Source organism: Herbidospora sp. NBRC 101105, from assembly GCF_030269205.1.
Taxonomy (GTDB): domain Bacteria; phylum Actinomycetota; class Actinomycetes; order Streptosporangiales; family Streptosporangiaceae; genus Herbidospora; species Herbidospora solisilvae.
In genome coordinates, this window is sequence record NZ_BSSX01000003.1 from 430,596 (window position 1) to 487,121 (window position 56,526).

At 67.8% G+C, this 56,526-nt stretch carries 52 protein-coding genes and 1 riboswitch (2 of these 53 running past the window's edge); of the genes, 29 read left to right on the forward strand and 23 right to left on the reverse strand.

The annotated features are described in order from the left end of the window. Window positions 1-143, reverse strand: partial view of a C40 family peptidase gene (locus QSK34_RS15900; RefSeq protein ID WP_235966848.1) — the beginning only. Its footprint begins 829 nt before the window's first position; the window shows 143 of its 972 coding nt (coding positions 1-143); the start codon lies at window positions 141-143; its stop codon lies beyond the left edge, outside the window. 2 nt (window positions 144-145) lie between these two features. Next, window positions 146-296, reverse strand: a riboswitch (cyclic di-AMP (ydaO/yuaA leader). Window positions 297-473: 177 nt separating this feature from the next. Here QSK34_RS15900 and QSK34_RS15905 point away from each other — a divergent pair. The 8 genes from QSK34_RS15905 to QSK34_RS15940 all read left to right on the forward strand — a co-directional run bounded on the left by QSK34_RS15905 (window position 474) and on the right by QSK34_RS15940 (window position 8,852). Next, window positions 474-983: an amino-acid N-acetyltransferase gene (locus tag QSK34_RS15905; RefSeq protein WP_030452966.1), complete on the forward strand. Its 510-nt coding sequence runs from the start codon at window positions 474-476 to the stop codon at window positions 981-983. A 199-nt stretch (window positions 984-1,182) separates the two neighbouring features. Then, entirely contained in the window at window positions 1,183-2,352 is a 1,170-nt protein-coding gene (locus tag QSK34_RS15910) for an RDD family protein (RefSeq protein WP_285584810.1), read from the forward strand. Window positions 2,353-2,539: 187 nt separating this feature from the next. Further along, window positions 2,540-3,310: an RDD family protein gene (locus QSK34_RS15915; RefSeq protein WP_285584812.1), complete on the forward strand. Its 771-nt coding sequence runs from the start codon at window positions 2,540-2,542 to the stop codon at window positions 3,308-3,310. A 465-nt stretch (window positions 3,311-3,775) separates the two neighbouring features. Beyond that, the gene (locus QSK34_RS15920) at window positions 3,776-4,117 is read left to right on the forward strand and encodes a histone-like nucleoid-structuring protein Lsr2 (protein ID WP_161480962.1); all 342 of its coding nucleotides are present in this window, start codon (window positions 3,776-3,778) and stop codon (window positions 4,115-4,117) included. A gap of 461 nt (window positions 4,118-4,578) precedes the next feature. Next, window positions 4,579-7,089: an ATP-dependent Clp protease ATP-binding subunit gene (locus QSK34_RS15925; RefSeq protein ID WP_062336952.1), complete on the forward strand. Its 2,511-nt coding sequence runs from the start codon at window positions 4,579-4,581 to the stop codon at window positions 7,087-7,089. Between the two features lie 285 nt (window positions 7,090-7,374). Continuing rightward, a complete protein-coding gene (locus tag QSK34_RS15930) occupies window positions 7,375-8,292 on the forward strand; it encodes a TIM barrel protein (protein WP_030454844.1) in 918 nt (305 codons plus the stop codon). 27 nt (window positions 8,293-8,319) lie between these two features. After that, on the forward strand, window positions 8,320-8,610 hold the full coding sequence (locus QSK34_RS15935; RefSeq protein WP_285584818.1) for a DUF6247 family protein: 291 nt from the start codon (window positions 8,320-8,322) through the stop codon (window positions 8,608-8,610). Then, window positions 8,607-8,852, forward strand: coding sequence for a hypothetical protein (locus QSK34_RS15940; RefSeq protein WP_285584820.1), 246 nt, complete (start codon window positions 8,607-8,609; stop codon window positions 8,850-8,852). Before QSK34_RS15935 ends, QSK34_RS15940 begins: the two co-directional genes overlap by 4 nt. Window position 8,853: 1 nt before the next feature. Here the strand turns inward: QSK34_RS15940 and QSK34_RS15945 are convergent, their stop codons facing one another. Next, window positions 8,854-9,720 carry an iron-sulfur binding domain-containing protein gene (locus QSK34_RS15945; protein WP_285584822.1) on the reverse strand — a complete coding sequence of 289 codons (867 nt, stop codon included), beginning with the start codon at window positions 9,718-9,720 and terminating at the stop codon, window positions 8,854-8,856. A 77-nt stretch (window positions 9,721-9,797) separates the two neighbouring features. On the opposite strand from QSK34_RS15945, the gene QSK34_RS15950 reads away from it, so the two are divergent. Beyond that, on the forward strand, window positions 9,798-10,469 hold the full coding sequence (locus tag QSK34_RS15950; protein ID WP_285584824.1) for a hypothetical protein: 672 nt from the start codon (window positions 9,798-9,800) through the stop codon (window positions 10,467-10,469). 436 nt (window positions 10,470-10,905) lie between these two features. On the opposite strand, the gene QSK34_RS15955 is transcribed toward QSK34_RS15950, so the two are convergent. Together QSK34_RS15955 and QSK34_RS15960 are read right to left on the reverse strand one after the other, a co-directional pair. After that, window positions 10,906-11,127, reverse strand: a complete 222-nt coding sequence (locus QSK34_RS15955) for a DUF397 domain-containing protein (protein WP_285584825.1) — start codon at window positions 11,125-11,127, stop codon at window positions 10,906-10,908. Continuing rightward, a complete protein-coding gene (locus tag QSK34_RS15960; protein WP_285584828.1) occupies window positions 11,109-11,936 on the reverse strand; it encodes a helix-turn-helix domain-containing protein in 828 nt (275 codons plus the stop codon). The genes QSK34_RS15955 and QSK34_RS15960 overlap by 19 nt, the downstream gene beginning before the upstream one ends. Window positions 11,937-12,402: 466 nt before the next feature. Between QSK34_RS15960 and QSK34_RS15965 the strand changes: the two genes are divergently transcribed. From QSK34_RS15965 to QSK34_RS15975, 3 genes are read left to right on the forward strand one after another with little or no spacing between them, the layout of a single operon-like run. Then, window positions 12,403-12,804 (forward strand): ATP-binding protein, encoded by a 402-nt coding sequence (locus QSK34_RS15965; RefSeq protein ID WP_285584830.1) that lies wholly within the window; start codon window positions 12,403-12,405, stop codon window positions 12,802-12,804. Between the two features lie 44 nt (window positions 12,805-12,848). After that, window positions 12,849-13,178 carry a hypothetical protein gene (locus tag QSK34_RS15970; protein WP_285584832.1) on the forward strand — a complete coding sequence of 110 codons (330 nt, stop codon included), beginning with the start codon at window positions 12,849-12,851 and terminating at the stop codon, window positions 13,176-13,178. After that, window positions 13,165-13,617 carry a hypothetical protein gene (locus QSK34_RS15975; RefSeq protein ID WP_285584834.1) on the forward strand — a complete coding sequence of 151 codons (453 nt, stop codon included), beginning with the start codon at window positions 13,165-13,167 and terminating at the stop codon, window positions 13,615-13,617. Before QSK34_RS15970 ends, QSK34_RS15975 begins: the two co-directional genes overlap by 14 nt. A gap of 382 nt (window positions 13,618-13,999) precedes the next feature. Here the strand turns inward: QSK34_RS15975 and QSK34_RS15980 are convergent, their stop codons facing one another. Continuing rightward, entirely contained in the window at window positions 14,000-14,554 is a 555-nt protein-coding gene (locus QSK34_RS15980) for a hypothetical protein (RefSeq protein WP_285584836.1), read from the reverse strand. Window positions 14,555-14,561: 7 nt separating this feature from the next. Next, window positions 14,562-15,074: a matrixin family metalloprotease gene (locus tag QSK34_RS15985; RefSeq protein ID WP_285584838.1), complete on the reverse strand. Its 513-nt coding sequence runs from the start codon at window positions 15,072-15,074 to the stop codon at window positions 14,562-14,564. A gap of 1,807 nt (window positions 15,075-16,881) precedes the next feature. Between QSK34_RS15985 and QSK34_RS15990 the strand changes: the two genes are divergently transcribed. From QSK34_RS15990 to QSK34_RS16000, 3 genes are all read left to right on the forward strand, one after another. After that, complete coding sequence (locus tag QSK34_RS15990; RefSeq protein ID WP_285584840.1) at window positions 16,882-17,223, forward strand: plasmid replication, integration and excision activator; 342 nt, start codon at window positions 16,882-16,884, stop codon at window positions 17,221-17,223. A gap of 360 nt (window positions 17,224-17,583) precedes the next feature. Further along, a complete protein-coding gene (locus QSK34_RS15995; RefSeq protein WP_285584841.1) occupies window positions 17,584-19,014 on the forward strand; it encodes an FtsK/SpoIIIE domain-containing protein in 1,431 nt (476 codons plus the stop codon). Then, the gene (locus QSK34_RS16000) at window positions 19,008-20,765 is read left to right on the forward strand and encodes a replication initiator (RefSeq protein WP_285584843.1); all 1,758 of its coding nucleotides are present in this window, start codon (window positions 19,008-19,010) and stop codon (window positions 20,763-20,765) included. Before QSK34_RS15995 ends, QSK34_RS16000 begins: the two co-directional genes overlap by 7 nt. Before the next feature lie 574 nt (window positions 20,766-21,339). Here the strand turns inward: QSK34_RS16000 and QSK34_RS16005 are convergent. The 4 genes from QSK34_RS16005 to QSK34_RS16020 all read right to left on the reverse strand — a co-directional run bounded on the left by QSK34_RS16005 (window position 21,340) and on the right by QSK34_RS16020 (window position 26,302). Then, on the reverse strand, window positions 21,340-22,863 hold the full coding sequence (locus QSK34_RS16005) for a recombinase family protein (protein WP_285584845.1): 1,524 nt from the start codon (window positions 22,861-22,863) through the stop codon (window positions 21,340-21,342). 124 nt (window positions 22,864-22,987) lie between these two features. After that, window positions 22,988-24,073 carry a DNA integrity scanning diadenylate cyclase DisA gene (gene disA / locus QSK34_RS16010; protein ID WP_030454849.1) on the reverse strand — a complete coding sequence of 362 codons (1,086 nt, stop codon included), beginning with the start codon at window positions 24,071-24,073 and terminating at the stop codon, window positions 22,988-22,990. 59 nt (window positions 24,074-24,132) lie between these two features. Further along, window positions 24,133-25,566, reverse strand: coding sequence for a DNA repair protein RadA (radA, locus tag QSK34_RS16015; protein ID WP_285584848.1), 1,434 nt, complete (start codon window positions 25,564-25,566; stop codon window positions 24,133-24,135). Window positions 25,567-25,603: 37 nt separating this feature from the next. Then, complete coding sequence (locus QSK34_RS16020; RefSeq protein ID WP_285584851.1) at window positions 25,604-26,302, reverse strand: class I SAM-dependent methyltransferase; 699 nt, start codon at window positions 26,300-26,302, stop codon at window positions 25,604-25,606. Window positions 26,303-26,409: 107 nt separating this feature from the next. Here QSK34_RS16020 and QSK34_RS16025 point away from each other — a divergent pair, with 107 nt between their 5' ends. The 6 genes from QSK34_RS16025 (at window position 26,410) to QSK34_RS16050 (ending at window position 32,704) form a co-directional block, all read left to right on the forward strand. Continuing rightward, window positions 26,410-27,210: a sugar phosphate isomerase/epimerase family protein gene (locus QSK34_RS16025; RefSeq protein ID WP_285584853.1), complete on the forward strand. Its 801-nt coding sequence runs from the start codon at window positions 26,410-26,412 to the stop codon at window positions 27,208-27,210. A 13-nt stretch (window positions 27,211-27,223) separates the two neighbouring features. Next, window positions 27,224-27,964 carry a class I SAM-dependent methyltransferase gene (locus tag QSK34_RS16030; RefSeq protein ID WP_285584855.1) on the forward strand — a complete coding sequence of 247 codons (741 nt, stop codon included), beginning with the start codon at window positions 27,224-27,226 and terminating at the stop codon, window positions 27,962-27,964. Further along, the gene (locus QSK34_RS16035) at window positions 27,961-28,548 is read left to right on the forward strand and encodes a TetR/AcrR family transcriptional regulator (protein WP_030454854.1); all 588 of its coding nucleotides are present in this window, start codon (window positions 27,961-27,963) and stop codon (window positions 28,546-28,548) included. Before QSK34_RS16030 ends, QSK34_RS16035 begins: the two co-directional genes overlap by 4 nt. 69 nt (window positions 28,549-28,617) lie before the next feature. Further along, complete coding sequence (locus QSK34_RS16040) at window positions 28,618-30,717, forward strand: (Fe-S)-binding protein (protein ID WP_285584860.1); 2,100 nt, start codon at window positions 28,618-28,620, stop codon at window positions 30,715-30,717. 167 nt (window positions 30,718-30,884) lie between these two features. Further along, window positions 30,885-31,634: a hypothetical protein gene (locus QSK34_RS16045; RefSeq protein WP_285584862.1), complete on the forward strand. Its 750-nt coding sequence runs from the start codon at window positions 30,885-30,887 to the stop codon at window positions 31,632-31,634. Continuing rightward, a complete protein-coding gene (locus QSK34_RS16050; RefSeq protein WP_285584864.1) occupies window positions 31,631-32,704 on the forward strand; it encodes a glycosyltransferase in 1,074 nt (357 codons plus the stop codon). The genes QSK34_RS16045 and QSK34_RS16050 overlap by 4 nt, the downstream gene beginning before the upstream one ends. 444 nt (window positions 32,705-33,148) lie before the next feature. Here QSK34_RS16050 and QSK34_RS16055 read toward each other — a convergent pair whose 3' ends face one another. Next, entirely contained in the window at window positions 33,149-34,513 is a 1,365-nt protein-coding gene (locus QSK34_RS16055; protein ID WP_502875511.1) for a hypothetical protein, read from the reverse strand. Between the two features lie 121 nt (window positions 34,514-34,634). Between QSK34_RS16055 and QSK34_RS16060 the strand changes: the two genes are divergently transcribed. From QSK34_RS16060 to QSK34_RS16070, 3 genes are all read left to right on the forward strand, one after another. Continuing rightward, the gene (locus tag QSK34_RS16060) at window positions 34,635-35,795 is read left to right on the forward strand and encodes a mannosyltransferase family protein (RefSeq protein WP_285584868.1); all 1,161 of its coding nucleotides are present in this window, start codon (window positions 34,635-34,637) and stop codon (window positions 35,793-35,795) included. A gap of 1 nt (window position 35,796) precedes the next feature. Further along, the gene (locus QSK34_RS16065) at window positions 35,797-36,309 is read left to right on the forward strand and encodes a gamma carbonic anhydrase family protein (protein ID WP_245653058.1); all 513 of its coding nucleotides are present in this window, start codon (window positions 35,797-35,799) and stop codon (window positions 36,307-36,309) included. A 452-nt stretch (window positions 36,310-36,761) separates the two neighbouring features. Then, window positions 36,762-37,820 carry a coiled-coil domain-containing protein gene (locus QSK34_RS16070; RefSeq protein WP_285584878.1) on the forward strand — a complete coding sequence of 353 codons (1,059 nt, stop codon included), beginning with the start codon at window positions 36,762-36,764 and terminating at the stop codon, window positions 37,818-37,820. Window positions 37,821-38,073: 253 nt separating this feature from the next. Here QSK34_RS16070 and QSK34_RS16075 read toward each other — a convergent pair whose 3' ends face one another. The 3 genes from QSK34_RS16075 to QSK34_RS16085 all read right to left on the reverse strand — a co-directional run bounded on the left by QSK34_RS16075 (window position 38,074) and on the right by QSK34_RS16085 (window position 39,888). Further along, window positions 38,074-38,292, reverse strand: coding sequence for a hypothetical protein (locus QSK34_RS16075; protein ID WP_083949814.1), 219 nt, complete (start codon window positions 38,290-38,292; stop codon window positions 38,074-38,076). 140 nt (window positions 38,293-38,432) lie between these two features. Continuing rightward, window positions 38,433-39,185: a GntR family transcriptional regulator gene (locus QSK34_RS16080; protein ID WP_030454864.1), complete on the reverse strand. Its 753-nt coding sequence runs from the start codon at window positions 39,183-39,185 to the stop codon at window positions 38,433-38,435. 178 nt (window positions 39,186-39,363) lie between these two features. After that, window positions 39,364-39,888, reverse strand: coding sequence for a VanZ family protein (locus QSK34_RS16085; RefSeq protein ID WP_285584888.1), 525 nt, complete (start codon window positions 39,886-39,888; stop codon window positions 39,364-39,366). Window positions 39,889-40,073: 185 nt separating this feature from the next. On the opposite strand from QSK34_RS16085, the gene kynU reads away from it, so the two are divergent. After that, entirely contained in the window at window positions 40,074-41,291 is a 1,218-nt protein-coding gene (kynU, locus tag QSK34_RS16090) for a kynureninase (protein WP_285584891.1), read from the forward strand. Here kynU and QSK34_RS16095 read toward each other — a convergent pair. Together QSK34_RS16095 and QSK34_RS16100 are read right to left on the reverse strand one after the other, a co-directional pair. Then, window positions 41,288-41,689: a ClpX C4-type zinc finger protein gene (locus tag QSK34_RS16095; protein ID WP_030454867.1), complete on the reverse strand. Its 402-nt coding sequence runs from the start codon at window positions 41,687-41,689 to the stop codon at window positions 41,288-41,290. The genes kynU and QSK34_RS16095 overlap by 4 nt on opposite strands. 27 nt (window positions 41,690-41,716) lie before the next feature. Next, window positions 41,717-42,112, reverse strand: a complete 396-nt coding sequence (locus QSK34_RS16100; protein ID WP_285584895.1) for an MmcQ/YjbR family DNA-binding protein — start codon at window positions 42,110-42,112, stop codon at window positions 41,717-41,719. Window positions 42,113-42,182: 70 nt separating this feature from the next. Between QSK34_RS16100 and QSK34_RS16105 the strand changes: the two genes are divergently transcribed. Then, complete coding sequence (locus tag QSK34_RS16105) at window positions 42,183-42,464, forward strand: YiaA/YiaB family inner membrane protein (RefSeq protein WP_285584897.1); 282 nt, start codon at window positions 42,183-42,185, stop codon at window positions 42,462-42,464. Window positions 42,465-42,469: 5 nt separating this feature from the next. Here the strand turns inward: QSK34_RS16105 and QSK34_RS16110 are convergent, their stop codons facing one another. The 7 genes from QSK34_RS16110 to QSK34_RS16140 form a co-directional block, all read right to left on the reverse strand. Beyond that, on the reverse strand, window positions 42,470-44,341 hold the full coding sequence (locus QSK34_RS16110) for a L,D-transpeptidase family protein (RefSeq protein ID WP_285584899.1): 1,872 nt from the start codon (window positions 44,339-44,341) through the stop codon (window positions 42,470-42,472). Between the two features lie 69 nt (window positions 44,342-44,410). After that, window positions 44,411-45,430, reverse strand: a complete 1,020-nt coding sequence (locus QSK34_RS16115) for a polysaccharide deacetylase family protein (protein WP_285584901.1) — start codon at window positions 45,428-45,430, stop codon at window positions 44,411-44,413. Between the two features lie 212 nt (window positions 45,431-45,642). Beyond that, the gene (gene fdhD, locus QSK34_RS16120; protein ID WP_285584905.1) at window positions 45,643-46,473 is read right to left on the reverse strand and encodes a formate dehydrogenase accessory sulfurtransferase FdhD; all 831 of its coding nucleotides are present in this window, start codon (window positions 46,471-46,473) and stop codon (window positions 45,643-45,645) included. Then, on the reverse strand, window positions 46,466-47,332 hold the full coding sequence (locus QSK34_RS16125; protein WP_030454873.1) for a 2Fe-2S iron-sulfur cluster-binding protein: 867 nt from the start codon (window positions 47,330-47,332) through the stop codon (window positions 46,466-46,468). Before QSK34_RS16125 ends, fdhD begins: the two co-directional genes overlap by 8 nt. Continuing rightward, window positions 47,329-49,407, reverse strand: a complete 2,079-nt coding sequence (locus QSK34_RS16130; protein ID WP_285584908.1) for an NAD(P)H-dependent oxidoreductase subunit E — start codon at window positions 49,405-49,407, stop codon at window positions 47,329-47,331. Before QSK34_RS16130 ends, QSK34_RS16125 begins: the two co-directional genes overlap by 4 nt. 7 nt (window positions 49,408-49,414) lie before the next feature. Further along, window positions 49,415-51,349 carry a molybdopterin oxidoreductase family protein gene (locus tag QSK34_RS16135; RefSeq protein WP_285584909.1) on the reverse strand — a complete coding sequence of 645 codons (1,935 nt, stop codon included), beginning with the start codon at window positions 51,347-51,349 and terminating at the stop codon, window positions 49,415-49,417. Between the two features lie 37 nt (window positions 51,350-51,386). Further along, window positions 51,387-52,370, reverse strand: coding sequence for a 2-dehydropantoate 2-reductase (locus QSK34_RS16140; protein ID WP_161480983.1), 984 nt, complete (start codon window positions 52,368-52,370; stop codon window positions 51,387-51,389). Window positions 52,371-52,443: 73 nt separating this feature from the next. On the opposite strand from QSK34_RS16140, the gene QSK34_RS16145 reads away from it, so the two are divergent. From QSK34_RS16145 to frc, 3 genes are all read left to right on the forward strand, one after another. Continuing rightward, the gene (locus QSK34_RS16145) at window positions 52,444-53,637 is read left to right on the forward strand and encodes a molybdopterin molybdotransferase MoeA (protein WP_285584913.1); all 1,194 of its coding nucleotides are present in this window, start codon (window positions 52,444-52,446) and stop codon (window positions 53,635-53,637) included. A gap of 130 nt (window positions 53,638-53,767) precedes the next feature. Continuing rightward, window positions 53,768-55,450: a thiamine pyrophosphate-binding protein gene (locus QSK34_RS16150; RefSeq protein WP_285584916.1), complete on the forward strand. Its 1,683-nt coding sequence runs from the start codon at window positions 53,768-53,770 to the stop codon at window positions 55,448-55,450. Window positions 55,451-55,458: 8 nt separating this feature from the next. Continuing rightward, window positions 55,459-56,526: the 5' portion of a formyl-CoA transferase gene (frc, locus tag QSK34_RS16155; RefSeq protein ID WP_285584917.1), read on the forward strand. 159 nt of this gene lie beyond the right edge of the window; 1,068 of the gene's 1,227 nt are visible here — the first part of the coding sequence; its start codon is at window positions 55,459-55,461; its stop codon lies off the right edge, out of view.

Below are 56,526 nucleotides of genomic sequence, written 5' to 3' on the forward strand. Positions count from 1 at the left end.
TCGTGCAGCTTCTCGACCTCGGCGGTGAGCTCTTTCAGCGTGGGCTCGGGGTCGGCGGTGGCGGAGACCACCGGGGCGCAGATGGTGATGAGGGCCAGCGCCGAGCCCACGAACACGACCCTGCGGACGGTTCGACGAAACAACCATGCTCCTTCCAGAGGGCCTGCCGGGTTAGCTGACGGGTTCGGACGGAAGCAGCCCTACCTTGCGGATTCACCCCGTCGGGCCGCGCGGAGGCGGCCCGGGTGGTTCCCCGGCTCCTCCGCCTCAGGCGGAGGACTCGGCCGCCTGGACATTAGTGCACGTCATGTTCGTGCTCAACCGGAACTGCGATTTCTGTCTAGGTTCGACAACCGAACAATCACGGACAGATCACGCAAGAGACCACTGTAACCCAGGTGACCACGGGGGTTTCGGTCGCCACGTGTGACCGGGAGCTTCGTCGATTTGTGCGAGACCGTTAAGGTCCTTGCATGGTCAAGGTCCGCCGCGCGCGTACCCCCGACGTCCGGGCGATCCGCCGGTTCGTCGACTCCTACTCCGGGTCGGGTCCCCGGCTGCTCAAGAAGAGCACCGTCACGCTCTATGAGGACGTCCAGGAGTTCTGGGTGGCCGAGCTCGACGGCGCGGTGGTGGGCTGCGGCGCGCTCCACGTGTTGTGGGAGGACCTGGCCGAGATCCGCACCGTCGCGGTCGACCCGGCCTGCCGCGGCATGGGCATCGGCCACGAGATCGTCGGGGCCCTCATAGCGACCGCGCGCGAACTCGGGGTGCGCCGCGTCTTCTGCCTCACCTTCGAGGTCCCGTTCTTCGAACGCCACGGCTTCCGGGAGATCAACGGCACCCCCGTCTCTCCCGAGGTGTACGCCGAACTGCTCGCCTCCTACGACGAAGGCGTCGCGGAATTCCTCGATCTTGAACATGTGAAACCCAACACTTTGGGCAATACACGCATGATCCTGCACTTGGAACCGCGTGCTTGACGGTGGTCATAACGGGCCGGGAAGGTGACTGTAGATCCGGCTATCGATACTTTTGGCTATGTCAAGCGTGCGTGTCTCACGTGTACCGCATGCGTACTCGAAGTGAGGTGACACGGTGAGCGCCCAGCCGCCATACCGCCCGGACGACCGTGAAGGGCAGCAAGGCCAGGACAAGCCCGCGCAGGACTATGACCCGGACATGACGATCGTGAGCCGCAACCCCACCGGGGGCACCGGCCAGCAGCCCGTCTACGGCCAGCAGCAACAGGGCTACGACCCCTACGCCCAGCAGGGCCAGCAGGGGCAGCAGGGATACGGCCAGCAGCCCCAGCAGGGATACCCGCAGCAGGGCTACGGCCAGCAGTCCGGTTACGGCCAGCAGTCTCAGCAGGGCTACGGGCAGCAGCAGCCCGGCTATGGACAGCAGCCCGGTTACGGCCAGCAGCCTGGTTACGGGCAGCAGTCTCAGCAGGGCTACGGGCAGCAGCCTGGATATGGACAGCAGCCGCAGCAGGGCTACGGCGAGCAGCCCGGCTACGGTCAGCAGCAGCCCGGATACGGCCAGCAGCCTGGTTATGGGCAGCAGCCTCAGCAGGGCTACGGTCAGCAGCCGGGTTACGGCCAGCAGCCGCAGCAGGGCTACGGCGAGCAGCCCGGCTATGGGCAGCAGCAGCCGGGATACGGCCAGCAGCCCCAGCAGGGCTACGGCCAGCAGCAGGCCCCGTCCTACCAGCAGCAGCCCGGCTACCCCGGCCAGCCCCAGGGCACCTACGGCCAGCAGCAGTACTCCGCCCCCGCCTACAACCCCGGCTACCCGGCCCACGCCCTTCCCCCGGGTGTGCCGGCCCCCCTCGCCGACTGGTGGCAGCGGCTCGTGGCCCGCATCGTCGACGGCCTCATCATCGGCGTCGTGTTCGCCGTGTTGTCGTTCGCCATCACGGCCCTGGTGGTCACGCAGCCGTCGTTCAACCCCGACGACCTGACGTCACTTGAGGGCAGCGGTTTCACCCTCGCGACGATCCTGATCACGCTCGTGAGCGCCACGGCCTGGTTCGCCTACGAGTTCTTCATGCTGAAGTCGCGCGGACAGACCCTCGGAAAGATCGTCATGGGAATCCGCGTCATTCCGGTGGGCGGCGCCCTCTCGACGCCCGGACTTTCCGTCGAGACCGCCGGCAAGCGCGCGGCCGTCATGTACGGCCCGCAGTTCATCCGCGCGTTGGCGATTGTTCCGGTGGTGGGCCCCATCATCAACCTTGTGGCGGGCCTGTTCTCGCTCCTGAACGTTCTGTGGCTGCTCTGGGACAAGCCTCTGCAGCAGGCGCTTCATGACAAGGTGGCGAATACGATCGTCGTCAAGGTCAAGTAGTGACATAGCGCATCGAACTAACGGTGCCCGGGGTCGATGGATCGCGCCATCGGCCCCGTTTCATGTACACAGCGTGTTCGGTCCGTTCTATCCGAAATAACTTCCTAAAGCGGTAAGCGGTTGGTGCTAGCGTGCCGTGGGACCATGAACACTCATGTCCCCACTTAGAAGTGACGAGAGGTAACCAATGCACCCGGAACCGCCCCCCGGTCAGAACCCATATGGTTCCGTCCCGCCGCCGCAGCAAGGCGGTTACCCCCCGCCCCAGGGTTACCCGCCGCAGGGCGGTTACCCGCCGCCGCAGCAGGGCGGCGGATACCCCCCTCAGGGTGGATACCCGCCCCAGGGTGGATATGGTGCGCCCCAGGGTGCGCAGGGATATGGCGCACCGCAGGGTTATGACGCCGCCCCCGCATATGGCACGCCGCACGGCGCGCCTCTTCCCCCCGGAGTTCCGGCGCCTCTTGCCGAGTGGTGGCAGCGTTTGGTCGCCCGCATCATCGACGGCCTAATCCTGGGCGTCGTGGTCAACCTGCTTATCGGCCGCCTGATCTCCGGCGCGTTCTCCACGACGACGACCAGCGAGGTCGCCGGCATTACGATCGAGGTCCCGTCGGTCTCGTTCGTCGGCCTTCTGATCCAGGCCGTGGTCTCCTTCCTGCTGTACGCCGCGTACGAGTTCTTCCAGATCTCGCGCGACGGTCAGACAATCGGCAAGAAGGTTATGAAGATCCGGATCGTTAAGCTCGGCCACCCCGCCATGGGCGGCATCGACGCCGAAAGCTCCATCAAGCGCATCGGCGTCATGTGGGGCCCGCAGCTGCTGGCGTTCAACACGATCCTCAGCTTCATCGGCGGCGTGTTCAGCCTGGTCAACGTGCTGTGGCCGCTGTGGGACAAGCCCCTGCAGCAGGCGATTCACGACAAGGTCGCCGGAACTGTGGTGGTCAAGCTCTGAGGCCCGCGGAAGCGTTCCAAACAGAGGGGCGGTCGCTCGGCGACCGCCCCTCTCGCTTTTCATCGGTACGATTCATAAGCATCGGGTAAGCGGCCTGACCACCCCGCGCGACCCACCGGTCACGGACTCCGCTATCGTCAGGGACGTCGCCGTGGCCCATCTGACACGAAAGCCCCGATTTCATAGGGGTTCCCGGCGTTTTCCCAGGGAAGGAGTGAGGTCGAATGTCAGAGGTATTGTCCGCCCTCATACCACCTCTCGTAGTCGGTGCGGCGGTCGTCTACGGCGTCGTAAAGTTGCTGCGTTCTGATGCGGCGGGGCTCCGGGGAAGGCACGAACCGGACGAGAAGTCTTCCGACAACGCCTGAACCTGAACGCCTCCTGGGAATCGTGAATTGTCAGCGGCGGAAACCGGGTATATGTTTGGCTGACGAATCAAACTTTGCTCTGCGAAAGGATTGCCGGATGGCCAAGCACACGCAGGTGATTCTCATCGACGATCTCGATGGCGGCGAGGCCAATGAGACTGTCACCTTCGCGCTTGACGGCACGTCATATGAGATTGACCTCAGCGACTCGAACGCCAAGAAGCTCCGCGAAGCGGTCCTGCCTTTCGTCAACGGTGCCCGTCGTGCGGAATCGACTCCTTCACGTGGCCGTCGTCGTGGCGGCGGTGGCTCGCAGCGCGCGATGACCCGCGAGAAGAGCGCGGAGATCCGCGCCTGGGCCAAGGCGAACAACCACCCCGTGAGCGAGCGCGGCCGCATTGCCGCCTCGATCGTGGAGGCCTACGAAGCGGCTCACTAAGTGCCGGGACACGGACGGCACAGACGGCCGTGGCTCGCGCGTTGTGAACCCGCATCAAAATCACGAGACGCGGACGGCGCCCGCCGGCCGCGGCTCGCGCACGTGAACCTTCCTCGAATACGGGAGACGCGGACGACCGAAGGCCGTCCGGGGTTCACGCTGCCAATCTGTCCCAAAGAAGCGATCGTGCGGTTATACCGGTCGCCGGGCGTCCTGAACTCGACGGGATGTCACGGCCATCGGGATGATCGCACGATCGTGTTTTGTGTCACATAAACGTCGTTCGCTTGCGGCGTATCGGGAACACCGCACCCTCCGGCAGTAGTTGGATGGAGGGTGAACGCCCTGCGCCCGGGGAACGCCTACTCCAATAGACTTGACTGTTCTCCGTGCCGGGGCTGGCATGCGGAACGACGGAGCCGGAACTCCCGGTCCGCCCGACCGCTCGTGAGGAGCGACGAATGTTCGAGAGGTTCACCGACCGTGCGCGGCGGGTGGTCGTCCTGGCCCAAGAAGAGGCCCGGATGCTCAACCACAACTACATCGGTACGGAGCACATTCTTCTTGGTCTGATCCATGAGGGTGAAGGTGTGGCGGCCAAGGCTCTCGAGAGCCTGGGGATCAGCCTCGAGGGGGTGCGCCAGCAGGTCGAGGAGATCATCGGCCAGGGCCAGTCGGCCCCGTCGGGGCACATTCCCTTCACGCCCCGTGCCAAGAAGGTCCTTGAGCTGTCGTTGCGTGAGGCGTTGCAGCTCGGTCACAACTACATCGGGACCGAGCACATCCTGCTGGGCCTGATCCGTGAGGGCGAGGGTGTCGCCGCTCAGGTTCTGGTGAAGCTGGGCGCCGACCTCAACCGGGTCCGCCAGCAGGTGATCCAGTTGCTGCACGGCTACCAGGGCAAGGAGCCGGCGGCCGCGGGCGGCCCCCAGGAGGCCGCGCCGTCCACGTCACTTGTTCTCGACCAGTTCGGCCGCAACCTCACGCAGGCCGCTCGCGAAGGCAAGCTCGACCCGGTCATCGGGCGCGAGAAGGAGATCGAGCGGGTCATGCAGGTGCTGTCCCGCCGCACCAAGAACAACCCCGTCCTGGTGGGTGAGCCCGGCGTCGGCAAGACCGCCGTCGTCGAGGGCCTGTCGCAGAAGATCGTCAAGGGCGAGGTGCCCGAGACGCTCAAGGACAAGCAGCTCTACACCCTCGACCTGGGCGCGCTGGTGGCCGGCAGCCGCTACCGCGGTGACTTCGAAGAGCGTCTGAAGAAGGTGCTCAAGGAGATCCGCACCCGCGGCGACATCATCCTGTTCATCGACGAGCTCCACACCCTGGTGGGTGCGGGCGCGGCCGAGGGCGCCATCGACGCCGCCAGCATCCTCAAGCCGATGCTGGCCCGTGGTGAGCTGCAGACCATCGGCGCCACGACGCTCGACGAGTACCGCAAGCACCTGGAGAAGGACGCCGCTCTGGAGCGTCGTTTCCAGCCGATCCAGGTCGCCGAGCCGTCGTTGTCGCACACGATCGAGATCCTCAAGGGTCTGCGTGACCGCTACGAGGCCCACCACCGCGTCTCGATCACCGACGGCGCCCTGGTGGCCGCGGCGACGCTGGCCGACCGGTACATCTCCGACCGGTTCCTGCCCGACAAGGCGATCGACCTGATCGACGAGGCCGGCTCGCGCATGCGCATCCGCCGCATGACCGCGCCCCCGGACCTCCGGGAGTACGACGAGAAGATCGCCGTCGTGCGCCGCGACAAGGAATCGGCGATCGACGCGCAGGACTTCGAGAAGGCCGCCGCCCTCCGCGACTCCGAGAAGCAGCTCATGCTGAAGCGTGAGCGCCGCGAGAAGGAGTGGAAGGCCGGCGACATGGACGTCGTGGCCGAGGTCACCGAGGAGCTCATCGCCGAGGTGCTCGCGACCGCCACGGGCATCCCGGTCTTCAAGCTGACCGAGGAGGAGTCCCAGCGCCTGCTGCGCATGGAAGACGAGCTGCACAAGCGCATCATCGGCCAGGACGACGCCATCAAGGGCCTGTCGCGGGCGATCCGGCGTACCCGCGCCGGTCTGAAGGACCCGCGCCGTCCCGGTGGCTCGTTCATCTTCGCCGGCCCCTCGGGTGTCGGTAAGACCGAGCTGTCCAAGGCGCTGGCGGAGTTCCTGTTCGGCGACGAAGACGCGCTGATCATGCTGGACATGTCGGAGTTCATGGAGAAGCACACCGTCTCCCGGCTGTTCGGTTCGCCTCCCGGCTACGTCGGCTACGAGGAGGGCGGCCAGCTGACCGAGAAGGTGCGGCGCAAGCCGTTCTCGGTGGTGCTGTTCGACGAGATCGAGAAGGCCCACCCCGACATCTTCAACAGCCTGCTGCAGATCCTGGAGGACGGTCGCCTGACCGACGCCCAGGGCCGGGTGGTCGACTTCAAGAACACGGTCATCATCATGACCACCAACCTCGGCACCCGTGACATCAGCAAGGGCATCGGGGTCGGGTTCGCCAAGAACAACGACGTCGAGGGCAACTACGACCGGATGAAGGCCAAGGTCCAGGAGGAGCTCAAGCAGCACTTCCGGCCCGAGTTCCTCAACCGCGTCGACGACACGGTCGTCTTCCACCAGCTGACGATGACCGAGATCATCCGCATCGTCGACCTGATGCTGGCCCAGGTGGACGCCCGCCTGAAGGACCGGGACATGGGCCTGGAGCTCACCCCGGCCGCCAAGCAGGTGCTCGCCGACCGTGGTTACGACCCGGTGCTCGGCGCCCGTCCGCTCCGTCGCACGATCCAGCGTGAGCTGGAGGACTCGTTGTCGGAGAAGATCCTCTACGGCGAGCTGCGCCCCGGCCAGGTCGTCAAGGTCGACGTGGAAGGTGAGGGCGAGGCCGCCAAGTTCACCTTCGTCGGCGAGGCGAAGGCCGAAGGCGTGCCCGACAGCGCCGCCGCGATCGTCGACGCGATCACCAAGGGCGCGTAGGCATCACGTTTCACCAGCGGGCCGTCCCTCCGGGGGCGGCCCGCTGTTTTTACGTTCACGTCACAACTGGGTGAAGTGACGTGGCAGCGCCACCAAAGGTAGTACTACACTGCGTAGAGCGAAGGGACGTCCTCCTGCAGGCGTACCTCCGAATCAACTGCGGGGTGGACGCTCCGGAGTGCCGTACGACGGCATGCTTCGGAATCCCGGCGTCCCGGGACTCAGGGCCCATGTGATCAGGACAACTGACATGGGTGGATTTGAGTCGGACCTTTGGAGGCATCGATGCGGCTGCGCCACGACGACGGAACCGTCGTCCACCTGGCCTACAACGCGGGCGTTCACCCGGCGGAAGACCTGGAGAACCTGATCGCCCACCTGACCCGCTACGCCGTTCCGGTCCGGAAGAAGCTCGGCGTCGACCGCCTGGGCATCGGCCTCTGGCTGGCGCCCACGGTCGCCGACCACCTCGTCTCCGACCGGATCGAGCTGGTCCGCCTCCGGCGGTCGCTGGAGGAGCGCGGCCTGGAGGTGGTGAGCCTCAACGGAACCGGAGGCCGCCACCAGGAGACGCCCGGCCCCGACTGGGCCAAGCCGGAGCGCTACCGCTACACGATGTCGCTGGCCAAGATCCTCGCCTTCCTGCTGCCGGAAGACGTCCGGTTCGGCTCGATCTCCACCATCCCGATCGGCTGGCGCCGCGACTGGCCCGCCGACCTCCACGCCATCGCCTCCCGGCGGCTGGAGCGCCTGTCACGTGAACTACGCGGCATCTACAGCGTGACCGGCAAGCACATCAGGGTCGGCTTCGAGCCGTGGCCCGGCTGCGTGCTGGAGACGACCGAGCAGGCCTTGGAACGGGTCTGCGGCATCGACTCCGAACACCTCGGGGTGTGCCTGGACGCCTGTCATTTGACCTGTGGCGGCGCGGAGGAGGCCGGGAAGGCCCTGCGTGGTCTGGCGCAGGCGGGAGCGCCTGTGGTCAAACTGGGGCACGTACACAACAACATGGACGAGATTCCCAACACGCTCAACGCGCTCTTGTCGGGCGCGGTGCACGGCAGCGCCCATCTTGAGGTCGAGGCCCACGAGTGGGTCGCCCCGAAGACGAAGGGCCCGGCGGCTCTGGTGGCCCGCCTGGCCGACGACCTCGACTGGACCAGGCGCAACCTGACGGCGTTGGGCCTGAAGCTCGCCGCCTGAGCCCTGGCCGGAAGGTAGCCTGAACGCATGTCCGCCGAGCCTCTGCATCACCACGATGACGACCCGGCCGAGATCATGCGAATGCTGCCGGAACGCTGGCACGACCAGTTCCTGAGCGAATATCACGCGGCCCTGGACGCGGCCCACGAGGTCTGGCGATATGAGCAACTCCGGGAGCTCCTGCGGGTGTGGCGGCTTCACGCCGTCGCCGTCTCGGATCCGATGTTCGATCAGGCCGAACGGGCGGTGCGCGAAGGCCGCACCGAGGAGTTCGTCTCCATGGACGAGGTCTTCCCCGGGTGGGCTGACCGCCGATGACCTACCGCGTGACCCTTCACGTGTCGGCGTTGTCGCAAATGCAGGGCCTTCCGGAGGTGGCGCTCGACGCGCTTATCGCCCGCACGGCGGATCTCATCAAAGAGCCGTGGGATGCGAGGCCCCTCTACCGAGACGACCCTGATTTCCGGATGACGACCTTCGGCGATTTCGGCGTCATGTACTTCAAGGTCGACGAGGGCCGTGAGTTGATCACCATCTTCAACGTGACCTGGGCCGGTTGACTCAGCCGGGCAGGGCGTAGAGGTCGTCGTCGACCAGTTCGGCCAGGCCGTCGGCCAGTAGCCCGTCGAGGGCGCGTTCTCGCTGCACCGCGTCGGCCCACACCGCGTCGAGCAGCGCCTTCTCCACCGGTCCCGGCGCGTCGCGCAGGACGGCCAGGAGGCGGCCGCGGCACTGACGGTCGGTGCCGGCGTAGGTCTGGCCCTTGCGCTCCGGGCCGTCGTGGGCGGGTTTGCCCGCCAAGAGCCAGGCGCAGCGTGAGGCGACCGGGCAGTCGGCACAGCGGGGCGAGCGGGCGGTGCAGATGAGGGCGCCGAGTTCCATGACGGCCACGGCCCAGCGGGGGGCGCCGACCGGCGGGATCAGCGACTCGGCCAGGCGCTTCTCGGCGGTGGTGGTCGCCTTGGGGGGATACTCCTCGCCGCGGATCGTGCGGGCCAGAACACGGCGGACGTTCGTGTCGAGGACCGCGTGGCTCTTCCCGTAGGCGAAGCTGGCGACCGCGGCGGCCGTGTAGTCGCCGATGCCGGGGAGGGTGCGGAGTTCGTCGTAGGTGGCGGGGACCGTACCGGAGAAATCGGCGGTGATCGCCTTGGCGCAGGCGTGCAGGTTCAGCGCCCGCCGGGGGTAGCCGAGGCGGCCCCAGTGCCGCACCGCCTCGCCCGGCGTCTCCTTGGCCAGGGCTTCGGGGGTCGGCCAGCGCGCCATCCACTCCTCCCAGATCGGGAGGACACGCACCACGGGCGTCTGCTGGAGCATGATCTCGCTGACCAGGATGCCCCACGGGGTCGCCTCGGGGCGCCGCCAGGGGAGGTCGCGGTTGTACTCGGCATACCAGTCGAGGATGGGGGAGTGAAGCGGATGAGCCACGTTTCGGCACTGTAGTTGACCTCGCTCCCCGGCGAGGCGCGTAAGCCGAGACCATCGAGTCTATTAATACTGTGAGTATGGATCCGGACACCTTCCGTGGTGAGGTAGTCGAGGGCCCGGACGTCTACTGGCGGCGCCGAGTGCTGGTGCTGACCGGCGTGCTCGTCGTGGGGGCCGTCATCGCCTGGGCCTTCACGAACGGCCCCGACACGCCGCTGGCCGGCACCGCCCCCGCCAAGGGCGCGTCCGACGCGTTGATCGTCTCGCTGCCCTCACCATCCGCCCCGAGCCCTTCTTCCTCCGGTACGCCCACGCCTTCGGCCACCCCGTCACCGACCCGCGCACCGGCCAAACGCGACAGCGACACCTGCGACCCGAAGGACCTGGTCGTCAACCTGACCGCCGGCCGCGAGGTCTACACGGGCGCCGACCGCCCCGGCTTCATGCTGACCGTCGTCAACACGGCCAAGAACCCGTGCAAGGTGGACGTCGGCCCCCGGGCCCTGGAGATGCGCATCACCTCGGGCCCGGCCCGCATCTGGTCGACCGCCGACTGCGTCAGCGGCTCAGGCGTCGACCGCCAGATCTTGAAACGCGGCATCCCCTACGTCCGCTCGATCGAATGGGACCGCAACCGCTCAGGCGACTCCTGCACAGCAAGATCAAGCGTCGCAGGCAAAGGCACCTACGTGGCAACAGCCAGGTCAGGCAGTCTCAGAAGCAAGAAAAACGTCTTCCATCTGAGATAGGTCGTATGGCCCCGCGAGGGCGCGCCCCCGTCTGGACAAACGCGCCTTCGTAGAGTGACCTAACGAAACCCTTGCTGACCTGGGCATATAGGCCGCTTGCAAGTGTGTCCTAACCGTGACCTGGCGCATCATCCGGTGGGCGAGTCCGGCAGCGCGTTAGCAGAGGGTCTGGCTCGGCGTCTCGGGGGGTGGCTTCGGCGGGTGTGCCACTCCTGCGCTGCTCCCGCTAGCTGCCCCCTCCGGGTCTATCAGGCGGAGGTCAGTCAAGGATGGCCTCGCGTGTACGTTGCCCGGTGACCTTCCAGGGCGACTGGTTGCCCTACGTGCAGGGCCGTCCTTGACGGAACCCGGCTGACCCGGACAATCGGGCGGCGGGTGCAACGCTCCTCCCCGCGCCCGTGATGGGGACGGGTCTCGCCTGCGCATGACCTATGAGTCAGCCGAATTCGCCGTCTTTGACGCCACCGAGGAATGCGGACCATTCGCTAGGGGTGAAGACGAGCGCTGGTCCGTGGGGGTTTTTGCTGTCGCGGACCGCGATGATTCCGGGAAGGTTGTCTGCGACTTCGACGCAGTCTCCGCCGTTGTTGCCGCTGCGGGAGCTCTTTCGCCAGACGGCCCCAGAGAGGTCTGTGCCCGTCAGGTCTGTTGCGTCCATTGGTCCACAGCTTTCTTGATCATTGCCAGCGATTCGCCGGGACGATACGCCTCGGCGCGGAGTCTGTCATACCGACTCCAGATCTCCGACACGATTTCCGGGTCAGCTGACACCGTGGCTTCGACGGTCGAGTCTATCTGAACGGTTGTAGGTGACTCTGCGAGCTCGGCGATGGTGAATGCGGACATGAGTCCGTCCGTGCACGGGCTGTCCACGGGGACGAGCTGAATGGTGATGTTGCGGCGTTCAGTGAGGGCGATCAGGTGTTCTAGCTGCTCTACCATGACCTCCGGTCCGCCGATGGGCCGTCGGACGACCCACTCGTCGAGCAGGAACCAAAGCTCGGGCGCGTTGTCCAGGTCGAGCAGGAGCGTGCGGTGCATCCGCGCCCGTACTTGTTCTTCCACCTCGGGATCGGGTGTCGAGAGGTGTCCCCGGAAGACGGCACGTGCGTAGTTCTCGGTTTGCAGCAGCCCGGAGACCAGTAGCGGATTCCAGCTCCGTAGCACTCGCGCGCGCGGCTCGATCTCTTCCACCCAGCGAAGGAACCAGTGAGGTCCCGCCGGTGTCGAGATGTTCCTGTAGAGGCGGACGAAGATGTCACCGGTGCCCAAGACCTCGTCGCACGCGGTGGCCAGTTCTCGGCTGGGTGATCTGTTGCCGAGCTCGATGTGCCCGATGAGTGATGGCGAGACGCCTACATGTGCTCCGAGCCGTTTCTGCGACAGGCCGGCGTTCTTCCTCACCCGCGATAACTCGCGGCCGAAACGCTGACGTGGGCTCAGCTGGGAGCCTTGATCGTTTGCCACTTCTCCACCTCTGCATGATTGCGGCGAGCGTTGACAGGCGTTGACGGCTTCGATGACATGCGACTACATCGGTGAAGTGCTTTGTCGTGTAATTGTCGTTTGGTTTCACCTATAAGTCGAGCTAGAGGGCGGGCACTCTAGGCGTTGAGAACGCGGTAGCGCCTCGCATGACATTGGCATGACATCGCCACTAGATCAATGGAGTCGCGGCGCGAAAAGCGTCATCCGGTATCGGGCGCTACTGCCCACGCAAACAGCGGACCCGTCCAAGTGAGGGCACACCGGGACGGGTCCTTGACCAGGAAGGTCGTCCTGATCCATGGCACACGATAGGGCTCCAAGTCGGGTTGGGCGAGATGATCTCTCGCCTGTGCCCTTACGCAGCGAGTTACCTCGGACAGACGGCGGTCCCGGCCATAAGCCTCTCCAAATCAGCAGCGCGCATGAGCGTCATTTTGAGTGCCTGATGGCTCACCCGCTTTCGTCCAAGCCCGCGCGGGCGTACGTCCGGGCGATGGTCATGGCATTGGGGCGTGATGACCTGGTGGGAGTTTGCGAACTGGTGGCTTCCGAACTGGTCGCCAATGCGATTACGGCGACTCGTGAGGCCGCGTCCACGGGCGTGGATGGCAGCGCGGGGAGCGACGGGCCAGGAACCATTGGGGTGGGGGTGTATCAGGATCGCCGGGCCATCGTGATCGAGGTCTGGGATTGCAGCCGGATGCCTCCCCGGATGGTCGAGCCCGCCGATGACACCGAGGGCGGGCGTGGGCTGGTGCTGGTTGGCGCGTTGTCATCGGACTGGAGTTACCGGCGGCCGGTCTCTGGCGGGAAGGTCGTCTACGCGAGGATCGAGGCTGCCCTGTGAGCAGGCCGGGGCTCTCGTCCGCTGGTGCGGCGACTGATGACGCGGTGGAATTGCGCGCGCTGGAACGGCTGCTGGGTTCGATGGAGATTCCCACGGTCTTCGTCCCCAACCTGCGTGAGGCCACTCACGCGCGGGCGGCGACTCCGGGGCTGGTGGTGCTCACAGAAGAGCGGCTTGAGGTGGCGCGGGTTCACATCGCGCCGCGTGGCCGGTCGTACATGGTCGGGTTCTTGATGGGGCCGGGCGGGGATGGGCCGCGTCTGATGACGGCGCGGACTGCCGAACAGGCGGCCTCGACGATCGCGGCCTATCGAGGTTCGGGGCCTTTGGCCGGTACCTGGGCGGAACACGGGGGCACCGATGACGCTCGCTAAGGCGTTGAAGGGGCCTCTTCGGGTGTCGAGCAGGGCGTTGTGGGTGGCGGCCATTCGTGCGTCGGATCACGCCATGCACAAGCACGAGCGGATCGATGTTGAGGCGGCGCAAAAGGCGATCGAGGAGTTGGCGTACCTACTGTCAGAGCCCGGGATCTATGACCTGCACGATGGCGGCGGCCCAGGTCTGATGCACATCCGGCGCTCTGCGGATGGGGAACTCGGCGCGTGGGCGATGTACAGCGTGCGGAGCGGGCTGTACATCGTAGGGGCGATCTCTGGCGCGGTCGGGGTGGCGTCGGATGTGTTCGAGGCGGCGGATTTGGTGCCGGGATATGGGCCGACGTCGTTGACGGCGGTGCGCTGGTCGCAGGAATGGGCGGAGTTTCAGTCAGAAGTTCAGTTCTGGCGCGAGCGGTTGTACGGCGGCGAGAAATGATCCTGCCTATGGCTGGACGATACGGTTACCGGACGGATGACCTTTCCGGCACTCAGCAGCGGATTCGAAGAGGCGGGCTGTCGTGTGTGTACCTTGAGTACGCGTCCCGTCCGGCGATACGAGCGAGGGTGGGATGTAGCGTGTCCGCCGCGCTACTGCCTCACCTTCGTTCTGAGAGACCAGTACGAGTCGTAATCTCCGTCATTAGAGGCGCTTGTGGATACTGTCAAGCTGGCGTAGCCGGCGAATATCCCCGGCTCACCCTGGAAGGGTTGGCGCGATTAAGTCCACAGCAGATTTGTTCTAAGATGAGGCGTCCAATATTGCACAACTAGAAAAGGAGCCCTCAACCTTTTAAGGTTGGGGCTCCTTTTTTGGATATTTAGCGTGGGCCCTCGAAGGGGATTTCGTTGGCCACTACGTCCTTCCAGTGGTTGTCAACAGCAGTGAAGCTTTTGGCCGAACCGTCTGGAACCTTGATATCTCCAAACTTTGGCGCGATGAAATAACGGTTGTTCTGCGCGTCGAACTTCACGGCCAGGACGTACTCGCTCCCCACGCTAAGGAGGGCGTCATCTTCCATTAGTTTGAGCGTGTTCGAGAATGGCTCGTAGCCACCGAATTGGCTGACTGTGATAGTTCCTTTGAGGTTTCCCTTGAAGTTGCTGAGGACGTCGACGGTCCAGAGCGTCAGGGGGACGTCGGTTGTAGAATGGGTCGCCTGCCCCTGCTTCGCGACGACTCGACCACGGAACACATTATCCGCGAAGCCGGCCAGTCGCCGTTCGTCACTTCCATCAACCGCAAGTTGAGCGTGAACTTCCTGGACCTGGAACTGTCGGAGGTCGCCCACCAGTCCGGTTGCCAGCCCGACGGACACCCCCCCGAACACGGTCCCGAATAGGGCAGAGAGAATAATCGACCATCTAATTTTCACGGAAACCTCAGCACCATAGGTAATCGTAGTCGGAAATATCCTGCGACTGCGGGGTAGTGATCGACGAACTATAGTCATACATCAGCTGGCCAGAGTAGCTGTGGGCTAAGCCCAAGGCATGACCTAATTCGTGGGCCATTGTGTTTCTCAGGCCGGTGGCGGTGAAGCCATCCATATAGTACGTATTTAAGTAAATTTCGTCGGCGTCGGGGAAGTCGTGATCGTAGTATGCGTTGATGCCGTCGTTGGAGGAGTAGTCAATCCACTCCAGGTCTTCCACGGTGGAACTGTTGTCTTGTGCGATGTTGATGCAGCCCTGCGCATTCCAGGTGCTATGAGCAAAGCTCATGGTGGCGTTGTATTTTGTGCTGTCGGTCCAGCGGATTTCGTACTCGTCGACGGCGTCTAATCCGCTGAGATAGTGTGCCATCGCGTGCGCGACACCCGTGCTCGCTCCGATCGCTAAAATTACGGTTGCTAGCAATTGCGTCAGCCTTATCAAGATCCTTGATCGTCTCATGTCATGATCGTAAAGTCGGTCATTGTGGAAGTCAAGGATGGAGTTTGATTAATCGACGGGACGGAATGTAGCTTTCCCGATTCGCATGGTGATTCATTATCACGAATTCTATCTACCTTCGAGAAATTAGCTCCACTGCGCTACAAATTTGTATCTTGGAAGATTGCGGAAATGAACGGAGCGGCCTCGGGGCCGACTATCGAAACCATGTTGATGTAACGCTGCGCACTTCAATCCTGACGATCCGATGGTTCGGTGGATGGGGTCATCCCCGTAAGGTAGGCCAGCTTCGATGTACAGGTCGTGCAGCCTAGAACGATCGACCGGAGTCATGAGGCTTAAGTCTTCTTCTAGCTACTGAACGGGCGTGAGTGCGAAGGCTCGTCGAGGGTTTGTAGGACCAGCGCGAGCAAGTGTTGTCGGCTAGTGCAGAGTCGTTGCTCTAGCTTGTCCCGGCGGCTGCCCCCGGTCAGGTGGATCGCCGCACATCCTTAGGGCGGCTCTGCCGCTCCGCGCCGGGACCGGCCGGAGGCCGCATGCCCGGCGAGGGGAGGGCGGCGTTCTGCCGCCCGCGCGGCCCCGCAGGGGCCGCCTTGACATCTATAAGAACAATTCGGCAATGCAGTGGAGATACTGGAACTCAACAGGGTGTGCTGGCCCTTTTCGCAGGCTTGGGTTGCCTAGGATGAAGACCTCGGTTGACTCTGTATGCGCATTCCCGCTGGCCGTGCAAGCAGGTGACTATTGAAGGAGTCGGCATGCGCAACGAGGTTACGCTGTCGGGGTGGCGGTTCTTCGTTGAGTCGTTGCCTTCGGGCGTCCTGCGCATTGGCTACGGATATGCTTTACGGCCCGAGCTGACCAGCGTTACGGATCTCGATGAGGTGGCTCAGCGTCGTGCTGCGGCGATCGGGGTGACGGGTTATCGTCGGCACGCCCACCGCGACAGTTGGGCTCGGTGGTCGCGTCGGACCTGGGTATGGGGACTCCACTCCGGGGACGTACAGGTAAAGGTGGCGCGGTGGGTGAGTCGCCCCCAAGCCTTGGTCGTTCACCGTCTCGGTTCACAGTTTTGGGTGGCGGAAGTGGCGGGCCGATTCCGCCACCTGACGGTACGCGCCACCGATCTCCCTGAAGTTCGCATCCCGGGGCGGCCTCCGTCTTCGCCTCGCCCGCTACGGCGAAGGAGAAACGGTGGCGAGCCATTGGCCCCATTGCGTTAGGGCAGGTGGCATCTCCTTTGTTGGAGGCCATTGGTCGGACATCGATCGCTTAAGCGCGGGAAGCCGTGACGCGAATGATGCCGGGTGGTTGTGATTGCCGTGTGGACCTGGCGGCACTTCGGGTATCCGCTGCACGATGGGACCGAAGCGCGTCGCCTTGATTCGTGTCGTTGCCGGCCATGGGCGCGTGATCGGTCCAAACTGCACGGCTCCTGCCAGAGACGAACTGCGAGAGACAGAAGAGGAGGAGAGATGATCGCCAACGCCATATGCAGTGTTCAGCTCGCCTCCGTGCGCGGTTTGCACGCGGGGCCTTTCGGCGTGGCGGGCATAGTAACAGCGGATTCCTGATTTGGGAATGCTTGATTGATGCCGTCCGGTTATGGCGGGATCCGCTGGCCTTCTCGGGTCGTTTACTGGTCATAAGCCCGCTGAGTCAGATCGTCTGTCAGTGACAGTCGGCACGGCTCGGGCGGGGACCAGCTATCGAGGAGGCTGATGCCGCTTTGATTAGGGGACCGATCCCCGTGCACCACCAGTTCGTGTTTCCTCATGGGGCCTTCCTGAGTGGGGAGGTCACCCCCGTGCTGGACTTCGAGGCCAGCACCAAAGACCGTCCCGTCCAGCAGCGCGACAAGACGACCGGTGAGCCGGTGTGGTCGGTCGCGGTGACCAACGCGAGTCCCGATGTCCGCGCGGCGGATAAGACGGTGAGCGTGAAGATCGTGGCTGCGGTCGCTCCGGAGATGCCTCCGGTGCCGCCCGCCATGGCAAGTCTCGGCTTGCCGTTCGTTCCGGTCGAGTTCGTGGATCTTACGGTCACGCCGTATGTGAACTCGGCGAACAATCGCCTGGCGTATTCGTTCCGGGCTCGCGGGTTCCGCCCTTTGGCGGTGTCCCGTTCGCACGAGGCCAGCAGGAGTTGATCCTGTTCGCAGCGACCTGAGGGTCATGATTCAGGGCCGGTAGACCCGGTGCCTGCTGCGGCGCAGCAGCCGCCAATCATTCAACACGCCTGTGTCCCCGTGAACCGCTGAGCGGTCGGGGGCTTGCCCCGGCATGCCGGGCCGCGCGCTGTGGAGCTTGGAACCCTCCGCCGTGTGGTCCGGCGTGCTGCAAGGGGCTCGCGTTTTGCCCTGTTCCCCCGAATCGATGCCTGAGGGCTGGCCGGTTGCCGTACCCGGTCGGTCCTCGGGTGTCGGCACCGCTGGTGTGAGCGGCCCTCGCTGCTAGGCGCGGGCTGCGGCGTGGGGTGCGGGGTCCTCTGGTCTGAAAGGAGGTCTCCCATGATTCTCCGCAAACTCCCTGGTCAGGAAATCGTAGGCGTCGTCTCCACCCGTCCGGACACCACGGTTGTGTTCGCTCCGACCGTTGTTCGAACTCCGGTCATCATCTCCGTCACGGTGTGGTTGTGGCGGCTGCTGGCAGGTTCGATCCGCACCGTGTGGCGTCACCCGGTGGCCTGCGCGCTGCCGGTCGTCACCGGCTGGCTGTATTCGTTCGGCAACTGGCACCTACTGGCCTTCATAGCGGCCGACTTGTCGGCCATCGCCGGCCTGGTGGCGTGGGCCTACCCGCACGTGTTCGGTCGGTGGGTCAGCTGGCCGGTCATCGCCTGGTGGCGGTGGATGTGGGTGTACCGGCGTAAGTGGCAGTCAGTCATGGTCATGGCCGGTCTGGCCGGGAACTTCGGCGGGCGGCTGTATCTCCCGGATCTGGTGCGGGTGCGCTGTGATGCCCGCTGCGACACGGTGCGGGTGCGGATGCTGGCCGGTCAGGCAGTGGAGGACTTCACCGACCATGCGCCGAACCTGTCCAATGGCTTCGGCGCGAGCAGGGTGCGGATCACCTCCCCCAAACCGGGCTGGGTGACGCTGGTCTTCCCGCGTGCCGATGCGCTGGCGCGGGTGATCCCGGCGATGCCGATTCCTGAGCGGGCGTGGGTCGGCCCGGTGGAGATCGGGATATCCGAGGACGGCGGGGTGTTCCGCCTCCAGGTCCATGGCACCCATGTGTTGATCGCCGGTTGCACGGGTTCGGGCAAGGGCTCGTGGTTGTGGTCCATCGTGCGCGGGTTGCTCCCGGCGTGCGTGGCGGGCATCGCGCAGGTCTGGGGTCTGGACCCCAAGCTCATGGAACTGTCCTTCGGCCGTGAATTGTTCGACCGGTACGCCGCCATCCCTGAGCAGTGCGCCGAACTGCTGGAACAGGCCGTGGCGCTGATGCAGGAACGGGCGCACCGGTACGCGGGGATACGCCGTAACCACATTCCGACGGTCGATGACCCGTTCGTCTTGGTGGTCGTGGATGAGGTGGCGTTCCTGACCGCCTACCAGCCGGACAAGGGTTTGCGGCTGCGGATCTCGGCAGCGCTGGCCACGCTCACCACCCAGGGCCGGGCGGTCGGTATCGGCGTGGTGGCCGCGCTCCAGGACCCGCGCAAAGAGGTCCTGAACATCCGGAACCTGTTCCCCGACAAGGTTGCCCTTCGGCTGGATGAGCCGGGTCAGGTCGACATGGTTCTCGGCGACGGCGCGCGGGACCGGGGCGCGATGGCTGACCAGATTCCCCGTGATCCCGATGACCCATCGGTCGGGGCCGGTGAGGCGTACGTGCGGCTGGAGAACAGCCCCGATCCGGTTCGTGTCCGTGCCGCGTACGTCTCTGATGCCGATATTCGGCAGATGGCCGACTGGTTCGGGAGTCGCTCATGGTGACCTCGGGTGGTTCGGCCGGCGACAGCGCCCCCGTCTCGGACCTGGGATCAGGGCTGGGATCGGGCGTGTTCAGCGTGGCTGCGGTGATGGCGTCGGGGCTGGTGTCGCGTGAGGTTGCCGAACAACTGGCGGTCGCGAACGGGGTGTGTGTCCGGCCTATCCCGATGCGGCGTCAGGACACGGTGACCGGTGTGGTGGACACCATCGACTTGCCGTGCGGGTCGTGGCGGGAGTCGTGGTGTCCGCCGTGCGCGAAGCGGGCTCGGCAGGTCCGGATGGCGCAATGCCGTGAGGGCTGGCACCTGGAGTCCGAACCGCTGGTCGAGTACACGCGCGGTGAGTACCGGTCCTATCTGCATGACCTTCGATCGCAGGCACAAGGGTGGCGTGATGACGCTGCGGCGGCCGGGGAGGACACCACTGATCTCGATCTGGCGCTGGTGGAGCTGGATGCCGAGATCGGCGCGTTGGAGCCGGTCAGCCGGACGGCGGCGGACCTAAACGATGCGGGCGACGACAGCGCGCCGGGCGAAGTGGCCTCGGAGCGGCGTTCCCGGTCGACGCGTCGGCGGGATGACGCGGTGAATCTGCCTCGGCGTCAGCGAGTGCCGGGGACGCTGGGGCGGGTCTATGAGGGTCGGGATGGCAAGGGCTTTCGTCCGAGTATGTTCCTGACCTTGACTCTGCCGTCCTACGGTCGGGTGCGGAACGGCGTGCCGGTCAATCCGGATACCTACGATTACCGGTCGGCGGCGCGGGATGCGCTGCACTTCGGCAAGCTCGTCGACCGGTTCGTGCAGAACCTTCGCCGGGTGGCGGGGTGGGATGTGCAGTACTTCGCGGCCGTCGAACCGCAACGGCGGCTGACTCCGCACCTGCACATGGCGATCCGCGGGACGCTGCCTCGGTCGGTGGTGCGTCAGGTGGTGGAGGCGACCTATCACCAGGTGTGGTGGCCCTCGGTGGATGAGGTGGTCTTCGGTGAGGGCGACGCGGAACCGGTCTGGGCAGAAGGGCACGGTTACGTCCATCCGGGCACGGGTGAGGTGCTCCCGTCTTGGGATGAGGCGTTGGACGGCGTGGAGGCTCGGGAGGATCGCGCGGATGGTGGCGGGCCGGGCGAGCCGTTGCACGTGGCGCGGTTCGGCGCGCAGATGGATATGCAAGGTGTGCTGGCCGGGACCGCCGATGCTGACCAGCGGGTCAGGTATCTGACGAAGTACCTGACCAAGTCGCTGTCGTGGGACGCGGTGTTGAAGGCCGACGCGGGTTCGTCGGCTCGGGCGGCGCATGTGGCGCGGCTGGCGGAGGCGTTGCGGTGGGAGCCGTGTTCGCCGGAGTGTGCGAACTGGCTGCGGTACGGCGTCCAACCGCGCAAAGCGAAGTCGGGGCTGCGTCCGGGCTGGTGCCGGAAGAAGGCGCACAGTCCGGACCGGATGGGCTACGGCGGGCGTCGCGTGCTGGTCTCGCGCAAGTGGTCGGGCAAGACGCTGGCCGGGCACAAGGCGGACCGCAGAGCGTGGGCGTTGACGGCGGCCGGTCTTGACCCGGAGCAGGAGGCAGGCGAGCCGGGCCGGTACCTCTGGCGTCGTCTGAGCGCCTCTGATCCGGCCCTGGAGCCGATAGCGGTGCGGCTGTTGCGGCTGGTGGCGACACGTCAAGCGGCACGGGCGGCGCGAGAAGGCCCGTCCGGTCATGGGCCTGATGACGTCGGTGAGGCATCAGGTCCCCACGCGGGGCGCGATGTCTGATGGGTGACGCGGGCGAACTACGGAGGGAATCGGAGCGAGCAAGATCGGCCGCAGAGACTAACTTGGGCTCCATTGCTTCTCGCTGTGAACCGGGCGATGAACGAGGGCGCGGGCGGCGTGGTGCTCGCGGGTCGGCGGCGGCTGGCGGGGGTAAGCGTCGCCGTCGTTCGGCAAAGCGTCCCGAAGGGGCCACTATGGCTGTGCCTTTGCCGGGTATGGCGGAGTGGATCGAGGCGGCGGCCGGGCACCGCTCAGCGGAGGGTGGGCGGGCGGGATGCGGACAGGCCGACCAGGGAACCCCGCCAGATGTTGATCTTGCTGGGGTTCCTGAGGCCGCGTCGGCGGGCGGTCGGCACGGGGCGGACGTCGGCGAGATGACCTCAAACGACCGCGTGATCGCCGCCTACGCGCGGTCGATCGTGGCAGCGGCGGGGCCTCTCAGCGATGACGCCGTGGACCGGCTGGCGGCCTTGCTCGGTTACCGGTAGCGGCGCTCACCTCCCCGTCTTGGTTGGCTGTACGGGCAAGCCCTGGCCGGTGGCTGTCGGCGCGGGCTTGCCCGTCATTGGTGCGGCTATGCGGCATCGCGTACCCAGGTGAGGCGCTCGTGGGCGGGCAGACGCTTGCCTGGTGTCCTGGGGTTGATCCGTACTTGGCCCAAGTACTGCGGGCTGAGAAGGATCTTGGCGATCTTCCGGCGGATCTCCACCGGCGCGTCACGCCACCGGGTCACCGCGTCGACCACCGGACCGCCGACCTCGGGTGCCAGCAGTGAGGCGAGCTCGGACGGGGTGGTCAACTCGCGCAACTGGGCCTGCTTGCCGGCGAGCTTCGGCTTGATGTCCTCGATCAACTGGGCGAACATCCGCGCCTCCGACACGTTGGCCGGCACCGCGTTCTCCGCCTCCTCCAGCTGGGCCCGCAGCTGCGCTATCGCGGTCTCCAGCGCGCGGACCTGCGGGGTGTCGACACGGCGGGCGACCCTCGCGGAGAAGTCGGCCTGTGATAGGTAGTCCTCGATGACGGCGTTGAGGATCGCGTCGACGGGGGCCTTGGTGATGCGCGCGCATCCGCCGGTCTGGCACATGTAGTCACCCCGCTTGCTGTCGAGCGTGGTGATCGGACCCAGACACTTGGCGCACCGCATCGTGCGCGTGTATTCGTGCTTGACGCTCCCGAACCGGGGCTTGGTCGACTGATGCGCCGGCTCAGCCAAGATCCGCTGAACGTCCCACCACAGATCACGCTCAACGATCGCATCCCACGTGCCTTCGATCAGCTCCCCGTGGTGAACGCGCAGACCCGTGTAGGCGGCCCTGGTCGCCATGTCCCGCAGATGCGCGGGGGTGTAGGGGTTGCCCAGCTTGTTGCGGTACCCGCGCTCCTTGAACTCCTTGGCGATGCTGCGCCCACTGCGGCCTCGCCGGTACAACGTGAACAGATCAACGATCATGGGGGCTGTCTCGGGATCGGCCTCCCACGTGATCAGCTTCCCCGTCCGCTCGTGGTACACCGGACGCAACCCCACCGGGCACAACCCATGCGGGCGGCCTTCGGCGGCGTTGGCGGCCATGTCCCGCCGGATCCGCTGCGCGATCTTCGCCGACTCATACTCGCTGTCGTTGGCGTCATCGATCAGCCCGCGACGATCACGCGGATTGGCCGGGTCATAGAGACGGCCGTGCGTGGTGACGAACACCAAGATCCCCTGCCGCTCCAGCAGGTCAAGCATCGTCACCCACTCCAGCACCCGCCGCGACCCCCGGGAACTCTCCCACAGGACCAGGACGTCCGCGCCGAACTCCCCGCTACGCAGGTCGGTCATCAGGCGGTCGAAGTCGTCGCGGACGTCAGTGCTGTACCGGGAAGCCGACACCGCCCGGCCTTCCCGGTAGGGCTCTCCGAGCGTGATCCGATGCGCCGCGCATGCCCGTTCGTTGTCCTCGTGCTGCTGGGCCGGCGACTTCATACGCTTAGACCGGTCTTCACTGACACGCAGGTATTCCCGGCCGGTCAGCTCCCGGCTTCCCGGTAGATCATCACCGGGAAGCTGAGAGGCTAATAACCCTTTCGACCTGGGATGCAATGACTTGGTCATACATCGAAGGTAACTCTAAGAAGGCCCGAGCACTGAGGAGCGCAGGAGAGCGAAGCGAACCGGAGCGACGAGGGAAGACGGGGGCTGAAAGCGCCCGAGCCGCCGCGCCGGAGGCGCGGCAATTTCACACGTAACGTTCCAAGATCGAAGACTCCGCCAGCCGGGACAGACCCTCCCGCACGCTGCGTGCCCTCGTCTCGCCGACCCCGCCGACCATCTGCAGGTCGACGATGCTGGCCGCGAGCAGCTTCTGTAGCCCGCCGAAGTGGTCGACCAGCCGATTGACGATCGACGCCGGCAGGCGGGGCACTCGGGCCAGCAGCCGGAACCCCCGAGGGCTCACCGGCGAGTCGAGGGCCTCAGGGCCGGTGCTGCCGAGGATCCCGGCCACCCGTGACAAGTCGAGCAGGTCGGTCGAGCTGAGGTCGTCGAGCTCCCGCAGGGCGTCGCTGAAGCCGCGCTGCTTGGGGCCGAGGGCGTCGGGCAGGTAGTCGCGGACGATGAACGCGCGGTCGTCTTCGACCCCGGCCACCAGTTCGTCGAGCTGCAGGGAGATCAGGCGGCCGTCGGTCCCGAGTTCGACGACGTAGCCCTCGATCTCGCGGGCGATGCGCCGGACCATCTCCATGCGCTGCACGGCCGCGACCATGTCGCGCACGGTCACCAGGTCTTCGATCTCCAGCGCCGAGAGGGTGCCGGAGACCTCGTCGAGGCGCTGCTTGTAGCGCTCGAGGGTGGCCAGCGCCTGGTTGGCCTTCGACAGGATCGCGGCCGACTCTTCGAGCACGTGTCTGACACCGTCGAGGTAGACGGCGATGATGCGCATGGATTTGCTGATCGCGACGACTGGGTAGCCGGTCTGGCGGGCGACCCGCTGGGCGGTGCGGTGGCGGGTGCCCGACTCGTCGGTGGGCACGCCGGGATCGGGAACCAGGTGGACGGCTGCCCGCAGGATGCGGTGATCGCCCTCGCCGAGCACGATCGCGCCGTCCATCTTGGCGAGTTCGCGCAGGCCCGTCGCGGTGAACTCGACGTCGAGCTGGAAACCTCCGGTGCACAGCTCTTCGACGGTCGGGTCGTATCCCAGCACGATCAGACCGCCGGTATGGCCCCGGAGGATGCGTTCGAGCCCGTCGCGCAACATGGTTCCCGGGGCGAGCGTCGCCAGGACGGCGCGCCTGCGCTCGTCGGCTTGTTTGTCGTTTTGCACGTAAGTGACCCCCGCTGGTTCACACGGCTACTACGCAGTTTACCGACGTAACGGCCTCCTCACCGGATGTGTGTCAGAGCGTCCCAGACGTTCTCGGCCTCGGTGACGGTGAATCCGGGGGCGAAGGTCGAGGTTCGCAGCGGTTCGCGGACGGCGACGACCTCGCCCCGGCGGCTTCTCGACGGCGGATCGATGCGGGGCGGGGTGACGGCCTCCATCGAGCCGGCCGGGACCAGCGCGCGGGTGAAGCCCAGGCGGGCGGCCTCGGCGAGGCGGCGGCGGACCTCCCGGACCGGCCGCAGCTCTCCGGCCAGGCCGACCTCGCCCATCGCGATCAGGCCCTGGGGGAGCGGGTTGTCTCCGGCGGCGCTGACGACCGAGAGCATGAGGGCCAGGTCGACGGCCGGGTCGGTGAGGCGGATGCCGCCGACGGTGGCGGTGAAGACGTCACACCGGCCGATCTTGGCGTTGAGGCGGCGCTCCATGACGGCCAGGACCATCGCGACGCGGTAGGAGTCGAGGCCCGATGACGTGCGCCGGGGCTGGGGGGCCTCGGTGGGGCCGACGAGCGCCTGGAGCTCGGCCGGGATGGGGCGGGTGCCCTCGATCGTCACGGTCACGCAGGTGCCCGGCACGGGTTCGGGGTGGCGGGAGACGAACAGGCCGCTCGGGTCGGTGATGCCGGTGATGCCCTTCTCGTGGAGGTCGAAGCAGCCGACCTCCTCGATCGGGCCGAACCTGTTCTTGATCGCCCGGACCATGCGCAGCCGCGAGTTGCGGTCGCCCTCGAAGTGGAGGACGACGTCGACGAGGTGTTCCAGCACCCGCGGCCCGGCGATCGAGCCGTCTTTGGTGACGTGGCCGACCAGGACGGTCGCCATGCCGCGCTCCTTGGCCAGCCGGACCAGGTTCCCGGCGACCTCGCGGACCTGGGTGACCCCGCCCGGCACCCCGGTCGCGTCGGCGGAGCCGATCGTCTGGACGGAGTCGACGATCAGGAGCCGGGGGTTGACCTTCTCGACGTGGGTGACCAGAGCGCCGAGGTCGGTCTCGGCGGCCAGGTAGAGGTTGTCGACCACGGCGCCGATGCGGTCGGCCCGCATGCGCACCTGCGACGCGGACTCCTCACCTGTCACGTAGAGTACGGTCTCGCGCCGCCCCGCGTGGGCGGCCGCCTCCAGCAGCAGCGTCGACTTCCCGATGCCCGGCTCCCCGGCCAGCAGCACCACGGCCCCCGGCACCAGCCCGCCCCCGAGCACCCGGTCGAGCTCGCTCACCCCGGTCGGCCTGGCGTGTGCCACCTCGGCCTTGACCTGCCCGATCGGGATGGCCGGCGAGGTGATCGCCCCCGCCTTGACCTCGGTCACCCCGGCCCGGACCCCGGCCTCCTCGACCGTGCCCCACGCCTGGCACTCCCCGCACCGGCCGACCCACTTGACGGTCACCCAGCCGCACTCGCCACACCGATAGGACACCTTGGTCGCTTTAGCCACGAGCCGCAGGCTACCGGCGCCCCCCGACAGATTCCGCCTAGAAGAGCCGCCATCTCAGGATGTTCGGGTAGGCGAGCTCCAGGCCCTCCGTCTCGCGGATGGCCGCCTTGGCGACCGTGTGGGCGAACTCGATCTTCAGGACCGCTTCCAGGTCGGCGCGCCGTTCGAAGACCATCCGCAGGTCGAGTTCCTGCCGGGACCACCCCTGGCGGGCCCAGAAGGCCTCCACGGCCTCCGGGGAGTAGGTCGGCACCGTCGCCTGGAACCAGCGTCCGAAGGAGCCCCGGGTCGCGTCGAGGTCGACGACGAAGGCCGCGCCGCCCTTCCGCACCACCCGTGACAACTCGGCCAGGCCGGGTTCGCAGCCGGGGCCGAAGAAGTAGGCCCAGCGGGCCATCGCGACGTCCACCGAGTGGTCGGGGAGGGGGATCTCCTGGGCGGCCGCCGTGTGAACCGTCACATTCGGCACGCGGGCGCAGCGCCGGCGGGCCAGGGCGGCCAGGTCGCCGTGGGGTTCGACGCCGATCACCGACGACGCCTCCAGTGCCAGGGCGGGCAGGTGGTAGCCCGTGCCGCAGCCGATGTCCAGGACCGTCGCGCCGGTCCAGGGGCGGAGGGCGCGCATCGCCGATTCGACCCGCCGGTCGGGGTCGACCGCGTGGTTCTCCAGTTCGTATACGGCGGGGGCGTTCCAGATGTTGGGGCTGGGCACGGCGCCCTTGACGATGCTGGCCATGACGCAACCCTAGGTTCGCCTCGACCGGACACACGCCCGCTTAGGCTGGCAGGGTGAGCAAGAGTCGTGGCGAGCGTACATATATCGGAAGGAGCGAGGTCGTCCGGGTGCCCAATGCGAAGATCGCGTTGTCGACCGCATCGGTCTATCCCGAGCGAACCCCCGACGCCTTCGAGCTCGCGGCACGCCTGGGTTACGACGGCGTCGAGATCATGGTCGGGCAGGATCCGGTCAGTCAGGACGTCGACGTGCTCCAGCGTCTCCGCGACCACTACGAGCTGCCCATCCTCGCGATCCACGCGCCCTGTCTGCTGGTCACCCAGCGCGTGTGGGGCAAGGACCCGTGGCTCAAGCTGCGCAAGGCCCAGGCCGCCGCCGAGCGGCTGGGCGCCGGCACCGTCGTGGTGCATCCCCCTTTCCGCTGGCAGCGTGACTACGCCCGGGACTTCGAGATCGGGCTGGCCCGCATGCGCGACGAGACCGACGTGGTCTTCGCGGTCGAGAACATGTTCCCCCTCCGGGCCCGGGGCAACGAGGTCGTGCCCTACTCGCCCGACTGGAACCCCCTCGACTACGACTTCCCCCACGTCACCCTCGACCTGTCCCACACGGCGGTGTCCGGGTCGGACGCCATGGAGATGGCCACCAAGCTGGGCGACCGGCTGGCCCACCTCCACCTGGCCGACGGCATCGGCACCACGAACAAGGACGAACATCTCGTACCGGGACGAGGCAACCAGCCCTGCGCTCCCATGCTGGAGCGCCTCGCCAACGCGGGCTATGGTGGGCTGATCGTGCTGGAGATCAACACGCGGAGAGCGGCGACCCGCACCGAGCGGATCGACGACCTGGCCGAGGCGCTGGCCTTCGCCCGGCTCAACTTCGCCGCCTCGTCCGCGAGGAAATGAGCGCTACAACCCCATGAGTCACCTGGTCTTCGACGCGCCCAGGGTGGCCGAGGCGTACGACGCGGCCCGACCGGAATATCCCGCCGCGCTCTACGACGCCCTGTCCGAACTCTCCGGCACGACGCTCGACGGCGCCACCGTGGTCGACGTCGGCGCCGGGACCGGCATCTCCTCCCGTGGCATGCAGCGGCGGGGCGCCCGGGTGGTGGCCGCCGATCTGGCCGGGCACATGCTGGCCTATCACGACGGCGCCTCCGTCCTGGCCGACGGCAACGTGCTGCCCTTCCGCGACGGCTCGGCCGACCTGGTGACCTACGCCCAGGCGTGGCACTGGCTCGACCCGGTGCGGTCGATCAAGGAGGCCAGGAGGGTGAGCCGGAGGGCGGTCGCCGGATGGTGGAACTCCGTCGACACCGGCAAGGCCGCCTGGCTGGCCGAATGCCAGATCAGGTTGTCCGACGTGCCGGGTTACACCGGGCCCGAGGGCCGGGACCTGCCGGCCATCGCGCGGGCGATGACCGAGGGCGGGCTCGACGTCCGCGATCGGTGGGTCCACTGGACCCGCCACGTGGGGCTCGACGTGTTCCTGACCAACCTGCGCTCCCACTCCTACATGGCCCGGCTCGACCCGGCCACGGCCGACGAGCTGATCGAGCGCGAGCGGGCGGAACTCCTGCGGGTCTGCCCTGGTGGTGATCTTGTCGTGCCGATGCGCGTTTACCTCGCGGTCGGCCGGAAAGAGCCCGCCGGATGACGGAACAGCGGCGGCGCAGGCCCGGCAGGAGGCCCGGATCCCTCGACACCCGGGGTGAGATCATCACCGCGGCCCGGGGGGTCTTCGCGGAGAAGGGGTTCGACAAGGCGACGGTCCGGGGCATCGCCCGTGAGGCGAACGTCGATCCGGCCCTGGTCCACCACTACTTCGACACGAAGGAGGGCCTGTTCGTCGCGGCGATGCGGTTCCCGGTCGAGCCGAGCGTGGCGGTGCCGATGATCCTGGCCGGGCCCCGCGAGGAGCTGGGGGAGCGGCTGATCCGGTTCATCCTGACGGTCGCCTCCGACGAGGACCGGCGGGCGCCGATCATCGCGATGATCCGGTCGGCGATGTCGAACGAGCAGGCGGCCACGATGGTGCGCGAGTTCCTCGGTGAGGCGGTGCTCCAGCGGCTCGCCCAGGGGCTGGGCGTCGATCCGATCAGGATCGAGGCGGCGTTCGGGCAGATGATCGGCGTGGTGATGCTGCGGTATATCGTCAAGATCGAGCCGATTGCGTCGGCGACGCCCGATGAGCTGGTCGCCCTGCTCGCGCCCACGTTGCAGCGATATGTCGACCCCTGACGGAGCGCCTTCTAGAGGTTTGTTCTAGGGTCTGATTATGGTGACCACGATGGCGATGAGGAGGCCCCAGTGTTGCTGGTCTGCATAATCGGGCTGCTGATGACGGCGCTGACGATCGCGGTGGTGGCCAGGCGGGTGGGCTTCCTCTATCGGCTCGCCACCGTCGGCGAACCGGCGCCCGAACGGATCGAATACGCCCGCGCGAACATCGGGGCCGAGATAAAGGCCCAGCTGGTGGAGGTGTTCGGGCAGAAGAAGCTGCTCAAGTGGACGCCCTCGGGCATTGCCCACTTCTTTGTCATGTGGGCGTTTTTCATTCTTTTGACCGTTTATGTGGAAGCCTATGGCGCGATGATCCAAGGCGCCATCACAGGACGGCCCGACTTCCACATCCCGCTGATCGGCCGCTGGCCGGTGCTGGGCTTCCTGCAGGACTTCATCGCCCTGGCGGCGCTGCTCGGCCTGGTCGCCTTCGCCGTGATCCGGATCAGGAACGCGCCCTCGAAGCTGGGCCGCGACTCCCGCTTCTCCGGGTCTCACCTGGGCGGCGCGTGGCTGATCCTCTTCATGATCTTCAACATCATCTGGTCGTTGTTCCTGTTCCGGGCCGCCGCGATCAACACCGGCAACTTCCCCTACGAGTCGGGGGCCTTCGTCTCCGAGCTCGTGGCGCGGATCCTGCCGACCTCGTCACTGCTGGAAGAGATCGCGCTGCTGCTGCACATCGGCCTGATGCTGGTCTTCGCGGTGATCGTGGTCAACTCCAAGCACCTGCACATCTTCACCGCCCCGCTGAACGTGTTGTTCTCGCGGCGTCCCGACGGCCTGGGCGCGGCCCAGGAGATGCGCAGCGGCGGCAAGGTGCTCGACTTCGAGGAGGCCGACCCCGAGACCGACGTCTTCGGCCGGGGCAAGATCGAGGAGACCAGCTGGAAGGGCTTCCTCGACTTCTACACGTGCACCGAGTGCGGCCGCTGCCAGTCGCAGTGCCCGGCGTGGAACACCGACAAGCCGCTGTCGCCCAAGATGCTCATCCTCGACCAGCGTGACCACGCCTTCGCGGTCGCGCCCTACCTGCTGATGAGCGAGGAGCAGCGCGCCCACGCCGGTCAGGACGTGCTGGCCCTGCTGGAGAAGCCGCTCGTCGGCGAGCAGGGCGTCATCCACCCCGACGTGCTCTGGTCGTGCACCAACTGCGGCGCCTGCGTCGAGCAGTGCCCGGTCGACATCGAGCACATCGACCACATCCTCGACATGCGCCGCTACCAGGTCATGATCGAGTCGGCCTTCCCCTCGGAGGCCGGCGTGATGCTGAAGAACCTCGAGAACAAGGGCAACCCGTGGGGAATGCCCGAGATGAAGCGGGCCGAGTGGATCGAGGAGCTCGACTTCGAGGTCGAGATCGTCGACGAGAAGATGCCCGAAGACACCGAATACCTGTTCTGGGTCGGCTGCGCGGGCGCTCTTGAGGACCGGGCGAAGAAGACCACCAAGGCGGTCGCCGAACTGCTGCACATCGCGGGCGTCAAGTTCGCGGTGCTCGGCCCGATGGAGGCCTGCACCGGCGACCCGGCCCGCCGCCTGGGCATGGAGTTCCTGTTCAACATGCTGGCCCAGCAGAACATCGAGACGCTCAACGAGGCCGGGGTCAGGAAGATCGTGGCCACCTGTCCTCACTGCTTCAACACCCTGGCCAACGAGTATCCGCAGCTCGGCGGGCACTTCGAGGTCGTACACCACACGCAGTTGCTCTCTCATCTGGTCGACACCGGGAAGCTGACCCCGATCACGCCGATCGAGGAGAAGATCACCTACCACGACCCGTGCTTCCTCGGGCGGCACAACAAGGTCTACTCGCAGCCGCGCGACATCATGGCCAAGGTGCCCGGTGTCACGACGCAGGAGATGCACCGCCACAAGGACCGCGGCTTCTGCTGCGGCGCCGGCGGCGCGCGGATGTGGATGGAGGAGCGCATCGGCAAGCGCATCAACACCGAGCGGGTCGACGAGGCGCTCACCACCGATCCCGACACGGTTTCCACCGCCTGCCCGTTCTGTCTCGTGATGCTCGGCGACGCGATCAACGAGAAGAAGACCACCGGCAAGGCGAAGGAGACTCTGGAGGTCGTCGACGTGGCCCAGCTCTTGATCAAATCCATCAAGGGCTGACTCGGCCGTTGATCGGTTGTCGAATCCGCTGGTCAGGGCCACATGCGCGCCACCCTCTTCTCCACATAACGGGAGAATCACGGTAACCTCAACGTTGGCTCAATCAACGGGGAGGGGGCTGAACGGTGGGTGTGGTCGTCACAGACGCGGAAGTAACTCTTGCCGACGTGCTCTCCCTGCGGATGGCGATCGACCATCCGCTGGAGGCGGGCACGCATCTGGTGCTCCGGCACCGCGGCACCGGCTCGGAACGGAAGGTGCGGCTCGGGACCCCGGGCCGCCCCGCCAACGACGCCACCGTCGCCGTCTCGCTGGCCGGGTTGAAGCTCACCCCCGGCCGCTGGGACGCCTACCTCCAGCAGAGCGGCCCGCGCACCCGCATGCAGAGCGTCGACCCGGGCTTCTCGCTCGACCGCCTCGACGCCTACGCGCTCGGCCGCCGGACCATGTCCTACCGCGCCTACCGCACCCGCAACGGCTTCCTGGCCATCAAGATCGCCGATGCCGAGCCGGTCGCCGACGTGCGGGCGGTCTGGTTCCGCGAGGGCCGGTTCGAGGTGACGGGGCTGCTGGCGTACACAGGGCTGGGAGACGACGACCAGCACCACCGCGCCCGGCTCTCTCTGAAGCACAGTGACGCCACCGTGACCGCGACGGCCACGGTCCAGGGTGTACGGTTCCACGCCGCGCTCTCCCTGTGCGACGTCCTGGCCGCCACCCCCGACTCCGAGGGGGTGTGGGAGCCCTCCCTCGAAGTCGACGGGGTCGACGGCCCGATGGCTTTGGGAGCGCTCCTCGACGACGTGGAGGGCAAACGCCGCCGCGTCCACTACCCGGCGACGAAGATCGACGGTGTCCCGATCAAGCCGAGCTTCTCGCCCGCCGACCATCTCCGGCTCGAGGTGGGCGCGGCGTGAAGATCACCTTCCTGGTGCCGTCCGCGTACGGTATGCGCGGTGACATACGGGCGATGCTGAACCTCGCGGCCGCCCTGACGAGCGGGCACCAGGTCGAGGTGGTCAGCGTCAAGCGCACCAGGGACGCCCCGTTCTTCCCCGTCGACCCCGCGATCAGGCTGCGCTGGCTGGTCGACGCCCGGCCCGGCCGCCACCTGCTGCCGCGCGGCCAGGTGCGCACCGAGGTGGCCCTCTGGCGGGCGCTGCGCGCGATCCGCTCCGACGTGCTGGTCACCGCCCGGCCCAGCCTGAGCGTGCAGTCGGCCCGTTACGCCCCCCGCGAGGTGGTCAGGATCGCCCGCGAGTGGACGCGGCCGGCCGTGCCGACCCCCGTCCAGCGTTTCTACCCGCGCCTCGACGCCGTGGTGACCAGCACCGACGCCGGCCGAGGCGAGTGGACCCGGCTGCTCGACGACGAACTCAGCGTGCACACCATCCCCGACCCGCTGCCCAAGGGCCCGTGGCCGAGATCGCGCATGGACAACCGCATCATCAGCGCCGGGGGCCGGTGGGTGTCCGACAAGGCGTTCGACCGGCTGATCAGGGCGTTCGCGATGGTCGCCGACAAGCGGCCCGACTGGCGGTTGCGTCTCTACGGCGCCGGCTCGGAGGAGAAGCGGCTGCGCGCCCTGGTCGCCGAGCTCAGCCTGCACAACCACGTCTATTTCATGGGCACCACCCCCGACCTGCCCGGCGAGTTCGCCAAGGCGTCGATCGTGGCGGTTCCGTCGCGCCACGAGGTGCTCGGCATGACCGTGAACGAGGCGCTCAGCACGGGGGTGCCCATCGTGGGCTTCGACGGGCCGAAGGGGCTGGCCCAGTTCGTGCGGCCCGGGGTCGACAGCGTGCTGGTCAGCGAGGGGGCCGGGGAGATCGAGGCCTACGCGGGGGCGCTGCTCTCGCTGGTCGACGACGAGCGTAAACGGATGACGCTGGCCGCCGGGGCGCTCGAATCGGCCACGCAGCGCGCCGCCACCGCCATCGCCGCCCGCTGGCAGGATCTGATGTATGGCTTGCGCTCCAGAGCCTGACCCTCGGGGAATAACAGATCCCGAGCCCCCAAATCCGGAAGCCCGGGATCGTGATCTTCAGCTTCAGCGACTCGCCGAAGTCCGCAACCCGAGCGCGTTGTCGAGCTCCTCCAAGGTCAGTCGGTCATCCGTGAAGTTGACGGCCTCCAGAACCTCGGCGTAAAGCGCGATTTCGTCCAACGCGACACGGTCATGGACCCGGGAGTCCAAGTCGTCGTGCCCCACCGCGTCGTCCTTCCTTCCGCAGCCCACACCCTCTTCGAGGTTACGTCCGCGTCGGTTTCGGCGACATGGCCCATCGGGACCATTCCCGCCGCCGGACCCCCCTCGACTAACCATTTCCCGCTAAGCGCGATCACAATTCGGTCAATTTCCCAAGGTAGGTGGGACCTGATTGCTAAAGGATGATTTATCGGTCTTTGCGGGGTAAGGGGGATCTGGCGGTCAGGAGTGGTACAACCACTCCGAGGTGATCTCCGAGACGGGCCTTCCGGGCATCCGCAACGGCGAAGGAACCGTGTCGTCGCGTTCGTGAATCAACTTCCCAGAGACGGCCGAAGCCGACGGGAATCCTCTTTCCGGCACCGACCTGCCGATCATGGCAGACCATGCCAGACCTGTGGCGTAGGCCGCGCCGAGGAGTGTCGAGGCGGCCTCGCGGCCGGGCGGGGAGAGGACGTCGGGCAGCGCGCCGTTGACGGGCCACAGGGCCCTCAGCGGGTGGGCCGAATCGTCAAGGGCCTCTCGCACGGCCCGGCGCACCTCGTCGTCGAGCAGGGGGAAGACATCTGTCACCTGAGCGTCAGCCACCGTTGACAGGTCACAGGCGAGGAGGCTCCCGGCGGCCAGGCGCGGGTCGACGCCCCGGCCGGCCAGGTAGCCCAGTGCCTCGGTCAGGTCGTAGAAGGTGTGCTGGAAGTGGTCCTTCGGGGCGGTCTCGTGGATGGTCGTACTGGTCAGATGGGGTGGCAACCGGTGCAGCCAGTGTCTGGCCAGGTCTGACCCCCGGTCGGCGTGGCCGTGGTCGAGCCAGGGCTGCCGCAGCAGGGGCTCGATCATCACCGTGAGGGCCTGGGCACGCGGCCGGAAGCGCGGGTCGTCGCTCAGCACAGTGGCGACCTCCGCCGCCAGCCCGGCCAGGCGCAGCGCCGTCTCGTGGGCTCCGGCGGCCAGCCTCTCCCTGTACGGCTCCAGCATCGCCTCCAGCCGCACCCCCGGCAACCACCTGACCCAGTCGTCGCCCGGCAGCGGCCTGCCCAGGAACTCGCCGAACATGGTCAGCAGTTGCTCGTTGCCGTCGAAGGCCGGCGCGTAGGCGCACCACATGACGACGCCCCACACCACCGCGACGGGCGAGGTCACCTCGGGGGCGAACAGGTCCTTCAGCGGCCCCGGAACGAGCGGGAAGTCCTCCTGGCTCAGCCCCCGGTGGGCCGCCAGGATCGCCCTGATCCGCTCGGCGACCTCCGGCAGCACGTCGGGCCCCACGAACCCCTGCGTCGACCCCCGGTCGGCCGCGAAGTCGGGCCCCTGCGGCACCAGCCACCACGGGATGGCGGGGTTGACGCGTACACACGTGTTGCGCACCCCGGGCTCGGCCGGGGGCGGCGCGAGCATCCACTGGCCGTCGGCGTCGCGCCGGTACCAGCGTGCGCCCAGCCCGAAGATCCAGCACGAGCCGTCGTGGGCCGACAGCCCACGGCGGGCGAGCGCCTCGGCGCGTGCCTCCATCGGGCGAAGCGACCACCGCGGGTCGGCCACCATCGCCCGGACGTCCTGCTCCACGGCCGCGAAACCGTCAAACTGCACGAGCCACATGCTAGAACATGTGAAACTTTCACCCGGCTGAGCTGGATAAATGGCTCTGAGCTGGGGGACTCGCGGCACAACCTCTTGGCATGTCCGCTGTTGTTCCACTTCGATGGTCTTCGTGACGGAGACCCAGCAGGCCAAAACCGACGCGGACCAGCCGGAGAACGCTCCCACCGCGAGGCGGAGATGGCTCGGGCAACCGGGCGACCTGACCGCCCTGGGCATCTGGTTCTTCTGGCACGTCGCGACGTACATCTACATGGTCCTGGCCGCCCCCGGCCGGACCGAGGCGCCTCTCCTCGACCGGCTGACGCCCTGGGACGCCGAGAACTTCATCACGATCGCCCAATACGGCTACGACGGCGCGCCCGGGATGACCGACGCGCCCAAGCTGGTGGCGTTCTTCCCCGGGTTGCCGCTGCTGCTGCGCGACCTCAACTGGCTGGTGCCCAACTACGACCTGCTGATCGTGCTCGTGTCGGTCGTGGGGAGCGCGGTGGTCGCCGTTTTCCTGTCGCGGCTGAGCGAGTCGTACAAGGAGGGCACCGGCACCTGGACGGTGCTGGCGTTCTTCCTGTCGCCGTTCGCGGTGTTCATGTGGGCGGGCTACTCCGAGGCCCCGTTCCTGGCGCTGGCGATCCCGGCCTGGCTGCTGGCGCGGCAGGGCCGCTGGGAGTGGGCGGCCGTCTGCGCGGCGTTCGCCTCGTCGATCCGGATCACCGGGCTGTTCCTCGCGCTCGGCCTGGCGGTCATGTTCCTGGTCTCAGAGAACGGGCTGCGCGCCGACTGGCGGAAGATCTTCTGGCTCGTGGTGCCGGGGTTGCCGGTGCTGGCGTACATGATCTTCCTCAAGATGCGGGTCGGCGACTGGATGGCCTGGAACGCCGCCCAGGCCCAGTACTGGGGGCGTTATCCCGTGAGCCCCCAGGAGGTGCTGGTCAACACCTGGAACCGGTCGCTGGAGGAGCCGGTGCTCGCGACGTCGTATCGTGAGGAGATCATCGCGGCGTTCGTGCTGGTCATCCTGATCGTCTGGCAGCTGGTGCGGCGGAAATGGGCAGAGTTGGCCTACCTGGCGCCCCAGGCCGTCGCGTTGCTGGCGATGTCCTCGTTCTACATGTCGGTCGGGCGGGCATCGTTGTTGTGGTGGCCGCTCTACATCGGGGTCGGCATCGCCGCGGCGCGCAACAAATGGGCGTTCATGGCGTATGTCGCGGTGGCGGCGCCGGTCATGGCGATCAATGTAGGAAACTTCACCACGGGGGCCTGGGTTGGCTGAGGTGTTCGCTCTGGACGACGACCTGCCGTCGATCGATCCGACGGCCTGGATCGCGCCGGGCGCGGTCGTGGCCGGCCGCGTCCGCGTCGGCACGCACGCGAACGTCTGGTACGGCAGCGTGCTACGGGGAGACGACGAGTCCATCGAGGTCGGCGCGCAGTGCAACGTCCAGGACCTGTGCTGCCTCCACGCCGACCCCGGCTTCCCGGCGGTCCTCGAACCGAGGGTCAGCGTGGGCCACAAGGCGGTCGTCCACGGCGCATACGTGGAGACCGGCGCCCTGATCGGCATCGGCGCCATCCTCCTGAACGGCGCCTACATCGGCGCCGGCACGCTGGTGGCCGCGGGGGCGCTCGTGACGCCGGGCAAGAAGTTCCCCGGAGGAGTGCTGCTGGCCGGATCTCCAGCGAAGATCATCCGAGATCTCGACGAAGACGACGTCGCGACCTTCGCCGAGACCCCCGACCGCTACATGGACAAGGCCCGCCGCCACGCACGTGCCCGGCGCTGGTGAGCGGAGTTGGTCGCCGCCTTGCGCGGAAACCAGGACCGGATGGAGGGTCTCGCCGCGGTGGCCGAGGAGGCGGCCCTGACGGCCTGACCAAGCGGGAGATCGGCGAGAAGCTCTACGTGTCCCACCTCTACCGGATCTTCCCCAAGCTGGAGATCACCTCAAGATCGGCGCTGGCCGCGGCCTTCGACCGGCTAACCTGAAGTCTTGATCATCCCCGCCGACTTGTCACACATTTGTCGCGTTGACCCGGCGCGGGCGCGCCCGCGTCCGGACTGAGGAGCGCAGGAGAGCGAAGCGAACCGGAGTGACGAGGGAAGACGCGGGCATGAAGGCGCCCGCGCCAGCCGCGCCGGAGGCTCGGCCGAATAACAGGGTTCGGGTTGCGCCCCGCCGCCGATAGCAGGAAAGTCGTGTCTTGATACGTCTTCCCGCCATCTCCCCCAAGGCTCTTCATGACGAACCAGACTGACAGTTTCCCCGACCTCATGAGCGACGACTCGTTCGAAGTCGTCATGCGTGGATACAGCCGCCGCCAGGTGCACGACTACATGATCCGCACCCGGAACCAGATTCGTGATCTTGAGGAGCGTCTGGCACGTACCATCGACCAAGCCGAGCAGAGCCGGCTGGAGCTCGCCGAGGCTCGCCGGAAGCTGACCGAGGCTCCGCAGAGCCCCGACGAGCTGGGTGAGCGGCTGAGCCAGATCCTCAAGCTGGCCCACGAAGAGGCCCGTGCCAACAAGGAGGCCTCGGAGAGCGCGGCCTCGCAGATGCGTGACCAGGCGGCGGCCGAGGCCGAGCGTGTGGTGTCGACGGCGCGGGAGCAGGCCGACTCGATAAGGGCGGCGGCGCAGGAGGAGGCCGAGCGGCGCATCCACGACGCGACGGCGTCGGCCGAGCGGCTGCTGGCGCAGGCCGGGGCCGAGGCGGAGGAGAAGGTGGCGACGGCCAACGCCGAGGCCGAGGAGACGTTGCGGGACGCGCGGGCCGAGGCCGACCGGCGGGTGACCGCCGCGACGCTGGAGGCCGAGAAGCTGGTGGCCGACGCCAACGCGGTGGCGGAGCGGACCTTGACTTCGGCCAAGCAGCGTGCGGGTTACCTTGACGAGCACACCGGCCGGCGTGTGGTCTATCTGACCGACACCCACACCGAGGTGATGCGCCGCCTGAACGAGATCGGCGCCGTGCTGGGCGACCTGCTGCACCGTGAGCAGGCCGCCGGTCCGCTGATCGATGAGGCGTCGGTGTTGCCGCCGGCTCCGTCGATCGACGAGGAGCTCCCGGTCGAGCGGGCCGAGGAGGAGGAAGAGGACGAGGTTCCGGCGTCGGCCGCGCAGCCGGCAGCCGCGCCTTCCCCGGCCGCCGCCGGTCCCGCTGTGCTGGTCGATCAGGCCGCCGAGGAGGATGACTCCGAAGACGAGCATGTGATCGTCGATCACGACCCGGCCGTCGCGGCCGCGCCGGTGGACCTGCGACGCGGGCTGCCTCCGATGGATGCCCGCGGCGCCTGAGTGTGGAGATGGGCCCGCCAATGGGGTGGCGGCGGGCCCACCGCCGATCTTGAGCGGGGACGGCTGCCGGCCGTTCCCGCTGTTCAGCTCCGGCCGGCGTCGTCGGCGGCCGGTGTGGTGCCCCGTGAGAGCGCCTCGTCGTTGGCTGGCACCAGTGGAAAGCGCCCCCACGGGGGTCTGTGGTTATCGGTGTATGAGAAAGCGGAAGCCTCCGCCCCCGATAGGGTCGGAGGCTTCCGCGCTTCGGTGGGCATCAAGGATCCGCCGTGTTGGCACGTTCCTCCTGGTCGCGTAACAACTGGCGTAATCCTTCCGGCTCGTCCGCGTCGATGGTCATCGCGCAGCCGGCCTCCCGCTGAGCGGAACTCAGGGGATGGTGGCGGGTTGCCCACCACCGTCCCGCATCGCTCCGCCAGATAGTCCATTCCGGATACTCGCGGGCAATTTCGGCAAGATGCCGGTCAAAGGACATCTGCCCACCTTTCCCTCGCCGAGCCGCCCCGGGTGTACCCCGATCTCCTTGACGTCTCCCTATCAAGGTGCGGGACATCTCTAGAGAAGACAAGATCCTGGGAGGACAGGTCCACCTATCGTCCGATTTTTCAAGTTGAACTACGCATCGAAGTCGTACTGGAGTACATACGACGCGGCGTCGAGTGTCATCTCGTTGAGCTCAACCGGTATGCCTCCCGAGGTGTACGCCGTGCGCACCACGACGATGATCGGGTTCCCCGGCGGCAGATGGAGGAGTTCGGCCTCCTGGGGCTGCGGCATCCGGGCGCGTAACTCCTCGGTGAAGTGGGCCGGAAGGTAGCCGAGGTCGCCCAGGCGGGCGTAGACGCCGCCGGGGCCGGTGTCGGGCAGGGTGATGGCGGTTCCCTCCACCAGGTCGGCGGGGAAGTGGGAGACGGCCAGCTGGACGGGCCTGCCGTCCACGTTGTAGCGCCGTCGGCGGATCCAGACCTCGTCGACGTCGAGGACGCGCCCGATGTCCTCGCTCGCCGGCAACCGTTCGATGTGGACCTCGTCCACCGTGTAGGCACGCCCCCGGGTGTCGGAATCCCAGATCGCGCGCCCCTGCCCCCACTGTTCACGGGACAGACGTCGTGACCCATGCCGTCTGATGGGCCGAAAGAGTCTCACGTATACCCCCGAACCTCGCCGCGGAACAGCCAGGCCCTCATTGATGAGTACGGCCAGCGCCTGCCGTGCGGTGGCGCGCGCGATGCCGTACTCGGTCATGAGGGCGTTTTCGCCCGGTAGCCGCTCCCCATCGCGGAGTTCGCCCGACAGGATCTGCGTGCGCAGCCGGTCGGCGATACGCCGGTAAATGGGGGGCTCGTGATGCACCGGGGACTCGGTCACGTTTGATCACCCTCTGTCACCAACGGGGGGTTAGCGTCTCCAGAGAACTTGCCCCGTCTTGTCCACGATCGCACAGAGAGAATGGTTGGTCCCGAGCCTAATTTGAGCGGATCGGGCCCCTGTGGCGATCTTCAGCGGTTAGTGCAGCCCGTTACCCTGGAACGGTCCTAGCCGCTATTCACCCGGCCCACCAACGCTGCGTCATGACCGCAGCCAGGACCGCACCCGTCGTGTTCAGCAGGATGTCATCGACTGACGACACACGGTGGAGCTCCAGGCCGTATTGAAGTAACTCGACGGTAAGAGATCCGGCCGCCGCGACGGCCGCGACGATCTTCAAACGAGCCAACTTTTGAGACCTGAGGGGCAAAAGCGCGCCCAATGCGGCGAACACCAGCAGATTGCCTCCGACCTGCACGAACGCCGTCCCGGCCGATCCCGTCACTACCTGTGCAAGATCGTGAAATGGGACCAGACCGACCGCCCGGTCAGGAGCCGAGGGGTCACCGGGAGTGAGGATCATCCAGAGCCAGGGCGCCGTGCCGATCACGATGAAGACGTCCGCGTACGCCGTCCGTGCAGGTTCCGGGTGGTTGGAACGCTCCCGGAACCGAGTGAGCAGGTGAGCGACACCCCATCCGACGGGAATGGTCAAGAGGGTGGCGATGACGACATGTCCCCATAGATCCCACGCCAGCAACATGACTGTGTCCTTTTTGGCATCCATCGGGCCGGTTGTTCCGGACACCCCATGGCACTTGCGGTCAGGGCTAAATGCGACAAAAACCTTAGCCGTAAACGGTCACCAGAAGGTGGCCCCTTGGGAAGCCGACCCTTGGTGACGCATTGGGCTGCCGAGTCAGGATATTTCTGGAGATGATGTCTGGCATGAGCATCACCCGCGCCGGCTGTGCCGCGCTCGACTCCGCCGACCCCCTTCGCGGTTTCCGTGCGGAGTTCGTCCTGCCGGAGAACGTGGTCTACATGCTCGGCAACTCGCTCGGCGCGTTGCCGCGGCGCACGATCGAGGCGGTCTCCCACACAGTCATCGCCGAATGGGGACGTGACCTGGGGCAGAGCTGGAACACCGCCGGATGGTGGGACCTGCCGGAGGTGATCGGCGACCGGATCGGCAACCTGATCGGCGCCGGGCCCGGCACGGTGCTCACCGGCGAGTCGACCTCGGTCTCGATCTTCAAAGTGATGTCGGCTGCCGTCCGGCTGCGTCCGGGCCGCCGGACCGTCGTCGTGGAGTCGGAGGGCTTTCCGACCGATCGGTACGCCGTCCAGGGCCTCGCGGCGGGCTTCGACCTGAACGTGCGAGATTTCGGTCCGGGCGATTCGCTCGCCGACGTCCTCGACGACGACGTCGCCGTGGTGCTGCTGTCCCACGTCGACTACCGGACCGGCGCGCTGCGCGACCTGGCCGCCGACACCGCGTCGGTGCACGCCGCCGGGGCGCTGGCGATCTGGGACCTCTGCCACAGCGCCGGGGCGCTGCCCGTCGAGGTGGGCGCGGCCGACTTCGCGGTCGGGTGCACGTACAAATATCTGAACGGCGGGCCCGGAGCGCCGGCCTATCTCTACTGCGCGCCCGCGCACCTGGCGGAGGCCGAGCCGGTGCTGCGCGGCTGGCACGGGCACGCCGCGCCCTTCGCCTTCGAGGCCGACTACCGGCCCGCCGACGGTGTCCGCCGCTTCGCCGCCGGAACTCCGCCGATCCTGTCGATGAGCGCGCTCGCCGCGTCGCTGGACCTGTGGGAGAAGGTCGACATCAGGTCGGTGCGGGCCAAGAGCGTCGCGCTGACCGAGTTGTTCATCGCGCTGACCGAGCCTCTCGGGCTCGACCTGGCCACCCCGCGCGACCCGGCCGGGCGCGGCAGCCAGATCAGCTTCCGGCACGAGCACGGCTATCCGATCATGCGGGCCCTGCTCGACCACGGGGTGCACGGCGACTTCCGCGCCCCCGACATCATGCGGTTCGGGTTCACCCCGCTCTACCTGCGCTACGTCGACGTGTACGACGCCGCCGACACCCTCGCCGAGATCATCGGCAAGGGCATCTGGCGGGACGAGCGTTATCAGCGCCGGGTGACGGTCACCTAACGCGTCTTGGCCTTGTCGGCGACGATCTCGGCGGCCAGGGCGACGCACTCGGCGCAGATCCGGCCGCCTTCGCCGTAGACCATGTGGAGGTGTGGGTTCGGCGGCTTGCGGCAGAACGAGCAGGCCGCCGCGCGCCGCGTCTTGCGGGCCGAGAACGGGTGGGTGAAGTTGCGGGTGAAGCGCTTACGCGCGGCCTGCTTCGACACGCCGAGGCGGTCGCCGATGGCCGTCCAGGAGGTGCCCGCGGCGCGGGCGTCGCGGACCGCCAGATCGATCAGGGCGTCGGCGTCGCGGGTCATCTCCTGGCTCAGCTCGTTGGCTGCGGCCAGGGTGTCCAGCGGGTCAGAGGGGTTGGCCGCGCGTTTGCGTGCGCGGGCGAGTAACTCTGATGGCTCCATATCGACAACATTAGGTTGTCATCTGGGTCAGAGCAACTTGCCGAGCCGTTTCGGCGCGACGAGCCGGTAGCTCTCCTCGACCCAGTCCTGGAGCACGTCGAACTCGGGCAGATCGCTCGCGTAGGGGACGGTCACCCAGCCGGCCCGGCCCAGGCCGTAGCGGCTCGGGATGGCGCCCGGCACGCTCAGCGCGTGTCCGTGGGCGACGACCAGCTTCACGCCGAAGCCCGCGCCCGGCTCTTCGGGCAGATGTCCGGCGGGAGCTACAGCCGGCCTGCGGTCACCCGCGTCCCGCTCCGGGGGGCCCAGGAACAGGAAGATCTTCTTGTTGACCTTGACGACGGCGCTGTCGTCCCAGGGGAAGTCCTCGAACGCCTCGGGCAGGGTGAGGGCGTACGCGCGGAGTTCGGCTCGGATACTCATGTGCTACTCACCGGTAACTTGGGATGCGGGGCTCAGGCCCGGCCCCGGGCTGGGCCTCCAGCATTGCCCCATGAGCAAACCCGTGCCAAGTAAGACCACATCCGCGTATTTCGCGCAGTCCGTCATCTCGTTCGGGCTGGCGCTCGGCGCCCTCACGCTGGGGGTCGCCTACCTGCCCGTCGACCCCTGGATCAGGTCGTTCTTCGCCGTCGGCGTCTTCTATCTGGTGACCGCGTCGTTCACGCTGGCCAAGGTGATCCGCGACCGGCAGGAGGAGTCGGCCGTGGTGGCCCGGGTCGACCAGGCGAGACTCGACCGGCTCCTCGCTGAGCACGATCCTTATCAGAGCTGACGGGCTCAGGTGTACTTGCTCTGCGCGCCACGGACGTAGACCGGCTCGCCCGACTGGACCAAGGCGTAGATGATCTTCGAGGTGTGGATCGGAATCCGGATGCATCCGTGTGAGGCCGGATATTTGGGAACCTCCGAGGATCCGTGCATGGCGATGCCGCCGTTGAAGTAGATCGAGTTGAACATCGTGCCGAGCGGGCTCGTCGTCCAGCCCGGCGCCCGCGTCCCCGCCCGGAAGTCGCCGACGGGAGTGCGGGCGAAACCGCAGTGACCGTTGTCGCAGTACGACCGGTTCGCGCCCGTCGAGATGTGGGTGGTCAGATCGGGCTTGCCGTCCCGCCAGACGGTGAGCAGCTGCCGCCGGACGTCGATCTCGACCCGATCGGTGGCCCTGGGGCGGACCAGCGGCTTGACGCGCCGCGGGTGGCGCAGCGCCCACATGGTGTCCCGGTCGATGCGGTTGGTCATGCGCAGACCGTTGACCTTTTGGAAGGCCCAGACGGCGTAACGGGTGGTCTCGCCGTAACGGCCGTCGTCGACGCCGGAGTCGAAGCCGAGCTCCCGCAGGCGCTGCTTCATGGCGCGGATCTGGTGACTCTTGTCGCCGAACTTCATGACCTCGATACGACGGGGTCGTTGACGCTCGTGCCGCTGGTGACCGACCTGGTGGGCGTGGTGCGTGCCGGTGTGGGCGGCGTGGTGGGCGTTCGGGTGCCCGTGGTGGCGGGCGTGGGCGTCGTGGTGGCGGCCATGCGTTTCGTGGCGGCTGGCGTGGGCGTCTTGATGCCTGCCGTGCCTGTCGTGGTGGCGGCCGCCGAGCATGTCGTGGCGACCGTGCATGTCGTGGCGACCGTGCATGTCGTGGCGACCGTGCATGTCGTGGTTGCGACCCTGCATGTCGTGGTTGCGACCCTGCATGTCGTGGTGGCGGGCCTCCATGTCGTGATGGCGAATGGCCAGGTCGTGATGGCGGGTGTCCACGTCGTGACGTCTGTCGTCCATGTCGTGATGCCGGCCATGCGCCTCGTGATGCCGGCCATGCGTGTCGCGGTGGCGGCCGTCATGCATGTCGTGGTGTCGCCCGTGTGCGCGGTCGCCGTGCATGTCGTGATGTCGCGGGTGCCCGTCGTGGTGGCGGTCGTGCGCGTCCGGGCGGTCGGTGTAGTGGAAACGCATGTGCCGACGGCCGCCAGGGTCTCTGCGGGACGACATCGAGCGCCGGTGATTCGCCTCGAAGCGGCGGTGGCCGAGGACCGTGCGCCCGTTCGTGGTGCCGTAGGCCGCGCGCTGGACGGCCGCGCCGGTGAGCGCGTGCCCGGCCGTCGTGCTCGCGGTCACGCGTCGTTGCGCCACGCCGTTGGCCGCGCGCCGTTGTGCCGCCGCCAGAGCGGCGTGCTGGGCGGCCGTGTGGCCGGTGGCGGTGTACCGGGCCGCGTGCCGCTGGAGTGCGGCGGAGGCCGCGCGTTGCTGGGCTGTACCCAGGGCCGCGCGTTGCTGGGTCGTGCCCAGGGCCGTGCGCCGTTGCACGGCGGCGGAGGTCGTGCGCTGGTTGTGCCTGCCCTGCGCCGCGTGGTGGTGGGCCGCCGCCCAGGTGGCGTGCTGGTTGGTCGTGCCGGTGACCGTGTGCCGGGCGGCTGTGCCGAGGGCCGGCTGCCGGTTGGCCGTGCCGTGCGCGCGGGTCGCAACAGGGCGCCGGTCCCGTGTGTGGTCACGGTGCACGGTCGGGCGCCCGTGCTGCTTGTTCTCCTGTACGTGCTTGTGCTGCCTGTCCTTCACGGCTTGGTTGCCGTGCTTTCTATCCGCCGAGTCGGCGAAGGCCGCCGACCCGGTGATCAGCGCCAGCCCGAATCCGAGGCCGACGACCATATATGTCCGCATGGGGGCGAAATTCCCACGGAGATCCCCGGACAGACCGGACTTAGGCGATCTTGATGGAAAGATGATCTTTTAATAGGCGAGTGCCTTTGTCTTGGCGCTCGGCGCCAGCATCGTCTCCTGGAACTTCGGGAACGCCACCGTGCGCGGGTCGCCGTCACTGGTGTAGCGCTCGCCCGGGTTCTCCTTCAGCCAGTCGAGCCACCCCGTCGAGCAGAACTTCGCGCAGTCGCCCTTCTTGTCCATCGACCGGATCCGCGGGATGCCCAGCGGGTCGAACGCCCCGCTGAACGGCGACTGGGCCGGCATGTAGCCCGCCAGGAACACGCCGGAGTAGTTGTACTTCACCCCCTTGTCGGAGCCCTTGAGCGCCCACTCCTTGGTCTTCGGCTGGTTGCCGTAGGGGAGGGCGAAGGTGACGACCTCGCCGCCGTTGAGGTCGGTGATCAGCTTGTGCCCGGCGGTGACCTCGTCGAGCACGACCTGCTTGGGCTTGCCCATCAGGTTGGTGTGGTCTTTCGTGTGGTTGCCCAGTTCCATGCCGTGCTGCTTCAGCCAGGCGACGATCTGCGCCTGCTCGGCCGGGCTGCTCTTGCCGAACATGTCGCGCGTCACGTAGAACGTCGCCACCGGGCGGAAGCCCGGGTACTTCGCACCCGCCTCCAGCAGGATCGCCACCGCGGTGTCCTTGGCCGGGGTGCCGGTCCCGTCCAGGGTGACCTGCGACGGCGACGAGTCGTCGAAGGTCAGCACGACCGGGTGCTTCCCGGCCGGAATGTCGATCTTCCCGGTCACGTACTCGGCGGCGGTGATCGGCACGTAGCCTTCCTTGGCCAGCCGTTCGAGTTCGGTGCGGAACTGCTTGGGCGTGCGGTCGTCCTGCGTAGTCGGGTTCTCGATGATGCGGTGGTACATCAGGACCGGGATCTGACCCAGTTCGTTGGCCTTGACCGCCTTCGCGTTGGCCGCGCTCACCGGCTTGATGGCCGCCGGTTTGACCTCGACCGCCGTAGCGGGCTTCTGGCCTTGGTTGGCGCCACATGCCACACACCCGGCCAGCACGATCAATCCGACAGTCGCCGCGGCTCTCATCTCTGGTGCCCCTCCGATAAGTCATGTCATTGACACGGAGAGTGATCCCCTTTGGTGAGGGCGAAGACGGCTAAGAGATTTTAAAGTTCACGTACAGGGCGAAATGTGGCATTCGGGATGCCGGTGGCGAGGGGGGCGAAGTGTCACCGCCGGCATCCCGTCCGCCATCGTGAAGACGCCACCGGCCATGCCCCTGACCTCGGGCGGCGAGATCACGATGACGCGCTGATCCGCTCCTCTCCGGAGTAGACGTTCATGGACCGGCCACGCACGAACCCGAGCAGGGTCAACCCGGACTCGGCGGCCAGTTCCACCGCCAAGCTTGACGGCGCCGACACCGCGGCCAGCACCGGAACGCCCGCCATGACGGCCTTCTGGACGAGTTCGAACGAGGCCCTGCCCGACACCATGAGCGCCGTTTGCCGAAGGGGCAGCCGGTCGTCTCGCAGCGCCCATCCGACCAGCTTGTCGACCGCGTTGTGGCGGCCGACGTCCTCCCTGACGGCCAGCGCCCGGCCGGTCGGCGTGAACAACCCGGCGGCGTGCAGGCCGCCGGTCCGGTCGAACACCTTCTGGGCGGTACGCAGCCTCTCGGGCAACTCGGCGATGACCTCTTCGGAGAACGTGACGTCGTCGGGGGCGACGTCCCAGCGGGCGACCGTCCGGACCGCGTCGAGCGAGGCCTTGCCGCAGACCCCGCATGACGAGGTCGTGTAGAAGTTGCGCTCCAGGGAGGTGGCCGGCGGCCTCACGCCGGTCGTGAGCCGCACGTCGAGCACGTTGTAGGTGTTCTGGCCGTTCTCCAGGGCCCCCGCGCAGTAGCGGATGGCCTCGATGTCGCCCGCCTTGCCGATGACCCCCTCGCTGACGAGGAACCCGGCGGCGAGGTCGAAGTCGTCGCCGGGGGTGCGCATCGTGATGGTGAGCGGCTTGCCGTTGAGCCGGATCTCCAGCGGCTCCTCGGCGGCCAGGACGTCGACCCGGTGGGCGTGCCCGGTCTCCCGCAGCCGCAGGATGCGCCGCTGGACGGTGACCCTACCCATCGGAGGCCACGTTCTGGACGTGCTGGAAGCCGAACCGTCCCTTGATGCACAGGTTGCCGTGGGTCACCGGGTTGTCGTGGGGAGAGGTGACCTTCACGATCGTGTTGTCCTGCACGTGGAGGGTCAGGTTGCAGCCCACGCCGCAGTAGCTGCAGATCGTGGTGGTCTGGGTCTGGCGCTCCTCGTCCCAGGTGCCGGCCTCGCGCATGTCGAACTCGTTCTTGAACGACAACGCGCCCGTCGGGCAGACCTCGACGCAGTTGCCGCAGAACACGCAGGCCGAGTCGGTCAGCGGGGCGTCGAACTCGGTGGAGATCGTGGCGTCGAAGCCGCGCCCGGCCACCGAGATGGCGAAGGAGTTCTGCCACTGCTCGCCGCACGCGTCGACGCACTTGTAGCACAGGATGCACTTGGCGTAGTCGCGCACGTAGAGGTCGTTGTCGACCTTCGGGGGCTCGGCCACCGTCGCGGCGTCTTCGCCGAAGCGGGCCGGGTCGGCGCCGTATTCGGCCATCCACTCCTTGGCGTTGGGGGTGGTCGACAGGTCGACGGAGGAGCCGAGCAGCTCCAGCACCACCTTGCGGCTGTGCCGGGCGCGGTCGGAGTCGGTCTTCACGACCATGCCGGGCTCGGCCTTGCGTGAGCACGCCGGGGCGAGGGTGCGGGCGCCCTCGACCTCGACGACGCAGACCCGGCAGGCGTTCTTCGGGTTGAGGGTGTCGCCGTAGCAGAGGGTCGGGATGTCCTTTCCGGCCGACTGGCAGGCGTCAAGCAGGGTGTCGCCTTCGGGGACGCGCATCGCCTCGCCGTCGACGGTGATCTCGATGAGCCGCCGTGGCGGACGCAGGGGGACGCTCATGAGCTCTCCTTAGCCGTGAACACTCCAAGCCGGTCGATGGCCGATTCGACGGCGTTCCAGGCGGTCTGGCCCAGGCCGCAGATCGAGGCGTCGCGCATGGCCTGGCCCACCTCCCGCAGGAGCAGCAGATCGCCCTCGCTGCGCCGCTTGGACAGCCGGTGGAGGGCCTCCTCCTGGCGGACCGTGCCGACCCGGCAGGGCACGCACTGGCCGCACGACTCGTCGCGGAAGAACTCGGCGATGCGCAGCAGCACGCCGGGCAGTTCGACCGTGTCGTTCAGCACCAGCACGACCCCGGAGCCGAGCGTGGCCCCGGCCGCGCGGGTGCCCTCGAAGGTCAGCGGGATGTCGAGCTCGTCGGCCCGCACGAACGCCCCGGCCGCGCCGCCGAGCAGCACCGCCCGCAGCTCACCGGTCGCACCGCCGGCGAGGTCGAGCAGGTCGCGCAGGCTGGCGCCGAACGGCACCTCGTAGATGCCCGGGCGCTCGACCGTGCCCGAGACGCAGAAGAGCTTCGTGCCGGTGGACGACGAGGTGCCGACGGCCGCGTAGGCGGCGGCGCCCATCTCCAGGATGTGGGGCACGTTGACCAGGGTCTCGACGTTGTTGACCACCGTGGGCTTGCCGAACAGACCCTTCTCCACCGGGAACGGGGGCTTGGTGCGGGGCTCGCCCCGGAAGCCCTCGATCGAGTTGAAGATCGCGGTTTCCTCGCCGCAGATGTAGGCCCCCGCGCCGCGCCGGATCTCGATGTCGAACGAGAACCCCTGGCCGAGGATGTCGTCGCCCAGCAGCCCCCGCGACCGCGCGACCGTGATCGCGTTCTCCAGCCGCTTGAGCGCACGCGGGTATTCGCCCCGGATGTAGAGGTAGCCGAGGGCGCAGCCGTTGGCGTAGCCCGCGATCGTCATGGCCTCGATCAGGGCGAACGGGTCGCCCTCCATCAGAACCCGGTCTTTGAAGGTGCCCGGCTCGCTCTCGTCGGCGTTGCAGACGAGGTAGTGGGGACGGTCGAGCTGCCGCGCGGTCGCCTCCCACTTGCGGCCGGTGGGGAAGGCCGCGCCGCCCCGCCCGACGAGCCCCGACTCCAGCACCTCGCGGATGACCCCGGTAGGGCCCAGCTCGAAGGCTCGCCGCAGGCCGGTGTAGCCCCCGGTCGCCCGGTAGTCGTCGAGGCTCAGAGGGTCGACGACACCGATGCGCCTGAGCAGGACCAGACCGCCGAGCCCGGATAAACCGGGCGACCGGCCGCCCTCATCTGCCACGGCATCCAGACCCGTCTGCGCAATCGTCCCGGAACCCAAACTCGAACCCTCAGCGGGACCCAAATCCGGAGCCGAACCCGAACCCGGAGCCGAACCCGAACCCGGAGCTGGAGCCGAACCCGGAGCCGAACCCAGAGTCGAGCCCGGAGCCGGAGCCGAACCTGAACCCGGAGCGGGAGACGAAACCGCAGCCGGGACCAGCCGTGGGGTCGCCGGTCCGTGCGGCTGGGCTTGTGGCACCGCGGCCTCGACCGGAGGTTCCTCTGTCGTGGCCGGCCATTCCTGCCCGACGGCGCACGGCCCGTAGACCGCGTTCGCCGGGGGATCGCCCGCCTCGATCGCCAGCGCGGCGGGAGCGCGTTCGCACAGGCCCAGGCACGGGCTGGGCTGCCAGGAGACCCCGGGCGGGCCGAAGCGCTCCTCGACGTCGCGGCGGACCGCCTCGGCGCCCTTGGCGGCGCACGCGAGGTCGGTGCAGACGTGGAGCACCCGGGCCTGGCGGGGCTTGACGGAGAACAACGAGTAGAAGGTCGCCACCGAATAGGCCTCGGCGGGCGGGATCGTCAGCCGGCGGCAGATGTAGTCGAGCGCGCCCTCGCTGATCCAGCCCACCCGGTCGTTGACCGCGTGGAGGGCGGGCAGCAGCAGGTCGCGGCGGTCGCGTGCCACCCGGGGGGCCTGCGTGGCGAAGCGCAGGTCGAACTCGGTGCGGTCGCCGCCGTCCCAGGCGGACGAGGGCGCTCCGAGGAGCGCGTCGACGGCGGCGCGCTCCTCGGCGGTCGGTTCGGCGTCGCGGAACCGAAGATCCATGCGTCGGTCACCCGGCCTTCGCGGGAACGAGGCGGTCGATGCGCACCGCCGCGGCCTTGAACTCCGCCGTTCCGGCGATCGGGCAGGTCGCCTCGATCGTCAGGGCGTTGGTGTCGACCTCGTCGGGGAAGTGCATCGTCATGAACACCAGGCCCGGACGCAGCGCCGGGTCGATGTAGACCGGAGCCACGACGGTGCCCCGCCGCGAGGAGATGCGGACCTCCTCGCCCGCGGTGACGCCCAGCGCGGCGGCGTCTTCGGGGGACAGTTCGATGTTCTCGCCGCGCCGCAGCGGGGAGGCGAAGCCGGAGCTCTGCACCCCCGTGTTGTAGGAGTCGAGGCGGCGGCCGGTGGTCAGCCGGAACGGGTATTCGTCGTCGAGCAGGTCGACCGGTGGCGAATGGCGCAGGATCGCGAACGGCGCCGGTCTCCCGCGTCTGTCGGGGTCGGTCTCCCACAGGCGGCCGTGGAGGAACGGGGGTTCGAGCTCCTCGGTCGAGGGGCACGGCCACTGGATGCCCTGGTGTTCGGCCAGCCGCTCATAGGTCATGCCGTAGTGGGCGGGCGAGACCGAACGCAGTTCGTCCCAGACCTCTTCGGCGCCGGAGTAGTTCCAGTCGTGGCCGAGCCGGCGGGCCAGCTCGCACAGGATCCAGATGTCGTCGCGGGCCTCGCCCGGCGGCACCAGTGCGGCGCGCACCCGCTGGACACGGCGCTCGCTGTTGGTGAAGGTGCCGTCGGACTCGCACCAGGCCGCCCCGGCGGGCAGCACCACGTCGGCCATCTGGGCCGTCTTGGTCAGGAAGATGTCCTGGACGACGAGGTGGTCGAGCATGCTGAGCCGCTTGACGCAGCTCAGCGAGTCGGCCTCGGACTGGACCGGGTTCTCGCCGATGAGGTAGCAGGTGGTGACCTCGCCCTCGGCCATGGCCTCGAGCATCTCGGTCAGGTTGAGGCCGTAGCGGGGCTGGATGGGCGCCTGCCAGGCCGCTTCGAACCGGGCCCGGATCGCGGGGTCGAGGATGTCCTGGAAACCGGGGAGACGGTTGGGGATGGCGCCCATGTCGCCGCCGCCCTGCACGTTGTTCTGGCCGCGCAGCGGCGACAGGCCCGAGCCGTAGCGGCCGACGTGGCCGGTCAGCAGGGACAGGTTGATGAGGGCGCGCACGTTGTCGGTGGCGTTGTGGTGTTCGGTGATGCCGAGGGTCCACACCAGTTGCGCGCGGTCGGCGCGGGCGTAGGCGTGGGCCATCTCGCGGATCGCCTCGGCGGGCACGCCGGTGACCTGCTCGGCCGCCGACAACGTCCACGGTTCGACGCTGGCGGCATATTCGGCGAAGCCCTCGGTGGCGCGCTCGATGAACGTCGTGTTGTGGAGACCGGCGTGGATGATCTCGCGGGCGACGGCGTGGGCGAGCGGGATGTCGGTGCCGACGTTGAGACCCAGCCAGCGGTCGGCCCACTGGGCGGTGCCGGTCCGGCGGGGGTCGACGGCGAACATCCTGGCGCCCTTGCGGATGCCCTTGAGGACGTGCTGGAAGAAGATGGGGTGGGCGTTGCGGGCCGCCGAACCCCACATCAGGATCACGTCGGCGTCTTCGACCTCCTGGTAGGAGGAGGTGCCGCCGCCGCTGCCGAAGACGGCCGACAGGCCCGCCACGCTCGGGGCGTGGCAGGTGCGGTTGCACGAGTCGACGTTGTTGGTGCCGATGACCACGCGGGTGAACTTCTGGCCGATGTAGTTCATCTCGTTGGTCGACCGGGCGCACGACAACATGGCGAAGGCGTTGGGCCCGTGGGCCGCGACGTTGCGCCGGAAGCCCTCGGCCGCACGATCGAGCGCCTCCTCCCACGTGGCCCGCCGCAGCACACCGTTCTCGCGCACCAGCGGATGGGTCAGCCGGTCGTAGTGCTCGGTCTTCTTCCGCTTCATCGACCTCATCCTTTCGTATTCTGTATGCAGACTACGGTATGTGGGCTCATGCTGCGCCGACAAGCCGGGTCTGGGTGTCGAGCAGATCGGTGACGGCGTGGATGGCGCGCAGCGTGGGCACCGGGGTCTCGGTCAGGTCGGCCAGCTCGACCACGGCCGAGAGCAGCACGTCGAGTTCGAGAGGCTTGCCCTTCTCCAGGTCCTGGAGCGTTGAGGTCTTGTGCTCGCCGGCCTTCTCGGCCCCGGCGAGCCGCCGCTCGATCGAGATGTGGGGGTTGCAGCCGACCGCCTGGGCGACCGCGACCGTCTCTTCCATCATGGTTCTGACCAGCTCGCGGGCGCCGGTGTGGCGGCAGATGCCCGCCATCGTCGCGCGGGCGAGCGCGCTGATCGGGTTGAACGCGACGTTGCCCATCAGCTTGACCCAGATGTCTTTGCGCAGATCGGCTTCGACCGGGCATTTGAGGTCGCCGGCGACCATGGCGTTGCTGAACTCGACGCACCGGGGGGACAACTCCCCGCTGGGCTCGCCGATGGAGAAGCGGGTTCCTTCGAGGTGGCGGATCACGCCGGGGGCCTCGATCTCGGTGGCGGCATAGACGACGCAGCCGATGGCGCGCTCCAGCGGGAGCGCCTCGGTCACCGAGCCGCCGGGGTCGACGCTCTCGATGCGGTAGCCGTCGTAGGGGCCGCCGAGCCGGTGGAAGTACCACCACGGGATGCCGTTCTGGGCGGCGATGAGGCTGGTGGACTCGTGGAGCATGGGCGCGATCATCTGACCGGCCGCGGCGTAGGAGTTGGCCTTCAGGCCGAGGAAGACGTGGTCGACGGGGCCGACCTCGTGGGGATCGTCGGTGGTGTGCGGGTGGGCGGTGAAGTCGCCGCGCGGGCTGAGCACGCGCACGCCTGACTTCCGCATGGCCGCGAGATGCTCCCCGCGGGCTATCAGATGCACCTCGACGCCGGCGCGATGCAGGGCGGCCCCCACATACGCGCCGATGGCGCCGGCGCCAAGAACAGCGACCTTCACACTAGCTCCGTTCTCGCGTCGACAGTGCATTCGGTATACGGTATGGCAACGGTGTCGTCAAGGAGGTCGACCGATGACCGTGCTGTCGCATACCCGGCCCGAATCCGCCGCCGGGCACGCCGATCTGCCCTGGGATCGAGCCCGCCGGCTCGCCGCCGCGGCGACGCTGCCGCTGGTCGCGGCCGAGGTCCCGCTGTCCTCCGCCCACGGCCGCCGGTTGGCCGCCGCGCTGCGCGCGCTCGTGGCCCTGCCGGGCACCGATGTGTCGGCGATGGACGGCTACGCGGTCGGCGGCCCCGGCCCGTGGCACGTCGTCGGCGGCGTGCTGGCCGGGGGTTCGCCCTTCCCCCGGGAGCTCGGTCCCGGCGAGGCCGTGGAGATCGCCACGGGGGCGCCCGTGCCCGCCGGTGCCGTCTGCGTGGTGCCGTACGAAAAGACGGAACAGGCCGGGCTGCTGGTCAGCGGGCACTGTGAGCCGGGCAGGCACATCAGGCGGCGCGGGGAGAACGTCTCCGAGGGGGAGGTCGTGCTGACCTCGGGGGCGCTCGTCACGCCGGCCGTGCTCGGGCTGGCCGCCGGGCTCGGCCACGACACCCTGTGGGTGCGGCCACGGCCGGTTGTGTCGGTGCTGGTCACCGGCGACGAGGTGGTGGGGTCGGGGGTGCCGGGAGCGGGGTTCGTGCGCGACGCGGTGGGGCCGATGTTGTCGCCGTTGATCGCCGCGGCCGACGGTGAGGCGCTGCCGCCGCGTCACCTGCCCGACGGGGCCGAGGTGTTGGAGGCCGCTCTGGGGGAACCGGGGGCCGACGTCGTCGTGGTCTGCGGCGCGTCGTCGAAGGGGCCGGCCGATCACCTGCGCGGAGTGCTCGGCCGGCTCGGCGCGGCGGTCCTGGTCGACGGCGTCGCGGTGCGGCCCGGCCATCCGCAGGCCCTCGCCCGGTTGCCGGGAGGGCGGCTGGTGGTCGGGCTGCCCGGCAATCCGTTCGCGGCTCTGGCGGCGGCGCTGACGCTGCTGCTGCCGGTCCTGCGCGCGCTCGACGGGCGGCCCGAGCCCGAAGGCGAGCTCAGCGCCCTCGCCGGGCCGGTGCGGGCCCATCCGCGCGACACCCGCCTGGTGCCGGTCTGGAGATCGGCGCGCGGCGCGATCCCGGTGGGCCACGACCAGCCCGGGTCGCTGCGAGGGGCGGCGATGGCCGACGCGCTGGCCGTGGTCCCGCCCGGCTGGGAGGGCGGCCCGGTGGAGCTTCTCGCGCTGCCCGCACGGTAACCGGTTCGAAATCTTGTAACCCGCCGGAAAGGTATGGACATCCTCGGAAGCCGGGGGTAACCATGTTCCTCATACGGTATGCAGTATGGCGTAGACGCAAAGCAGAAACGTCTTTGAGAGGACGGCCCTGATGACGGAACCAGCCCCGGACCAGATCTCCGGTGGTCACCTGGTCGCTAAGGCGCTCAAGGCGGAGGGGATCGACGTGATCTTCACCCTCTGCGGCGGCCACATCATCGACATCTACGACGGCTGTGTCGACGAGGGCATCGACGTGATCGACGTGCGCCACGAGCAGGTCGCCGCCCACGCGGCCGACGGCTACGCGCGCATCACCGGCAAACCCGGTTGCGCCGTGGTCACCGCGGGTCCCGGCACCACCGACGCGGTGACGGGAGTGGCCAACGCCTTCCGCGCCGAGAGCCCGATGTTGCTCATCGGCGGCCAGGGCGCCCTGAGCCAGCACAAGATGGGCTCGCTGCAGGACCTGCCCCACGTCGACATGATGACCCCGATCACCAAGTTCGCCGCGACGGTGCCCTCGACCGAGCGGGTGGCCGACATCGTGTCGATGGCGTTCCGCGAGTGCTACAACGGCGCGCCGGGCCCGTCGTTCCTCGAGATCCCGCGCGACGTGCTCGACGCCAGCGTCCCGGTGGCCAAGGCCCGCATCCCCCAGGCCGGCCGCTACCGCGCCTCCACCCGCCAGGCCGGCGACCCCGACGCGATCGAGCGACTGGCCGACCTGCTCGTGCACTCAGAGAAGCCCTGCGTGCTGCTCGGCAGCCAGGTCTGGACGACGCGCGGCACCGACGCCGCGATCGACTTCGTCCGCGCCCTCAACGTGCCCGCCTACATGAACGGCAGCGGCCGGGGCACCCTCCCGCCCGGCGACCCCCACCACTTCCAGCTCTCGCGGCGCTACGCCTTCAACGAGGCCGACCTCATCATCATCGTCGGCACCCCGTTCGACTTCCGCATGGGCTACGGCAAGCGGCTGTCCAGCACGGCCAACGTGGTGCAGATCGACCTCGACTACCGCACCGTCGGCAAGAACCGCGACATCGACCTCGGCATCGTCGGCGACGCGGGGCTCATCCTGGCCGCCGCCGCGCAGGCCGCCTCCGGCCGGGTCGACAACGGCGCCGCCAAGCGCAAGGAGTGGATCGAGGAGCTGCGCGCGGTCGAGACGCAGGCCTTCGAGAAGCGGCTCCCGCGCCAGCTCTCGGCGGCCGCGCCGATCGACCCCTACCGGCTGGTCCACGAGATCAACGAGTTCATCACCGAAGACACCATCTACATCGGCGACGGCGGCGACATCGTCACCTTCTCCGGCCAGGTCGTGCAGCCCAAGTCGCCCGGCCACTGGATGGACCCGGGCCCCCTCGGCACCCTCGGCGTCGGCGTCGCCTTCGCGATGGCCGCCAAGTACGCCGAGCCCGACAAGGAGGTGCTGTGCCTGTTCGGCGACGGCGCCTTCTCCCTCACCGGGTGGGACTTCGAGACGATGGTCCGCTTCGACCTGCCGTTCATCGGCGTCATCGGCAACAACTCGTCGATGAACCAGATCCGCTACGGCCAGGCCGCCAAATACGGGCAGGACCGCGGCCGCGTCGGCAACACCCTCGGCGACGTCCGCTACGACGAGTTCGCCCGCATGCTCGGCGGCTACGGCGAAGAGGTCCGCGACCCCGCCGACATTCGCCCGGCGCTGGAGCGCGCCCGCGAGTCGGGCAAGCCCGCGCTGATCAACGTGTGGGTCGACCCCGACGTCTACGCCCCCGGGACCATGAACCAGACGATGTACAAGTAGGGAGCGGCATGCCCAAGGCCTTGGAGGGCGTGCGCGTCCTCGACATGACCCATGTGCAGTCGGGCCCGTCCGCGACGCAGCTGCTCGCGTGGCTCGGCGCCGACGTCGTCAAGCTGGAGGCCCCCACCGGCGACATCACCCGGAGCCAGCTGCGTGACGTGCCGGGCGTCGACAGCCTCTACTTCACGATGCTCAACTGCAACAAGCGCTCCATCACGCTCAACATGAAGAGCGAGCGCGGCAAGGAGCTGTTCGTCAAGCTCGTGCAGGAGTCCGACGTCCTGGTCGAGAACTTCGGCCCCGGCGCGGTCGACCGCATGGGCTTCCCCTGGGAGCGGCTCCAGGAGCTCAACCCCCGCCTCATCTACGCCTCCATCAAGGGCTTCGGCGGCGGGAAGTACGCCAAGTTCAAGGCCTACGAGGTGATCGCCCAGGCGATGGGCGGCTCGATGGCCACCACCGGGTTCGAAGACGGCCCGCCGCTGGCCACCGGCGCGCAGATCGGCGACTCCGGCACCGGCGTCCACGCCGTCGCCGGCATCCTGGCCGCGCTCTACCAGCGCGAGTCCACCGGCCAGGGGCAGCGGGTGCAGGTCGCCATGCAGCACGCCGTGCTCAACCTGTGCCGGGTCAAGCTGCGCGACCAGCAGCGGCTGGCCCACGGCCCGCTCAAGGAATACCCGAACCGGACCTTCGGCACCGAGGTGCCCCGGTCGGGCAACGCCTCCGGCGGCGGTCAGCCGGGCTGGGCGGTCAGGTGCGCGCCCGGCGGGCCCAACGACTACATCTACGTCATCGTCCAGCCGGTCGGCTGGAGGCCCGTCTCCGAGATCATCGGCCGCCCCGAGCTGGCCGACGACCCCGAGTGGGCCACCCCGGAGGCGCGGCTCAACAAGCTCGACAAGATGTTCCAGCTGATCGAAGAGTGGTCGAGCCAGCACGACAAATGGACCGTCCTCGACCGGCTCAACGCGGCCAACGTGCCGTGCGGGCCCATCCTGTCCACCGCCGAGCTCATCGACGACGAGTCGCTGCGCGCCGAGGGCGCGGTCGTCACCGTTCCCCACCCCACGCGC

Excerpts from the sequence above, each read along its gene's own strand:
- QSK34_RS15950 (WP_285584824.1), top strand. The coding sequence starts at position 9,798 with ATGGATCCGGACACCTTCCGTGGTGAGGTAGTCGAGGGCCCGGACGTC.
- QSK34_RS16125 (WP_030454873.1), bottom strand. The coding sequence starts at position 47,332 with ATGAGCGTCCCCCTGCGTCCGCCACGGCGGCTCATCGAGATCACCGTC.
- QSK34_RS16005 (WP_285584845.1), bottom strand. The coding sequence starts at position 22,863 with ATGACCAAGTCATTGCATCCCAGGTCGAAAGGGTTATTAGCCTCTCAG.
- QSK34_RS15910 (WP_285584810.1), top strand. The coding sequence starts at position 1,183 with ATGACGATCGTGAGCCGCAACCCCACCGGGGGCACCGGCCAGCAGCCC.
- QSK34_RS16105 (WP_285584897.1), top strand. The coding sequence starts at position 42,183 with ATGAGCAAACCCGTGCCAAGTAAGACCACATCCGCGTATTTCGCGCAG.
- QSK34_RS15915 (WP_285584812.1), top strand. The coding sequence starts at position 2,540 with ATGCACCCGGAACCGCCCCCCGGTCAGAACCCATATGGTTCCGTCCCG.
- QSK34_RS15995 (WP_285584841.1), top strand. The coding sequence starts at position 17,584 with ATGATTCTCCGCAAACTCCCTGGTCAGGAAATCGTAGGCGTCGTCTCC.
- QSK34_RS16000 (WP_285584843.1), top strand. The coding sequence starts at position 19,008 with ATGGTGACCTCGGGTGGTTCGGCCGGCGACAGCGCCCCCGTCTCGGAC.
- QSK34_RS15935 (WP_285584818.1), top strand. The coding sequence starts at position 8,320 with ATGTCCGCCGAGCCTCTGCATCACCACGATGACGACCCGGCCGAGATC.
- QSK34_RS16095 (WP_030454867.1), bottom strand. The coding sequence starts at position 41,689 with ATGGAGCCATCAGAGTTACTCGCCCGCGCACGCAAACGCGCGGCCAAC.
- QSK34_RS15955 (WP_285584825.1), bottom strand. The coding sequence starts at position 11,127 with ATGGACGCAACAGACCTGACGGGCACAGACCTCTCTGGGGCCGTCTGG.
- QSK34_RS16110 (WP_285584899.1), bottom strand. The coding sequence starts at position 44,341 with ATGCGGACATATATGGTCGTCGGCCTCGGATTCGGGCTGGCGCTGATC.
- QSK34_RS15930 (WP_030454844.1), top strand. The coding sequence starts at position 7,375 with ATGCGGCTGCGCCACGACGACGGAACCGTCGTCCACCTGGCCTACAAC.
- kynU (WP_285584891.1), top strand. The coding sequence starts at position 40,074 with ATGAGCATCACCCGCGCCGGCTGTGCCGCGCTCGACTCCGCCGACCCC.
- QSK34_RS16075 (WP_083949814.1), bottom strand. The coding sequence starts at position 38,292 with ATGTCCTTTGACCGGCATCTTGCCGAAATTGCCCGCGAGTATCCGGAA.
- QSK34_RS16115 (WP_285584901.1), bottom strand. The coding sequence starts at position 45,430 with ATGAGAGCCGCGGCGACTGTCGGATTGATCGTGCTGGCCGGGTGTGTG.
- QSK34_RS16035 (WP_030454854.1), top strand. The coding sequence starts at position 27,961 with ATGACGGAACAGCGGCGGCGCAGGCCCGGCAGGAGGCCCGGATCCCTC.
- QSK34_RS15920 (WP_161480962.1), top strand. The coding sequence starts at position 3,776 with ATGGCCAAGCACACGCAGGTGATTCTCATCGACGATCTCGATGGCGGC.
- QSK34_RS15965 (WP_285584830.1), top strand. The coding sequence starts at position 12,403 with ATGGCTCACCCGCTTTCGTCCAAGCCCGCGCGGGCGTACGTCCGGGCG.
- QSK34_RS15905 (WP_030452966.1), top strand. The coding sequence starts at position 474 with ATGGTCAAGGTCCGCCGCGCGCGTACCCCCGACGTCCGGGCGATCCGC.
- QSK34_RS15925 (WP_062336952.1), top strand. The coding sequence starts at position 4,579 with ATGTTCGAGAGGTTCACCGACCGTGCGCGGCGGGTGGTCGTCCTGGCC.
- QSK34_RS15940 (WP_285584820.1), top strand. The coding sequence starts at position 8,607 with ATGACCTACCGCGTGACCCTTCACGTGTCGGCGTTGTCGCAAATGCAG.
- QSK34_RS16135 (WP_285584909.1), bottom strand. The coding sequence starts at position 51,349 with ATGAGGTCGATGAAGCGGAAGAAGACCGAGCACTACGACCGGCTGACC.
- QSK34_RS16145 (WP_285584913.1), top strand. The coding sequence starts at position 52,444 with ATGACCGTGCTGTCGCATACCCGGCCCGAATCCGCCGCCGGGCACGCC.
- QSK34_RS16130 (WP_285584908.1), bottom strand. The coding sequence starts at position 49,407 with ATGGATCTTCGGTTCCGCGACGCCGAACCGACCGCCGAGGAGCGCGCC.
- QSK34_RS16085 (WP_285584888.1), bottom strand. The coding sequence starts at position 39,888 with ATGTTGCTGGCGTGGGATCTATGGGGACATGTCGTCATCGCCACCCTC.
- QSK34_RS16070 (WP_285584878.1), top strand. The coding sequence starts at position 36,762 with ATGACGAACCAGACTGACAGTTTCCCCGACCTCATGAGCGACGACTCG.
- fdhD (WP_285584905.1), bottom strand. The coding sequence starts at position 46,473 with ATGGGTAGGGTCACCGTCCAGCGGCGCATCCTGCGGCTGCGGGAGACC.
- QSK34_RS16100 (WP_285584895.1), bottom strand. The coding sequence starts at position 42,112 with ATGAGTATCCGAGCCGAACTCCGCGCGTACGCCCTCACCCTGCCCGAG.
- QSK34_RS16150 (WP_285584916.1), top strand. The coding sequence starts at position 53,768 with ATGACGGAACCAGCCCCGGACCAGATCTCCGGTGGTCACCTGGTCGCT.
- QSK34_RS16020 (WP_285584851.1), bottom strand. The coding sequence starts at position 26,302 with ATGGCCAGCATCGTCAAGGGCGCCGTGCCCAGCCCCAACATCTGGAAC.
- QSK34_RS15985 (WP_285584838.1), bottom strand. The coding sequence starts at position 15,074 with ATGAGACGATCAAGGATCTTGATAAGGCTGACGCAATTGCTAGCAACC.
- QSK34_RS16030 (WP_285584855.1), top strand. The coding sequence starts at position 27,224 with ATGAGTCACCTGGTCTTCGACGCGCCCAGGGTGGCCGAGGCGTACGAC.
- QSK34_RS15975 (WP_285584834.1), top strand. The coding sequence starts at position 13,165 with ATGACGCTCGCTAAGGCGTTGAAGGGGCCTCTTCGGGTGTCGAGCAGG.